This window comes from Corynebacterium sp. 22-2729, assembly GCF_053479475.1.
The window spans coordinates 1-56981 of sequence record NZ_JBRBCA010000005.1; the positions used below are offsets into that span (position 1 = coordinate 1).

Below are 56981 nucleotides of genomic sequence, written 5' to 3' on the forward strand. Positions count from 1 at the left end.
TCAAGGCCCTCAAAGAGCAACGAAACACCATCGCTGAGCAGGTTGAAGAGATGCTCGCTGATTTCCCTCTTTGTGAGGTCTTGATGAGTATGCCCGGAGTCGGCATCAAGACCGCAGCGCAGATCCTTCTTGCGATCGGTGATGGCTCCGACTTCGATAGTGCTGGCCACTTAGCTGCCTATGCTGGAATAGCACCCGTGACTAGACGATCCGGTTCGTCGATCAGAGGTGAGTTCCCAGCACGGTCAGGCAATAAACGACTGAAAAACGCCTTGTTCTACTCCGCATTCGCGGTTATCCGCAGCCACGAACCGTCACGGCGGTATTACGAACGCAAACGTGCTGAAGGAAAACGCCACAACGCAGCAGTCATCTGCCTGGCACGACGCCGATGCAATGTCATCTACGCGATGCTGAAAAACAAGGAGTTCTTCCGCGAAATCCCGCCACGCCCCGTCGCCGCGTAAAGCCCAAAGACGAAGCCGACCAGCACACGCTGGCCGACTCCTAGGCACGCCTAAGAAACTACTCCCAAGACTGTACTCGCCAACATCGGCCTGACACTTGACAAAAACATAGGGACACCCCCCGAAAGCCGTCACATCAACCCCATCGGTCACACATCGCGCAGCTGCTGGCTCGGGCTAAAGTGTGGATGTCCAAAATCTACGAGTTATTGAAAGTAGCGAGTGTGCAGCACAAAATTGCGACGCTCTGACCTGTGCAAATAGATTAGTTATATTTTAAGACGTGGAATTCTGGACATTCCGCGTCGTGAGTGTCGGAAAATGTGCAAAACCTCCCCTGCTCGCCTGGCTGATCGGCGCGCCCCCGCCCCTGCCGGCGCATCAAAAATCGCTTAAACGGGCTGAGAATCGCTTAGCCGTCACGGGGCTTCCCACGCTGGCACGCCTCCCCGGTAATTGGCGGCGGGAAACTCGAGCCCATGCTGCGTCATCTGCCTGTGGAGCCTGCAAATATCCGCCACGGCGGTGCCATCGCGGAAGTTGTCTCGGTCCACTCGGTAAATCCGCGCACCGAGGTTCTGCAGTTTGCGCTCTCGTGCCCGCTCGCTGATGATTTGCCGCGCTGCGAACACCTCTTCGTTGACCATCCCGCCAGGCAGGCCACCGGACAGGCCGCTGGACATCCTGCCGGACAGGCCACCGGACAGGCCGCCGGCCTGACCGGGTTGGTACTTGCTCTGACCGTCGTATTCGATCACCAGCCCGCAAGGATAGAAAAAGTCCACCCGACCTGCGAAGTAGCCCTCGTAGTGCAGCTCCACTTGTTGCATAGGCGCAGGTAGTCCGGCCTCCCAGAGCTTCACCTTCAGCGCGGATTCCCGTGGACTCTCGGACGCGCCATTGATCAGCCGAAGCGCTTCCCTCGCCTTCGCAATCCCCCGGAGTCTCCGCAGTCCGTTTGCGTCGGCGCGCAATTCCGCTATGAACTCCGGAGTTCCCAGTCCGCCCATTGCGGCTCGGGCTGCGAACTCTGCGGCCACGACTGCGTCTGCCACACTGTGCCACCGAGCGAGATCGATGATCGTATCGTTAACGCTGGTGAGCCGCACCTCCCGCAATCCGTTCGAGGTTTCTATTTGCAGCGTTTCAGCACGTTTGGCGGCGGTCGCGTGCAATGGCCGTGGGGTTCGGAGCTGCAGTTTCGCGGTTGTCCCTTCCGGCGGATGGAAGCCGATTTCCGCGTTGGGGTCAGCCCGCCTGGCGATCGGCAGCCCCCACATCAACGCTGCGGACTGTCCGCAGAGGATCCCGTTCGTGCAGCTCAGCACATGTGCAATCCCGTGTAGTCGCAGTTTATCGTCGCGCGACAGTGCCTCCCATCGCGCGCGCTCGGCGTAGATCCCCGGCGCAATCTTGTAGTACCGCTGCCCGCGCCCGAGTCCACGCCGTGCGCCGGGCGGGAGTCTCTTCCCCTCTATAAGCAGCGTTGTGGTTTTTGCTTCGTGACGCCCCCACGTCTCCAAACCCACATTCCCCCTAAAGGTCTGAACCATCCCCCTTTGGCTTAAAAGTATTGCAGACCCGCGGGTAGCCTTGCCAGGGAAGCGGAACAGGAGGCGTTGGCATGGAGGATCTGATGCAGCGAGGGGCGGGGCGGTACGCGCCCAGCCCCTCCGGGGATCTGCACCTGGGGAATTTTCGGACTGCTGTGCTGGCGTGGATGTTCGCGAAGCATGAAGGCCGCGAGTTTCGGATGCGCGTCGACGATATTGATGCTCAGAGGTCCTCTGAAGCCGCTGCGCATCAGCAACTACTGGACCTTTCCACTATGGGGATCACTTACGATGGGGAAATTCGGCGTCAACAAGAAACCTGGTCGGAGTACGAAAAAGCGTTAAACGATCTGCGCGAACAAGGGCTCGTGTACGAGTGCTATTGCTCGCGGAAGGACATCGCGGAGGCAGTTCGTGCGCCGCACGCCGCACCGGGGGCATACCCGGGAACGTGTCGAGACTTAGGAGAGTCGGCGCGGGCGGCGAAGCGCGCGGAGCTGGCGGAGCGGGGGCGCGTACCGGCACTGAGACTGCGCGCGAGCGTTGAAGAATGGGAAGTCCGCGAAAGCTTTGCTGCAGGCCGGCGTGGGGGCGGAGCGTACCGCGGGGTGGTGGATGACATGGTGCTGCGGCGCGGTGGAAACGCTCCCAAGGGCGCGGGCAATGCCGGCGCTGTCGGCCACGAGGCGGTGAACCGGGATTACGCCTACAACCTGGCAGTTGTCGTCGATGATGCGCTGGCCGGGGTGGGGCAGGTTGTGCGCGGGGATGACCTGCTGAGCTCCGCCCCTCGGCAGGCGTACCTTGCGCACCTGTTGGGACTTCCACCTGTGGAGTATGTACACGTTCCGCTGGTGAGGGGACCCGACGGGAAGCGTTTGGCGAAGCGGGACGGGGCCGTCACGCTTCGGGACTTCCCCGGCGGGGCGGAAGGGATGTTGCTGTGGATCGCGGAATCGCTGGGGCCGGCGGTGGATATCCGCGCGGCCGGAGGGGTGCAACCCGCCGAGCTGCTGGCGACCTTCGAGCCGGAGCTGTTGCCCCGCGAGCCAGTCACCTGGACACCTGTGGATTAGCGCACCGCGCGGGGGCGGAACTTCGGCGGGACCTTCTTCTGCGCAGCCTTCCGCGCTATAGCCGCATTTTTGCTGACCAGCAGCCGTGCCTGGCGCAACCGCTCCTTGGCGAAGGTACGCCGCGGCCCAAGTTCCCACGTCTCGTCGACCAGCTTCTTCGCCAAGGCCACCGAATCCGGCGAGCGCTCGATGATCTTTCGCGCTAGTTCTTCTGCCGCTGCCAGTGGATCCTCGGCCACCTCGGCCAGACCTAGCTCCGCGGCGCGTTCCCCGGAGAAGGTCTCCCCGGTCATGGCCAGCTTTTTCACCACGTCAACCGGCAGCAATTGCTTGAGGGACATGATCCCCGACATGTCCGGCACCAGGCCCCATTTAGCTTCCAACACGGACCAGTGGGCGTCATTGCTAGTAAACCTAAAGTCCGCACCAAGAGCGATCTGGACACCACCGCCGAAACAGTAGCCCTCTACCGCGGCAATCACCGGAAACGGCAGGCGACGCCACGCCCACGGCGCTTCCTGGAAAGTGTTGGTGCCGCGCAGGGGACGCGGGATGAAATGCGAAAGCATACGGGGTGGGCTTTTCAGGGTATCCGCGAAGTCCAGACCGGAGGAGAAATTGCCGTCTGTGCCGGAGAGGATGACGGCGCGGACGGAGCGGTCGCGGCGAAGCGTGTGTGCGGTATCGATGAGCTGCTGGAGCAGGTCGATCGTCAGAGAGTTCAGCTTGTTGGGGCGGTTCAGGCGGACGTGAACGAGGCCGGGAATGGACTCGGAGTATTCCGTGGTGACGAGAGGGGCAGTGGTGGGGGGAGTGCTCGTCGGCGTGCTCGGTGCGTTCATGCATTCCAAACTAAGGCACGGGCCGGGCAGTGTGGGCGGGTTTGGTGAATCAGTGAGAATGCGAAAACCGGCGCCCCCGGAAATTAAAACTTTGGGGGCGCCGGTTTCAAATGGCGGAGGATGTGGGATTTGAACCCACGAGGGATGTGACTCCCGCACGCGTTCCAGGCGTGTGACATAGGCCGCTAGTCGAATCCTCCATGCCGAACGGCAGAGCTAAAAGCAATGGCTCTGACGTACTCGTGACAGGTTACACAACGCGGCCTGTGGTTTCCAAATCGGGTGCTGGCGCCTGGAAAGTGGGCGTCAATAGGGAAGAAGAGTAGGCCTTTGGAACAACGAGCGCACGTGCGTTACTATGGGCAACGGATTCCGCGCGGCGTGTATCTTGTGAACTCCCCCAGGGCAGGAATGCAGCAAGGGTCAACGAGCTCTGACGGGTGCGCGGGGTCCCCTTTTTTATCTATTACCGGGGGACGGGGCTCGGGAGCTGGGCTATAGCCAGTTGTTGTGCTTAAACCACCACCACATCAACGCGACTACGCCAACCATCGCCGCTAAGCAGACGTAGTACGCGTAGTGCCACTGCAGCTCAGGCATGTTTTCGAAGTTCATGCCGTACACACCCGCAATCATTGTCGGGGCGGCGGCCATACCGACGACCGCGGAAATCGTGCGCATATCTTGGTTTTGACGCAAGGAAATGATCGCCGAACCCGCCTGAATAAGGGACGACAGTCGCTCGTCGAAGGAATCGATCTTGTCCTTTGCCAACATGGCGTGATCCAGCACATCGCGGAAGAAAGCCCGAATCTGCTTGGACGTGAGATCCTTATGATTTTGAATCAACGCGCGCAGGGCGGGGATCAGTGGGTCGATAGCATGCCGCATTTCCAAGATCTCGCGCTTGAGCGTGTAGATGTTCTCGATGTCGAACTCGTCGCGGAGGGTGAAGACCTCCTCTTCGAGATCATCGACCCGGGTTTCGAGCTGTTCGGCGATGCGTGTGTACTCGTCGACTAGATAATCCGAGATAGCCCACGCAATAGAGAGCGGCCCTTTGCTGCGTAGCTCCGGAGCCTGGTGGAGCCGCATCTCAGGGTTTGGGAGATCCGTGCCGTGGGAAATGACGATGATGAACTTCCGGCCAATGACCATCTGCACTTCGCCGGTTTGAATGATGTCGCGCCGGTCGATGATGTCCTGGTTATCCGCATATTGGACGGAGCGGATGACAGAAAACAGCTGATCCTCGTAGCGCTCCACCTTTGCACGCTGGTGGGCATTGACGGCGTCTTCAACAATCAGTTCGTCGACGCCATAGCGCTGGGCGACACGCAACATCTGTTCCTCGGAGGGCTCCTCCAGGGTCACCATGACAAAGTCCTGACTGGTGCCATCCGACAGCTCCTCGATGTCCTTGAGAGCCGTGATGTAGTTGGCCTGACCTGGGTACTGCTTGCCCTGTACATAAAGGCGACACTCGCGGATAGCTCGTTCGACGGGGACCCGGACCCGGTTTGGTTCGTGCTTTGCCATGGTGAGTCCTTTCCAACTAAACCCGGTGGTTCGCGCGGTGCTACACCGCTGCTTGTCCCTCGCAGCCTGTCGATATCCTAACCGTCAGCCCGTAGCACTGCAGATGTGGGTGCCGGTGCGCTGTCCGAGGGTTCAGTTAGACTTGCACACAAAGCTAAATCCAGTACGGCTAAATCCAGTACGCCACAAGCGGGAGAGACATTTTATGAACATCGATAACGTCAACACCGACCTCCTCCTCAGCATGAAAGAGGATGTGCGCCAGGCTTACGAAGAACTACATTCTAAGGGCTTGAACCTGGATCTCACGCGCGGCAAGCCGTCGGCGGAGCAGCTCGATTTCTCGGTTGATCTGCTGAGCCTGCCGGGGGAGAACTTCACCTCCCCTTCGGGATTGGATGTACGCAACTACGGCGGTGGCGTAGGACTGACCGAGATTCGCGAGCTGTGGGCCGATGTGCTGGGTCTGCCGGTGGAGAACGTCATCGCTGGCGATTCCTCCAGCCTGAACATCATGTTCGACCTCATCAGTTGGGCATACACCTTCGGCACAAACGATTCTGAGCGTCCATGGTCTGCGGAAGAAAAGCTCAAGTGGATCTGCCCTGTGCCGGGCTACGACCGCCACCATTCCATTACGGAACTATTCGGCTTTGAGATGGTTACCGTCGATATGACAGACGAAGGCCCCGACATGGATCAGGTACGCGAGCTGGCGAAGGATCCGGCGGTCAAGGGCATGTGGGCCGTGCCGATGTTCGCCAACCCGACTGGTGTGACCTACTCCCAGCAGACTGCGGAGGCCCTGGCTGCAATGGAAACCGGTGCGCCGGATTTCCGCATCGTGTGGGACAACGCCTACGCAGTCCACACCCTGACCGACGAGTTCCCAGAGATCATCAACATCCTCGACGTAGCCGAGAAGGCGGGCAACCCGAACCGTTTCTGGGCTATGTCTTCCACCTCCAAGATCACTCTCGCGGGCTCTGGCCTAGCCTTCTTTGCTTCCTCCACGGAGAACCTGGAGTGGTACAAGAAGATCGCGAACGTGCGCGGTATCGGGCCGAACAAGGTCAACCAGTTTGCCCACCTACAGTTCCTGAAGGATGCCGAGGGCGTACGCGACCTCATGCGCAAGCACGCAGGTTCGCTGGGACCGAAATTCACCCGTGTGGTGGAGATCCTGGAGCGCCGCCTGGGCGAGGCCAATGTTGCCGAGTGGACCGTGCCGGAGGGTGGCTACTTCATTTCTGTGAACCTGCTAGATGGCACCGCTTCTCGGGTGGTGGAGCTGGCCAAGAAGGCCGGCGTGGCCCTCACCGCAGCGGGCTCTACATACCCGCTGAAGCAGGATCCCAACGACCGCAATCTGCGCCTGGCTCCCTCCATGCCGACGATCGAGCAACTAGAGGTTGCCATGGATGGCTTCGCCACCTGTGTGCTTTACGCCGCCATTGAGATGGTCGAGCACGCCGCCGGGCAGCGCTAGATCCCACTGGAACCAACCAAGGGTTAGCCCCACAGTGAGCGCCATTAAGCAGGAGGATCGCCATTAACACCGAAGAAACATTCGTTTGGGTTCAGGGCTTGCTGCCCGGCGAGCCGACCATCGCACGCCGCAGGATCAACGATTCCTTCCCCGAGTTCGCTGTCGCCGAGGTGTTTCTTGGTGACGCCCCCACGGATCAAAACCCCTCATCCCAGGATGGCGCTGTAGGGGCCGTGCTGGCCGAGACGGTTGCCATGACCATCGACGCGGGGCGCATGGAATCCGGCCTGCAGACCGAGGACGGTTCCGATCTGCGCGTCGAATTGCTGACGGTGGTCAGCGGACACGACGATACCGCTGCTGATTTGTTGGCACATGCAGCCTCGATGATCTCCCAGGATCCAACTCACTGGCCGCCGCAACCCGGCACGCTCCTGCCCGACGTTGTCCAGCAGATGGACGCGGAATCCGAGCGGAAGATCACCGCCCGCAATGGCCTGTTGGTTGTGCCGTACGTATGGGACGATGGCGTGCCGCACGTTCACGAAGTCACCTCTGGCGGAGCGAGCCGCCACTCCAAGGAAGATGACGCGGACGTGGAGTTCACGCACCCTGGCCGACTGACCATCGCAGCTCAGCTGGTGATGCTCACCGATGAAGAGCTGGAGCTGGCGCAGACGGCCGGTGTAGCCGCGGTGCAGGAGCGGTTGGTACGTGAGGGCGTCAATATCAATGACATCTGGCGCTAGACCAACCGTAATGGGTCGTCGCAGGCGGAATGTAGGCTAGGTTCGTGGCACTTTATAGGAAATACCGTCCGGCAACATTTGCCGAGGTCGTGGGGCAATCTCACGTGACCGAACCGCTGTCCGTGGCGCTGGATAGCGGGCGGATTAACCACGCATATCTGTTTTCGGGGCCGCGCGGTTGCGGTAAGACTTCCTCCGCGCGCATTTTGGCGCGCTCTCTGAACTGCGTAAAGGGGCCGACGTCTACGCCGTGCGGGGTGTGCGAGTCTTGCGTATCACTGGCGCCGGGCGGGCCGGGAAACCTGGACGTCACGGAGCTGGACGCGGCGACGCATAACGGTGTGGACGATATGCGTGAACTGCGCGAACGTGCTTTCTACGCGCCAGCGGAATCGCGCTACCGGGTGTTTATTATCGACGAGGCGCACATGATCTCCACCGCAGGTTTCAATGCTCTGCTGAAGATTGTGGAGGAGCCACCGGAGCACCTGATCTTCATCTTCGCCACGACTGAGCCGGAAAAGCTGCTGCAGACGATTCGTTCGCGTACCCACAACTATCCGTTCCGCTTGCTGGCGCCGCCGGATATGCGTGGGCTGTTGGAATCGGTGGTGTCCGGTGAAGGCGTGCCGGTGGAAGATGCCGTATATCCGCTGGTTATCCGTGCGGGCGGCGGGTCGCCACGCGATTCGCTATCCATCATGGATCAGCTGCTTGCCGGTGCCGGGCCGGAAGGCGTGACATATAACCGCGCACTGGCTCTGCTGGGAGTGACGGATTCCACCCTGATCGACCGTGCCGTGGATGCGCTCGCAGAGCATGATTCCGCGGCATTGTTCGCCGTGGTCGACGAAGTGATCGATGCAGGCTATGACCCGCGCAGATTCGGCGAGGACTTGTTGGATCGTTTCCGTGACTTGTTGGTCGTGCAGGCTGTGCCGGATGCCTTTGACCGGGGGCTGGTGAATGCGCCGGAGGAGTCCCGTGAGACCTTGCGTGAGCAGTCGGAAAAGATGGGGCAAGCGACGCTGACCCGCTGTGCTTCCCTGGTAAATGAAGGGCTGGCACAAATGCGCGGGGCGACGGCGCCGCGACTGCTGCTGGAGATTCTATGTGCCCGCATGGCGCTGCCCGCTGCGGGTATGACAGTGGAAGCACTGGCGCAGCGCGTGGAGGCTTTGGAAAAGGGGCGCGGTGGCGCAGCTACCAGCGCGGATACCGGCACCGGTGTGCGCGGTAGTCGAGCGGAAATGTTTGCGCGCCGGAGGAAAGCTGCGACCCAGCCGGATCAGCCAGGCCAACCAGCACAGGAAGAACAGCCCGACGAGCAAGCGCAACAGTCACAACAGCCGCGGCAGCTACAGCAGCCACAGCAAACACAGCCTGAGCAGCCTAAGCCTGAGGAGGCTGGTCCACCGGTCGCAGGACCGACTGCGGAGGAAGAACCCCCGGCAATCGCTGAGGCGCGCCGGGCTCGGGACATCATGCAACGCCACCGCCGAGCCGGAGCTGCGGAACAAGCAGGATCAGCTGGACCAGCAGAGCCCGCTGCTACGGCAGAATCTGCGGAGACGACTGACTCCGCTCCCGCCGAGCCTGCACCGACGGCAATGGACTCGGAAACGTGGGCGCGGATCATGGATGCCGTCCATGACAAGGACCTGAGCGCCTGGATTGCGCTACGGGGAGCAACCCCGCGTGCAACCCAGCCCACTGCGGGCGAACTGCATGTGAACCACCACACCGGATCGTTGGCGCGCCTTGTCTGCGGGCAGAAAAACGCAGGCGTCTACTCGGAGGCGATCAAAACCGTCACGGGGAGCCCAGCCCGCATCGTGGTCTACGTCAGCGGAAAACCTGTTGGGGACGAAGCCGCAGGAGGCGATGCAACGGGAAAAGCTGAACCGGCGGAGGCTCAGCCCGCCGCCGGTGAGGATCAGGAAACAGCCCCGACGTCCACCGCGCCCCCTGCCACTCCTGCCTCCACCCCGGTGAACCCCGTACCAGCGGAAACCCCGATGGATGCGGTGGCCTCCCGCAGTGCCGCCAACAGCGCCCTGGAACGAGCCCGCGCGATGGAAGAAGCGATGCGCAAAGCCTCGCACTCTCACCGCAACGGTGGCGCCACGGCCAAGGTCAACGCTAAATCCAATGCTGATGCCAACCAAACGGATACTCCTGCGCAGGACGATCCGAACTCCGGCTGGCGTGCGCGCGCTGAGCGGGCCAAAGCGCGCAAGAAGTACAACATTGAAAATGGCTTTAACGGAGTGCCTTTGCCCGATGAGCCGCCTGCTGATGCTTTTGCCGACGGGCCAGTCGACACCTGGGTTGGCAGCGCTGCCGCCTCCGCTGCCAACCCCGCCGACTCAGCGCGGGACTATGCGGCCGATGCTCCGCTACCGCCGGAACCCATGGAGGCCGAACCTCAGCCAGCGGAGAACCTCCCGCAACCCCAACGTGAGATTGGGGGAGGGGAGAGCGAGGGGGCGTCACAAAGAAATGAACAAAGAGAACGCGACGAGCTGCTCGCAGACATCGAGCGCGCCCCCGGCGAGCGCGATCACCGCACACCATTGGAAATCGCAGGTGAGCTGATCGAAAAGAGCCTCGGCGCGGAGCGAGTTCGCTAAGCGTGAACACCACAGCGACCACACGCGACGGCGCCTAACACGCCTGTCGGGACCGACCGGTAGAGTTGTGGAAGAGCAAAATCCAAGCATGGAAAACACCCCATGAAAAACACCAACGAAAGGTAAAAACACATGAGCCAGCCAGACATGAACCAGCTAATGCAGCAGGCACAGCAGGTACAGGCACAGCTGCAGGAAGCACAGCGCGAGATCGCAGCTTCCACCGTTAAGGGCGAGGCAGGCAACGGCCTGGTCACCATCTCCGTCGCCGGCACCGGCGAGGTCACCGACATGGAGATCGACCCCAAGATCGTCGACCCAGAAGATATCGACACCCTCAAGGACCTGCTGCTCGGCGCGTTCAAGGATGCGAACCAGAAGCTGCAGACCCTGGCTGAGGAGAAGATGGGGCCGCTGTCCCAGGGCATGAACGGCCTGGGCTTCTAACCCACCCATTTTTGCAGCTTCAAAGAGAGATCTAGTTGTTCGAAGGACCACTACAGGACGTTATCGACGAGTTCTCACGGCTCCCCGGCATCGGGCCAAAAAGCGCACAGCGCATCGCCCTGCACCTGCTGAATGAGGAGCCGGAAGATATCGAACGCTTCCAAAGCGCACTCGGCCGCCTGCAGCGCGGCGTGACGTTCTGCCGTATCTGTCACAACATCTCCCAAGAGGACGTGTGCCGGATCTGTGCGGATTCCCATCGCGACAAGAGCATCATCTGCGTGGTGGAGGAGTCCAAGGATATTCAAGTCATTGAGCGCACCGCGGAGTATCGCGGGCGCTACCACGTGCTCGGCGGGGCGCTTGACCCACTCAACGGAATTGGGCCAAAGGAACTCAACGTAACCCCCTTGGTGCAGCGCATCGGCGGGGCACTGCCGGATGTTGCGCTCGGCGCGAAGGGCAGCGGTGCTTCACTTAGTGACGCCACATCCACCGTCGGTGACGGTTCCCGCACCGGCGACGTGGAAAATGATATCGAGTATGACACAGCCCCCGAGATCGCCGAGGTTATTATCGCCACCGACCCCAACACGGAGGGCGAGGCAACGGCCTCTTATCTAGCTCGCCTGCTGCGCGACTTCCCCGGGCTGAAGGTCACCCGCCTGGCCTCGGGCATCCCGATGGGCGGGGACTTGGAGTTCGTCGACGAGCTCACGCTTTCCCGCGCGTTTGCGGGGCGCACCGCGCTGTAGTCTCTACACCCCTGTCGCCTCTATCCCCCTGTCGCACGGCGGGACTACAGTGGCGCTCATGAGTAAAAACCCTTTGCACAACGCCATCCGTCCGCACCACCTGTCCCGCGCGGCCGGCATTCGCTCCGCCGTATGGGGAACCGTCTTCGGCATCGCAGGCGTGCTGCACTTTGTTAAGCCGGAGGACTTCGACCAGATCGTTCCAGAGGAACTCCCCGGCACCCCGCGCGCCTGGACGCTCGGCTCCGGAGCCATGGAAATCGCCCTGGCCACCAGCATCGCGGCATGTAGCCTGAAGCCCGAATGGCGCCGCGCGCTACGCAGTACAATCGCCCCCGCCGCCGCACTCTTTCTAGTCGGCGTGCTCCCCGGCAACATCAAGATGGCCTGGGACTGGCGCGCCAAACCGCAGCCTGCGCGCGCCATCGCCTTCGCGCGCGTCCCCCTTCAGCTGCCGATGATCCTTAGCGTGGCCAAGCTCGGTGCTTAGAGGCGCTCCTTTCTTAACGACGCCACCTCACGGTTCAACTGCTCCGCCAGCTCACCCTGGAACTCGGGCAGCTCGTTGAGCGCAACCCCCATCGCGCGGGCGAGCAGCCAGTCCGCCAACTGCGGATTCCTGGCCAGCACGGGACCATGCATGTACGTGGCCACAACCGAACCCTGCACCGCGCCTTCGGCGCGAGTCTGCCGGTGAGCATCCTCGCCCGATAGCCCGGCGGTCTCCGCACCATGGCTGTCGGTGTTGCCCGTGCCCCGGGTAAGGCGCCCCAGCGGCTCGGCATCCGCGCCCAGGATGGTGGCACCCATGTGGTTGGCAAACCCCGTCAGTGGTTCGGTCAGGCCTGTTTCCCCGCCGATTACGGCGGAGGCTGCCGGGGTGGAGGCGATTTCGCCGATCATGCGCTCGGCGAGTTGAGACGTGGTGGCGTCGATAAGCCCCAGTCCCTCAACGGTGCGACCGTGGCTGGTGAAAGACTCGCCAAACACCTGTAGACCAGCACAAATGGCCAGCACCGGGCGGCCGGCAGTGACGGCCCGGGTAATGCCACCATCGCTGATAAGGTGCTCGGCGGCCAGAACCTGCGCGGTATCCTCGCCGCCACCGACGGTGTAGATGTCGAAGGTCTCTGGGACGGGCTCTCCCAGGTGGATTGGTTGGATCTCCGCCGAAATTCCGCGCATACGGGCGCGCTGCCGCAGCACCAAGGCATTGCCATCGTCGCCATAGGTGCCGAGCACGTCGGGCAGGATCAGGCCGATGTTGAGGTCTGCAGGTTTGTTGACGCTGCTCATTTACGCTTCCCCTTCCTTGTCCAGCACCCGCTTCAAATCGCGGAACGCTGTGTAGTTCGCCAGAACCTCCACGCGGCCCGGCGGGCAGGAACGGATCGCCTCGACCGTATCCTTAATCAAGTTGTGCTCGACGGCGGCGTAGCCCAGGCGAACAGCCAAATCAGTACCGCGCTCGCCGGCGGCCACCACGTGCACGCCCTCGAAGTTCTCGAAGCGAACGTCCCATAGCCACGACAGGTCCTGCCCGTCGGCAACCTGACCATTTACGCTGATCACGAGGCTATCGGCGGTGCGATCCACCATGGAAAGTGCCTCTTGCCAACCGGCTGGGTTCTTCGCCAGCATCAGGCGCACCTCGTGGTCGCCGAAGCGCACCACGGAGTAGCGGCCTGCGACATTATCCACCTTCTCAGCCGCGGCGATGGCCTGCTCGGTGGGGATCGGACGGTGCAGCAGTTCTCCCGCGGCCACAGCCGCTGCGACGGCCTGCGTGGCATTGCCGCGATTCGCGTTGCCGGGGAGAGTCAGATTCATGGGGTGCAGTTGGCCCTCACGGTCGATTAGCCCTTCATCCGTGATGCGCCAATCGGGGGTTGGCCTGCGGAATTCCCGGCCATCGGGGAGCTTCTTAGCGGCGAACCAGTCCACCACACCATCCTCGCCGGTGCGGTGGATGATCGCGCCTTCGGTGCGCGGGCAGCTGGTGGAATCGCCCGCCCAGCCGAAGCCGGCGCTGACCCACTGAACGTTCGGGGAATCCCAGGCGGCGGAGGTGACAGAAACGTCGTCGCAGTTCGCGATGATCTGCATGTGTGGGCGTGCTTCCACGCATGCCCGCAGTGCCCGTTCGATCTTGTTGATCTCGCCCACGCGGTCCAATTGGTCGCGTGAGAGATTCAGCAGCACCAGTACATCTGCGTCCAATTTCTCAGCAATGCTGGGGACGTGCAGCTCATCGACTTCGAGAACCAACGCTTCGGCATCGCGCCCGGCGAGTAGAGCGCTAATAACACCAGCATCCATGTTGTCGCCGCCCTCGTTGGTGCAGACGGTGGCTGCAGAGCGAACGGCGCTGGCCAGCATGCGTGTGGTTGTGGACTTGCCATTCGTGCCCGTGACCAGCACCGTTGGTCGCTTCACGCCACCTTTGCCCGGCCCTAGGCTTGCCATCAGCTGCGGGTCGATGGCCCCGCCGACCAGGCCGCCGATCATGCCGCCGGCTCCGCGGCCCGCTTTTCTTGACGCCCACGTGGCCAGTTGCGCCATGCGGATCGCCACGGAGCTGCGGATCCGCTGCAGGCTGGAGCGACGTGCGCCGGCGGGCTGCCGTTCTCCGTGCTGCGTGGAGCGCTGCGTGGCCGTGCGCTGTTCAGTGCCGGGCTGAGCGCCGGTTCGATCTGATTTACCCATGGGGACTAAGTGTACCCGCAGGGGCGTGCTGGAATTTGGAGGCTGGTGCGTCGGAGATGGCGAGCGTTAGTCCATTTGGAGAACAGCGCGAAGTTCAGCGAAGAGTTCGGGCTTTACTAGGTGTGTAACAGTGCGACCTGTTCGGGCTTTGCGGAGCAGACCTGCATCGGTAAGCCGTTTCAGGTGATGTGAGACCGTGGGCTGGCTTAGTCCCGTGATGTCTGTTAGCTGGTTTACGCTGATTGGTTCGCAGCCTTTGGCTGCCAGATGGGAGAGTATTTGCAAGCGGGCGGGGTCGGATAGGACCTTGAACAAGGTGGCATAACGGGTGGCCTCAGGATCCGATAGCGGTCCTTTGCTCAAGGAGCAACATGTGGAGATGTCTGCGAGCGGGAAAATCTGCGGGGTGGCCATACGGGCATCTTATATTGACAGATATCAATATGTCATTTATATTGACGGGCGTCAATATGTCATTTGGTTTTATATCGACGTGTGTCAATATGTCATTTGGTTTTATATCGACGTGTGTCAATATCTAAGGAAGGTTGCATGACAGCTTCGTTGCGTCCACGGATGTCCTTTTTGGATAGGTTCCTGCCCGTGTGGATTATCCTCGCGATGGTTGCTGGGCTGCTCGTTAACCAGGTGGTGCCAGAAATCGGAACGAAGCTCGGGGAACTGGAGGTGGGAGGGATCTCGCTTCCGATCGCACTCGGCCTGCTGGTCATGATGTATCCGCCGCTAGCGAAGGTTCGCTACGACAAAACCCGGCAGATTGCGGCGGATAAGCGCCTGATGGCGGTTTCCCTCGCCCTCAACTGGGTCGTTGGGCCCGCGTTGATGTTCACCCTGGCCTGGGTATGTTTGCCCGACGAGCCTGAGCTGCGCACCGGGCTAATTATCGTCGGCCTAGCCCGGTGCATCGCGATGGTTCTGGTGTGGTCGGAGCTGTCCTGCGGGGATAGAGAGGTGACCGCCGTCCTTGTGGCGATCAACTCTGTGTTCCAAGTGCTCATGTTTGGAGTGCTGGGCTGGTTTTATCTACAGATTCTCCCTGGCTGGCTGGGGCTTCCTACAACCTCGGCAGACTTTTCCTTCTGGTCGATCGTGGTATCCGTCCTGGTTTTCCTGGGTATCCCGTTGACGGCTGGCTTGGCTTCCCGCGTGCTCGGGGAGAGACTGAAGGGGCAGCAGTGGTACGAGGAAAAGTTCTTGCCCGCGGTTTCTCCCCTCGCGCTGATCGGCCTGCTTTATACGATCGTGCTTCTGTTTGCGCTGCAGGGAGAGCAGATTACGGACCACCCGTGGACGGTGGCTCGCACGGCGGCCCCGCTGGTGGCCTACTTCGCTGGAATGTTTGTCCTGGCGCTGGCTGTGTCCAAGGCTGCGGGGTTGAATTATGCCCAGTCGGCCTCTGTGTCTTTTACCGCTGCGGGCAACAACTTCGAGCTTGCCATCGCCGTGTCTATCGGTACTTTTGGTGCGACCTCTGCGCAGGCACTGGCTGGAACGGTCGGCCCGCTGATCGAGATTCCGGTGCTAGTCGGTCTGGTCTACGTCATGCTGTGGGTGGGTCCTAAGCTCTTCAACGGCGATCCGACACTGCCCGTGCGGCACAGCAGTCCAGCACGTTCCGTCTCGATGGGGGAGGATTAAACCATGAGCAATAAACCTAAGGTACTTTTCGTCTGCGTAGGCAACGGCGGCAAGTCGCAAATGGCGGCCGCTTTGGCGGACAAGCATGCTGGCGAGGCCATTGAGATTCATTCCGCTGGCACCAAACCGGCAACGAAGCTCAACACGGAGTCGGTGGAATCCATCAGCGAGGTTGGCGCGGACATGTCCGACGGCCACCCAAAAGCAGTGGACCCGCAGTTGCTGCGAGAGGCTGACCGGGTGGTCATCCTCGGCAAGGACGCTCAGCTGGAGCTACCCGCCGACGCGCAGGGGACCCTCGAGCGGTGGGTTACTGACGAGCCCTCCGAGCGCGGTATTGAGGGCATGGAGCGCATGCGACTGGTGCGTGATGACATTGACGCCCGCGTGCGCGCACTTATCACCGAGCTGAAGGGCGACTAACCGGCGCCGAGCTGCCAGCTGGCTTTTGGGAGTGATGTCCAAAATTCCAGGTCTTAAAATATAACTAATCTATTCACGCAGGTCAGAGGGTTGCGATTTTGGGCTGCAAATGAGCTACTTTTAATAACTCGTAGATTTTGGACATTGACGCTCTAGCCGCCCCCTGCTCCGGCGTCTTCGAGGGGGCGGGGCACACCGGGCTAGTTTCCGCCGTTGGCGGAACCCCCGGAACTCTTGCGGCGCCGACGCCTCCGACGATTTCGCTTGCCGCTGGGTCCCGGGATTTGCCCCTCGTGGCCGCCAGAGGTGGCGTTGCCCTTGTGGCCGGAGTGGCTGGCGTGGCCGGAGTTGCTGGAGCGACCGTTCTGGTTCGACTTCTTAGACTTGCCGGTTTTCCCCGACCCCGACCCGCCAGCGCCGCGCCCACTGGAGCCCGACCCGCCAGCGCCTGAGCCGCCACGCGGACCTGCCAGCCCACTGGTCCGGGGACGCGCGCCGGCACCCGGCTTCGTTGGCTTGGCCTCCTTCTCACCGGGCTGCACATTAGCCAGCAACGCCAGGAAGTCCTCATCGCGCACCAGCGGAATGCTCTTCCGGTCAGCGTGCATCGCCTTACCGCGCAGCTCGTAGTTCTCGTTGCACACCACAAGCGAGCTGCGACGATTTAGCTTTTCGCTATACGCCAGACCCGCGGCAACACCTTGGCCAATCAGCTCGTCCGGGTCGATTGCCACGTCCGGGCTGACCACAAACTCCATACCTTCAACTAGCGGCTCCCCGCTCTTCCACACGCCAGGATTCACGAAAGGCCGGGGAGAATTAGCGGCGTCAATACGAAGGCCACTGCGGCGCAGCCCGAACTGATCGGCTGCGAGGTCTTCGGGATCCAGCACCGTCAGCTCGCCGCCTCGCTGTTGTGCGACCGCGAGGGCCGCGGTGAGTCGCGCGTTTGCTTCTAGCAGCACGTCGGGGTCGATCTCTCTCTTGGTTAGTGACGCCGCCGCACCAACCTCCGGCAGTGCTGTCGCAGGGACGTGCACGGCGGACCTACTGGAGCTTCCAGATGCGTTTGTGCTGGTAGAAGCCTCAGTCTGGGAAGCGTCACCGGCAATACCGTAGCTGGCGACGATAGCGCGCAGACGAGGGTCGGTGGAATCGATGGCCTGGCGGCGAGCGGTGGCGAGCGTGTCGATGATGGAAACCGGTGCGGGCATTGGAATGCGCCGACCCCCGCGACCGCGGCCACGGCTGCGACGGCCACGGTTCGCGGAGCGTTGTACCAGCTTGAACTCATGAGTGAGGAAGCCCCACACATAATCGGACTCGTGCATGATGAGTGTGCGCCCGTCCAGCGCCTGGTGGATCAGCTGCGCGCTGGAGTTAAAGCCGAGAGCTTGGGAAAGCTCGTTGACCTGGTAACCGTGGAGGTGCCAGGGGCCTGCGTCCTCGCCGGGGTTGAGGTGGCGGGTAAGCGCAGTGACCTCCTGGCCGATGTTGATGGTGGGCAAGTCGGCTGTGTCGGTGACGCTGGCAGCATTGTTCGTCGTGGGGGCTGCGCCGGGGCCGAAGAACACCACGGAAAGAGCCACCAGACGAGAGGTCTTCGGGTGGATACCGGACGTGGAGATGCTGACAGCCGCGAACGGCGCCTCTTCCAAAGACGGGAGGTCGTGCAGCGCGGATTCGAGTTCCTCGCGTGGGCTCGACTGGTCGGCGTTTTCGGGGGAGCCGGAGGAGTCAGGGGAGGAACCAGCGTCTACGTCAGCGCGTGAACCAGCGTTATGGCTTGCACTCACATCCGAAAAAGTTACAGCGAGAGAACCTGCCGGGCGGCTAACCCTCCGGCGCGGGCGCCGGCGACGGCGCGCGCCGGTGTGCTCGGGGCCGGGGACGGCCGAGTAATCGTTCTCATTCATGGATTACATACTACCCAGCAGGGTGGGGGCTCCTGTGGCCAGGCTGCAGCCCGGCAGACAGGGCCTTTAAGCACCCTGGGAAACGCCCGCAGCAGCGTCCTGGGAACGGTTCACCGCAGAGGTAATGGCCTTCAGCGAGGCGTAGGTAATAGAGCTTGCAATGCCCACACCCCAGTACTTTGCGCCGTTAACCTCCGCCAGGACGTAGGCTGCAGCTTCGGCGTCATCGCCCGAGGTACGAGCGTGCTGGCTGTACTCCTGCACCTCCACGTCGTAGCCCAGCTCTTCCAGCGCGTTGCAGTATGCGCTGATCGGACCATTTCCGCGGCCCTGCACGGTCTGCGGTTCGCCGTTGAACTCGATCTGGCCGGTGACCTTGGCTTCCTCACCCTCACTTTGGCCGCCGTCGACGGTCAGAGAGATCGTCTCGATCGGGGAGACGCGATCCAGGTATTCGCCGGAGAAGATATCCCACATGGCCTTCGGGTTTACCTCGCCGCCTTCGGCATCGGTCACAGCCTGTACGACGGAGGAGAACTCCACCTGCATTGGCCGCGGCAACTGCAGGTTGTGGTCGGTCTTCATGATGTAGGCCACGCCACCCTTGCCGGACTGAGAGTTCACGCGGATCACGGCCTCGTAGGAGCGGCCAACGTCCTTCGGGTCGATCGGCAGGTAGGGAACCTCCCAGGTATCTTCCGCGAGAGCGTCCAGACCCTTGTTGATCGCATCCTGGTGAGAGCCAGAAAACGCAGTGAACACCAGGTCGCCACCGTAGGGGTGGCGCTCAGGCACGCGCAGCTGGTTGCAGTATTCAACGGTGCGGCGTACTTGGTCGATGTCAGAGAAGTCGATCTGCGGATCCACACCTTGGGTCAGCATGTTGAGCCCCAGGGTCACCAGGCAGACGTTTCCGGTGCGCTCGCCGTTGCCGAACAGGCAACCTTCAATTCGATCCGCACCGGCCATATAACCCAGCTCGGCGGCGGCCACGCCGGTGCCGCGGTCGTTGTGCGGGTGCAGCGACAAAATGATGGAGTCGCGGCGGTTCAGGTTACGGTGCATCCACTCGATGGAGTCCGCGTACACGTTCGGGGTGGTCATCTCTACCGTGGAGGGCAGATTCAGGATGATGGGGTTCTCCGGCGTCGGATCCATAACCTCCACGACTGCATCGCAGACTTCCTTGGCGTAGGCGACCTCGGTGCCGGTGTAGGACTCCGGGGAGTACTCCCAGCGCCAGTTGGTATCCGGGTAGTCGGCGGCGATGGTCTTGATCAGTTCGGCGGCGTCGGTGGCCAGCTTCTTGATAGCTTCCTTGTCCTTGCGGAACACGACCCTGCGCTGCAGCTTCGAGGTGGAGTTGTAGAAGTGGACGATGACGTTCTTTGCGCCCTCGCAGGCTTCGAAGGTGCGGCGGATCAGGTGCTCACGAGCCTGCACCAGTACTTGGATGGTGACGTCATCGGGGATCATGTTGTTCTCGATGATCTCGCGGACGAAGTTGAAATCGGTCTGGGAGGCGGAGGGGAAGCCGACCTCGATCTCCTTGTAGCCCATGTCGACCAGCAGCTCGAACATGCGGCGCTTGCGCTCTGGGCTCATCGGGTCAATCAGAGCCTGATTGCCGTCGCGCAGGTCCACGGCGCACCACTGCGGAGCGCGGTCGATGACCTTGTCCGGCCAAGTGCGATCCGGCAGGGTGATTTCCTCTACCTCTTCGAAGAACGGCTGGTAGCGCGCGTGCGGCATGGTGGAGTTGCGCTGCTTGTTCCAGGCGGGTTGATCCGCGGGGATCTCGCCGTTGGGGGTATTGATGCGGGCGGGTGCGGAGATGAAAGTGTCGTTAGACATAGGTGGGGGCTCCTGAAAAGACGGGGAAGAAGTTGTTGTTCTTTGTTGTGATTCCCGACCGGCAACACCAAACTCCGCGACGGGGTGCCGGTCGGTGGGTGAGCTGTTTGCTCACTATCGCTTAAAACCTTTGAGCCCCGCCGCGTCACAGAAGCAGGTTGTGCGCTGGCGTAGTCATGTTTCCGACTATAACCCGACTATTAGCTACGTCACATGAGAATGATGTTTTGTCCCACTATTTGGGATATGTGTCCCTCATTGTGGGGTGGTTGTTGTGCTGTTTGGTGACGCCGTCATATCAGTTGCCCCAGTTTCGGCGGTCGCATTAGTCGCGCTAGTCGTGGTTGTATTGGTCGTCGTATTGGTCGTTGTATTGGTCTCTGTGTCGCCATCCTCTTCGAGAGACTTCCGGCTGAGAATCACTGTCGAGATCAGCATGACGGCGATCGCAGCTGCCATGTAGGCGTATTCCCATTCTGTAATGCGGAACTTCTCGCCCAGCACGATATATCCCAGAATGAACGCAAAAATCGGCTCCACTACCGTCATTGCGGGCAGGGAATTCTTAAGCGGGCCGGCGTTAAATGACGCTTGTTGTACCGCCGTACCCACTGCTGCGAAAGCCATGAGCGTCCATAGCTCCCAGGAGGCGAGAAGTGCGGGCGCCCCGGAATCGCTAAAGACGTCCACCACAGCCTTCGATAGCACGGCCACATAGCCCATGATCGCGCCGGTGATGGATCCCAAAATCAGCGCGCGCAGCGCCGCTGCCTGCTCCAACGCGTAAACGAAGAAGGCTAGTAGAACCACTGCCCCAATGCCCAGGCAAATAAGCCAGACCGTTAGATCGGGCTCGCGGTGTCCAGGTGCGGGGTTGCCGCGTATCACCAGCACAGCTACTGCTGCGGTTAATAGTCCCGCCCATGCGGTTTCGGACGCCGATATCCGTCGTCCGTCGTACTTCGCGGACAGTGGCAGGGTGAACATCAAGGAGAGGACCAGGATCGGCTGTACTACCAGCAGTGTTCCAAATGCCAGCGCAATGATCTGCAGTAAGTATCCAAAAAGGGCGCTGGCAACACCGACCCACCACATGGGCTGTTTGATGGCATCCATGATGGCGCCGCTGCGGTTTTCGCCGGAAGCGATAGCGATGCGGTGGCGTACCACCGTCCCCCAGGCGATGGTGAGGGCTGAGCCGAGGGCGAAAACAACTGCAAGAGCGTTGTTTTCGATCATCGCGCCCCCTTACCTTTTCTATGCCGTTTCTATCTGCTGTGTTATCTGCACTGCGTTTTTCTCAAAGCTTTACTGGGGTAACTGTATCGGACTCGGGGAGGGGAGTCGATTATTGGTCAGTGGCGCGCGTGTTACGTAAGTGGCGCATGTGATTGTCTGGGGTGGGGCGTCATAAAGAAGAAATAGTTCCCCGAAACCTAGCCTCAACCAAACAGACCAACTAGTCTAAAATCTGATTAAGACTAGAACCGGAAGGTGGCAACAACCAGTGGCGCTCATCGTTCAGAAATACGGCGGCTCCTCGCTGGAAAGCGCGGAGAGGATCCGGCGCGTAGCCGAGCGAATCGTGGAAACCAAGAAGCAGGGAAACGACGTGGTCGTCGTGTGCTCTGCCATGGGAGACACCACCGATGATCTGCTGGAGCTTGCCGAACAGGTCAACCCCGTGCCGCCCGCACGCGAGATGGACATGCTGCTGACCGCCGGTGAGCGCATCTCTAACGCGCTGGTCGCCATGGCTATTAACTCCTTCGGTGCCGAAGCGCAGTCCTTCACCGGTTCCCAGGCAGGTGTGCTGACCACCGAGCGGCACGGCAACGCGCGCATCGTCGACGTGACGCCAGGGCGCGTGCAGGAAGCGTTGGACAACGGGAAGATCTGCCTGGTCGCGGGTTTCCAAGGTGTGAACCGCGAGACGCGCGATGTCACCACCCTGGGCCGTGGCGGATCGGATGCCACCGCCGTCGCGCTCGCCGCCGCGCTCAACGCCGATGTGTGCGAGATCTACTCCGACGTCGACGGCGTGTACACCGCGGATCCGCGCATCGTGCCGAATGCGAAGAAGCTCGACACGATCTCTTTCGAAGAAATGCTGGAAATGGCAGCCGTCGGTGCGAAAGTGCTGATGCTGCGCAGTGTGGAGTACGCTCGCGCATTCGATGTGCCCCTGCGCGTTCGCTCCTCATACAGCACCGACATCGGCACCCTCGTCTCTGGATCAATGGAGGATATTCCCATGGAAGAAGCAGTACTCACCGGTGTGGCCCACGACCGCTCCGAAGCTAAGATCGCCGTCCTCGGTATCCCGGACTCCCCGGGGGAAGCGGCGAAGGTTTTCCGTGCCATCGCTGATGCGGAAATCAACATCGATATGGTCGTGCAGAACATCAGCAAGATCGACAACAACCGCACCGACATCACCTTCACCTGCCCACGCACGGATGCAACCCGCGCGATGCAGCTGTTGAAGACCATCAAGGAGCAGAACGACTGGCAGGACCTCATCTTCGACGATCACGTGGGCAAGGTGTCCTTGGTCGGCGCGGGCATGAAGTCCCACCCCGGCGTAACCGCCGACTTCTGCGAAGCTCTGCGCGATGTAGGTGTCAACATCGAACTGATTAGCACCTCCGAGATTCGCATCTCCGTGCTGATCCGCGACACCGACGTGGACAAGGCCGTACGCGCTATCCACGATCGTTTCCAGCTCGGTGGCGATGAAGAAGCCATTGTGTACGCTGGGACGGGACGTTAAAGTAGTCAAAACAGCAGCTCACATGTGCTGCATGGGCAGCTGAAGAGCGCTAAGCAACACCCCGAAAGATAGAAGAGGTAGATCCCCGAATGACCACCATCGCCGTCGTTGGAGCAACCGGCCAAGTGGGCCGCGTCATGCGCGACATCCTCGTCGAGCGGAACTTCCCGGCGGACAAGGTGCGTTTCTTCGCCTCCGCCCGCTCGGCGGGCAAGACCCTAGAGTTCCGTGGCGAGCAGATCGTCGTCGAGGACGTCGCCGCCACCGCCACTGAGGATTTGCGTGGTATCGACATTGCCCTGTTCTCCGCAGGCGGCGGAACCTCCCGCGAGCACTCCCCGCGCTTCGCCGAAGCTGGCGCGATCGTCGTAGATAACTCCTCGGCATTCCGCAAGGACCCGGAGGTGCCGCTGGTGGTCTCCGAGGTCAACCCGGAGGATGCCAAGCACACCCCAAAGGGAATCATCGCCAACCCGAACTGCACCACCATGGCTGCCATGCCCGTGCTGGGCGTACTGCACAAGGCCGCGGGGCTGAATCGCCTACACGTCAGCTCCTACCAGGCGGTTTCCGGCTCTGGACTGGCCGGAGTGGACGCGCTGGTGCGTCAGGTGCTGGATAACCTGGGCAGTGATGTCAACGGCGAGGCCGACAATAGCGAGGTCGATCAGTCCGAGGGGCTGCGTAAGCTGGTCCACGACGGCTCTGCCCTGCACGCCGACAACCTGGAGCCATATGTAGCGCCCATTGCCTTCAACGCACTGCCGCTGGCTGGCAATCTCGTGGACGATGGTTCCGAGGAAACCGATGAGGAACAGAAGCTGCGCAACGAGTCCCGCAAGATTCTGGGAATCCCCGAACTGCGCGTCGCTGGCACCTGTGTCCGCGTGCCCGTCTTCACCGGTCACACCATGACGATCCACGCAGAATTCGACCGCGAGATCACCCCGGATACCGCCCGCGAGCTGCTGGCCGAGGCTCCGGGTGTGAAGGTAGTGGACGTCCCCACCCCACTGGCTGCCACGGGCATCGACGAGAGCCTGGTCGGACGCATCCGCCAGGATCAGACCGTCGACGGCAACCGTGGCCTCGTGCTGGTCGTCGCTGGCGACAATCTGCGCAAGGGCGCGGCTCTGAACACCATTCAGATCGCGGAGCTGCTGGTTTAGCGGCTAAACCTCGCTACCGCAGCAGCCCGGAGCACACGGCTTGCCGTTGAACGTGTGGCCGAAATCCGGAACCGTGGTCAGTTCACCGACCACTCGTGCCGCCAGGTTTCGCGCGGCCAGCTGATCTTCAGAGAGGTTGGAACTGGGGGCGTCGCTACCAACAACAAGATCGATGACCATCTCGGCGAAACCGGCGGTCAAGCCCGGAGTGGCAACACGCACGAAGGGGATGCCCGCCTTCGCAGCGGCATCGCGTGCCTCGGTATCCAGGTCCCACTGCACCTCCACGTGATCGGTAATGAAACCGACCGGGCACAGCACGATAGCGCGTTTATTGCCAGCCGCAGCGCGCGCCTCAATATGGTCGCACACATCCGGCTCAAGCCACGGCACATGCGGGGAGCCGGAACGTGACTGCCACACGACCTCGACGTCGAGGTTCGTGCCGACGCCGACATCAACCCCTACCGTTTCACCCGTGTGAGCAGGGCCATCCCCGCGGCCACCGACCTTATCGTGCCGAGCCAAATGGCCGGTCCAGCCGTAATCCGCGCCGCTGCCGGGGTGGTCGGCGAAGCTGCTGGACTGCTGAATCAAGCGCGAAGCATCCAACACCTGCTGGGAGTACAGATTCCCGCCGAACTTATGCGGACCGGCGGCCTTATCCGCCACAGTCGGCACGGAGTGCGCGGTGAAGATCAGGTCTGCGTCCTCCGCGATGTCCGCGCCATAGTCAGCCCGCAGCTGAGCACGGGCAGCATCCACTGCCTGGGAGAACTCTGCGATGAAAGTAGGGTGGGAGTGGAACTGCGGAATTCGCTCCACGGTCGGGGGCTGCAGGCCAGCTTTCTCGCACGCATCGATCGCCCTGCGCAGATCTTCCTGGTACTGCGAACAACCCGAGTAACCACCCCAGGCACTGGTGGCGAATACGTAGACGTGGCGGATGCCATCACGGGTCATTTGCTGCAGCGTATCCTCTACATAAGGCTCCCAATTGCGGTTGCCGAAATAGACGGGAAGGTCGATGCCGCGCCGGGAAAGCTCAGCCTCGATATTGCGAATCAGCTGCTTATTTTGGTCGTTGATCGGGGAGCGGCCACCAAGCGCAAAGTAGTGCTCGCCTACCTTTTCCAGGCGTTCGCGGGGGATGCCACGGCCACGTGTGACGTTTTCCAGGAAGGGCACCACGTCTTCGGACTTCTCCGGGCCGCCGAAAGACAGCAGAAGGAGAGCGGAGTCGGGGGCGATGGGCTGGTTGCTGGCGCTCGTGCTCATGTAGACAAGCCTAGCCCTAGCTACCTGACATTCCTTAAACCAGCTGCGCGTCTTCTCGCCCCAGTTCGTGCCGCAGCGCAGCCTCCACAGTGCGGTAGCGGAATGGGTGGCCCAGTTCCTCTAGACGCTTCGGCACCACGTGTTGGTCGGCCAACGCCAGCTCTCTAGCGCCCTGCTTTCCCAGCAGCACCTCCGGGGCCTGCCTGGGCACGGGGATCAGCGGGAAACCACCTCCGACCTTCGCCAGGATCTGTGTGAACTCGGCATTCGTCAGCACTTGCGGGCCCACCGCGTTCACCGGGCCGTTAAGGTTCGGGTCGATGGCCGCACGGTGGTACACATCCACCACATCGTCCAGAGCCACCCATGCGAAGTGCTGGCTGCCGTCACCTAGATGCCCACCGCCCATGCGCACGCTGGTGAGCAGTAAATCCAGCATTTGGGAACCGCCGCCCAAAACCAGCCCACTGCGAACATTTACTACCCGCTTACCCGCTGCACGAACCGGTTCGGTTGCCTGCTCCCAACCCGCTACGATTTCCGCCAATACGCCACCGCCCTGTTCTGCGGATTCATCCGCGAGGGTGGCGCGATCATTGCCGTAAAACCCGACGGCAGAGGCACACACCATCGTCTCCACGCTAGGGGTTTCCGCCACCAGTCGCGCCAGCTTCTCAGTCGGGCCCAACCGCGAATCGCGTACTTTCGCCACATGCTGGTCGGTGAACCGGCCTGCGATGGGGTGGCCACCCAAGTGGATCAGTACGTGCACTCCGTCGAGCAGACCGCGCGCCGGGTTTTCTGGGTTCCACTTCCGCACCGTATCGCTTAAGCCCCTACCCCCAGCGCCGTGGGCGCTGCCATTGCCGCGCTGCAGACGAATTACCTCATGCCCCGCCAGTTCCAATAGTGCGCACAGTTGCGTGCCTACCAAACCACCAGAGCCAGTGACCGCGATGCGTAGTGGATCCTCTTGCAAACGCCGGGCGAACTTCAAGTGCTGCACATCAGCCTGCAGCTGGTTCTGCCGATATGCGAACACCCCCTCAAAAGCCTTTTTCGCAGCCCACCTCGGCAGATTGGTGTGCACAGTGTCAGTGATGACTGTCGCCGCTGCCTTGCCTTGTGTGTCCGCAGACCGGAACTCATGTGTGTGTTCCCACCCCGTGAGCGTGCCGAGCGCCGGGGTTGCGCACACATCGCGAAAAGCCCGCCGATCCGGTGCAGCTCCCTCATAACCTCCAGCCTGGTGCTGTGCCACCCAGGTCACCCCGCCGGGCAGCGCAAACGTCGTCACCCCATCGCGCAGGGACTCTGCCTGTTCGATGAGTTTCATGCGCGTGAAACCTGGCGTCAGACGACGAACGATTCCTGGGCGCCCGTGCAGCGCCCAGACGTCGTCCAGGCCCAAAGGAATGCGGTGAGAAAAGGCGATGGTGCTCATGCCCGCCACCTTATATAAAGCTAGGCCACCCCGAAGCGGCGCTTCGGGCTCTTCTGCCCTTCCTTGGTGACGCCACCGTGCCCCTCGCCGGCCATCTCAACCAAATCCGCACGCGCGCGAGCTACACGAGAACGGATCGTGCCGACGCGCACATTCGCGATCTTTGCGGCCTCGGCGTAGGTGTAGCCCAGTACCTGCGTAAGGATCAGGGCCTCGCGCCGGTCGGCTTCCAGCCGGTCGATGAGGGCGCGGGTGTCCACCCATTCCGCCCAGCTCTGACCGCCAGTGGTCTCGGCGGCGGGAGTGGAGCTGGTGGCGTCCTCGATCTCCATGGCAGAGCTACGAGGACGAGCCATATCGTGGCGAACACTATCGACCCACACGCGGCGCGCCAGAGACAGGATCCAGGTGCGTGCCGTGGAACGCGCAGCGAAGCGCGGGAGGGCACTTAAAACCCGCAGGTAGGTCTCCTGCGTTAGGTCATCCGCGCGGTCTGTATCTGCAAGGTGTGCCAGGAGGCGCCACACGTCGTCGTGTGTTGCAGAAATAAACTCCGTGAGTGCCTGGCGGTCGCCACTGGCGGCGCGCAGGGCGAGATCGGTGACAGCGGCATCGCGTGCCTGGCTGTCTGGTGCCTGGCTGGTCATGGAGTGATCCTAACACGCGGTGCGCGGAATTCTGGCAAGGTGGGTTGAAGAGCCGACTCAGGTATCAGGAGGTACCCATGACTGCTACAAACGACAAACACAACAGCACAGAGGCCATCACATCCGCGAAGGACGTAGCCTCCCGCGGCGTGTGCCCATACTCCGGGGTTTCAACGAACGTGAACGGCTCCCCAGTCAGCACCGAAGAGCATTCGGCCACGGTAGGCGAGCAAGGTCCGCTGCTGCTGTCCGACGTACACCTCGTGGAAAAGCATGCGCACTTTAACCGCGAGCGCATCCCAGAGCGCAATGTGCACGCCAAGGGTTCCGGCGCCTTCGGCGAGCTGACGATCACCGAGGATGTATCCAAGTACACCAAGGCCGATCTGTTCCAGCCAGGCCGCGTGACCCCGATGCTGGCCCGCTTCTCCACCGTTGCAGGCGAGCAGGGCTTCCCCGATGCGGTACGCGACGTACGCGGATTCTCGCTGAAGTTCTACACCCAGGAAGGCAACTACGACATCGTGGGCAACAACACCCCGGTGTTCTTCCTACGCGATGGCATTAAGTTCCCCGACTTCATCCGCTCCCAGAAGCGCCTGTCGGATTCCGGTCTGCGCTCGGCGGATATGCAGTGGGACTTCTGGACCCGCTCCCCGGAGAGCGCACACCAAGTGACCTATCTGATGGGTGATCGCGGTATCCCGACCGATTTCCGTCACATGGACGGCTTCGGCTCCCACACCTACCAGTGGATTAACTCTGCCGGCGAGCGTTTCTGGGTGAAGTACCACTTCAAGACCCGCCAGGGTTGGAAGTTCTACAGCGATGACGAAGCCGCCGAGGTCATTGCTTCCGGTAACTTCGATTCTTCACGCCAGGATCTTTATGACGCCATCGAGCGTGGTGACTATCCGACGTGGGATGTAAAGGTACAGATCATGCCTGTTGCCGAGGCCGAGGGCTACCGTTGGAACCCCTTCGACCTGACCAAGACGTGGTCGCAGAAGGATTACCCGTTGATCCCGGTCGGCCACTTCACGCTCAACGAGAACCCGCAGAACTTCTTCGCGCAGATCGAGCAGGCTGCTTTTGCGCCCTCGAACCTCGTGCCGGGTATCGGCCTATCCCCGGACAAGATGCTGCTGGCTCGCGCCTTCGCTTATGCCGATACGCAGCGCTACCGACTGGGTGTGAACTTCCACCAGCTGCCTTCTAACCGCTCCGTGGTGGCAGAGAAGAACTACTACACGGCCAAGGACGGCGCGGGTAACCAGGAGTTCCCACCGGCAGGTACGCCCGTGTACTCTCCGAACCGCTTTGAGCGCCCCGAGGGTGCCAACGACGTCAACGATGGTTCCGGCGCTGTCGAGCAGGGAGTTGGTGCTGGTGAGTCGCAGTACGGCTTTGGCCGGGGCCAAGAATCCGCCCGCACTGCCGCCGAGGAGTTGGGTCTGTTTGATGACCTGCACGGCACCGACCTCACCCGTGGCGCCTATGTCCGCCACCCGGAGGATGATGACTTTATCCAGGCAGGCCAGCTGGTGCGCGAGGTCTTGGATGACGCTGCCCGGGAGCGCCTCGCCGGCAATATCGCAGGCGCTATGGAGGGTGTATCTGACCAGGTGGCAGAACAGTGCTGGACTTACTGGGGCAAGGTGGACGAGAACCTGCGCGACCGGGTGAAGGAGATCTTCACCAGTAAGTAGGCACTATGCGCCCCGGAGCCATGCGGAGGCGCGAGGTAAGCGAGTTCACGTAGGCTGGGCGCCGAGCGGTGGCGACAAGATCACCCCGCCCAGAGCGAGCTTTAGAAATAACGCTAGAGATCACTTCGACAAGCAGATTGAAGAAAGGACTGTTCTTCACATGAGCGACGTACTGTACACAGCAAAGGCAATTTCTACCGGCGGTGGCCGCGACGGCCACGTCGCTACCGATGACCGTCAGATCGATCTGGACGTTCGCCCGCCGCAGGCACTGGGTGGTTCCGGCGAGGGCACCAACCCGGAGCAGCTTGTATCCGCCGGTTGGGCAGCATGCTTCAACGGCGCTCTGCAGAAGACCATCAAGGAAGCCGGCGTCGAGATGGAGCAGACCCCGGAGGTTACCGTCGAAACTTCCCTGAACAAGGTTCCGGAAGGCTTCCGTCTGTCCGCGAAGATCACCGCCACCATCTTCGGCGTGGATCAGGCTAAGGCCGATGAGCTGGTCGCTGACGCACACGCGTTCTGCCCTTACTCCAAGGCCATGCGCGGTGAGATCGACGTGGAAGCCGTTGCCGTCGTCGGCTAAGAGTTTTTAGCTTTCGCGGGAGACCCCCGTACAGCGAATCCAAAACAAGGGAGCCAGCCCCCACCTTTGCGTGGGCGCTGGCTCCCTTGATGTTTGCGAGACTGGGAATCTCGCTCTGCCTGGAAGCCTACTTCGGCTCCTTCGCTTTTTGACCGCCAGACAGCGGCACCGTGTGATCCCAGTGCGTGGCGTGCAGCGCACGGCCCATCACATACGAGCCGACAGCACCCACCACCAGCAATGCGGTAATAGCCACAATGGCGCGGATCAGCTCACCTAGAATGAATCCCTCCGTCGACCAGGAGTACACAAGGTTGGAGCAGATCAGCAGCGGAAGTCCCACGCCGACAGCTGGACCTACCATGTTGACCTGACTGAGGGCGTCCGGAGCAAGGTACATCGCGCGGGCAGAAACAAAGATAAAGATGGACCCCAGAATGGCAAGCACACCTGCGGTAATTGCGCCGAGCCACCCGGGCTCGTTGAACTCGACCATGTCGCCGGCAGCGGCGAGGAGTGTGGTGGACATTTAGCGCCTCCCTCGGGAAATGATGCGGGCATAAGCGATCGTCGACAGTGCGCCGAACAATCCGGCGAAGAGCGCGACCTCGTAGGTGATTGCTGTGCGGTGAAAGATCGAATAGCACAGGAACAACCCGGCCATCGCCATGAATACCATGTCGGAAAGGACAGCGCGGCGGGCGTCATTATGGGTAGACACCGCGCGCCACAGCACCGTAAACAGGGCGATAACAACGATGGCGGCGGCGATGCCCACCAGGATGTTGAGTAGGTCCTTGGGCTCCATCTACTTGCCTTTCTGCTTCGGGGTTTTCTTGGCTCTGCCCGGGTGTTCCTTCGGATACAGCGGATCGTACAAAGTCTCTCCGGGTTTGGTCTTCCCCTCCTGGTCGGGTAGCGACGCCCCCAGGTTGTCCCCGCGGAAAGTATCAATATCGGGGGTGGCGTTCGAGATCCGCGCCTTGGCGCGTTCCGCATTTCGGCGGGCGATTTCGTAGCGCTCCTTTCGATCCATATCCCGCACGTCGGAGGGGTTCTTCTCTTCCTCATCAGACTGCAGGATCGCGGCAACGAAAGCAGCGGCGTGTGGGGTGGAATCCACCTTCTCCACATCGAAAACCGTCTCGTCGGAGGCGCGGCCGCCACGGGAACCTCGGAAACCGCGCGGACCGGGGCGCCCCTTCTCCACCAGGTACTGCACATCGAAATTCAGCGGCTTTTCCTTCACCGAAGGAGCGAGGTGCTCCTCCATATCCGCCAAGCTATCCAGCAGTTCCTGGGGATCTGAACCGTACATGGCGTGCACTGCCAGGAAGCGTTGTACGTGGTACAAACCGTGAGTGTTGAACTCCGAACGGGCTACGGCGAATGCGTCCTTTGAGTTGCGTTCGCCCGCCACCGCGTCGTAGTCAACCTCTTTCGGGCCGGTCACACCCAAGGACAGGGTGCCGGGGGTCATGGTGATCGAAGCGATGAAAGCGGCGATATCCCGCTCGCTGGTTACGCGCAGCGGGTAGTAGATCACCACCGGTGCGATATTGCGGCCAGTGCCGAGGGTATCGATGGCCATCACTACAGATTCCTTGATGATCTGCCCCGTCAACCAGGTGGCGTACCACAGCGCGTGGCCGGTGGATTTCACCGCGTGGACAATACTGAACTTTGCCATGGCTTAGTGTTCCTCCCCGTGCTGGGTCGGTTGCTCTTGGTTCTCCCTTTCGACGCGCTCCTTAAAGGCGTCATCGTTCGTCGAACTCCGAGCGTCCGTAGGGACGTTATCCAATCCGCTTGGCCCGGGCGGCAGAACCACGCCGATGGCCTCATCTGGATCGCCGAGCACCGCTTCAACGTAGGCCGTCGTATCGGTTAGGTTGTCGGCGGCTTTGTTGATCTGCTGGAAGACCGGACCGGCACCGATGAACATGCCGACGGAAATCAGCATCATCACTGCCGACGGCCATACGTAGCGGCTCGGCACGCGCAGCTCCGGGTTGGTTTCGTTGGCGTTCATTTGTCGTCCCCAGAACACCTCGCGCCATACGTAGATCATGGAGACCAGGGCACCAATTGAGGAGATGATGATCGCGCCGATGGCTACCCATGTCTTCCATGTACCGTCCTGAGCTACGCCGAAGACGAGGGCGAGTTTGCCCCAAAGGCCAGAAAACGGAGGTAGGCCGACAATCGCCAGGGCGCCTGCGGCGAAGACAATGGAGACGAAACGGTCGCGGCGTAGCAGGCCCGACAGTTTGCGCACACGGCCGGAACCGTAGGTTTCCTCGATCGCGCCGGAGGCCATAATCAGTGCCCCGGCGACGATCATATGGTGCAGCATGTAGAACAGTCCGGCGCTGATCATCAGGCGCGCATTATCGCTCAAGAACGCCAGGCTGATCAGGATGAATGGGATGCCATTGACCATCTGATAGGCAAGGACGCTGCGCATTGTAGTTTCGCCAAGGCCGGCAAAGCCACCGATCAGCATGCCCAGCACCATGATCACCAGGATGGCCCACGACCAGGTGGGATCCCCCTCGAAGACGGTTAGGTACACGCGGAAGATGGCGTAGATGCCAACCTTGGTATGCAGGGCGGAGAATAGTGCCATCACTGCGGGGGAAGTAGAGGGGTAGGCGCGGGGCAGCCAGGTGTGGACTGGCGCCACACCCGACTTAACGGCAAGTGCTAGCAGCACCATGCCAAGGGGGACTACCAGTTGCCATTGATTGCCGAACACTCCCTCGGCGAATTCGGTGCCGCGCGGGCCGGCGGCGCCCGCCAGAGCCGCGAGGTTGGTGGTGCCCACAACTGCGTAGACCAGCACCACGCCGGAGAGCAGCAGCAGGGAGGTCACCAGGTTCACGACAATGAACATCCTGCCCGCGGCCAGGCGTGCCCACGTGCCCGTCATGGCCAGCAGGCCGAAGGAGGGCATCAACATGACCTCGATAAACACAAAGAGGTTGAACAGATCCGCGGTAAGCAACGCACCCCACACACCGCCGATAAGCATCAGAGTGAGGGCGGGGTAGAAGCGGGTTCGTGTCTCCCCAACCACGTCGGCAAACCAATTGGCGACAAGGGCGACGACGGAGGTCGTCAGGATCATGATGCCCGCCAGATTGTCGGCGGCCAGGGGGATGGAGATACCACCGATAAAGCCGCCGACGTTATCGACCATCACCGTATGGGGTTCGCTGACCTTGGTCAGTACCCACAGGCTGGCGCCGATGCCGAACATAGGCACCAGTAGGCCGAGTGCGCGACGCACAGCACTCCATGGAGCCATCGCAGCGACGGCAGCGGAGAGCAGTGGAACGGCGATAAACAGGCTGAGTAGGGAACTTCCGGTCATTACTTCTGTCCCTCCTGTAGGCCATCCTCATCCGTGCATGAGTGCACCTCGGTGTAGTCGTTCGCGCCGAGTTTCTTGGACTTGTGCTCTTCGACCACACCGCCGTGCGTCTTGGCATCCTCGTAGTTCTTCCACCCCATGGTCTGCAGGGTGCGCAGGCGGCGGGAAGCGGTCTCTACGTCGTCGGTGCCGATAGTGTCATCGTCGCGGCCAAGTGCGGCCATGGCGAGCATGACGGCAGTGGAAGCCATTGAAATCACGATGGCGGTCAGGACGAACGCCTGTGGCAGCGGGTCGGCAGCCTGTTCCGGGGTAGCCCGATCCATGAGGGGATCCATACGCCAGGCGCCGATGCCCGCGGCGAGGATCAGCAGGTTCACACCGTGGCCCAAGAGCGTGATGCCCATGATGATTCGCAGCATTCCACGCTGCATCACCAGGTACACGCCGCCGGCGACCAGGATGGCGATGATGGCTGCGATGATCACTGTTGCTCTCCCTTCTGCTCGTCTGGTTCTTCATTGATGACGCCATCAGGCTCATCTGCCTGCACAGTCCCGTTGTCTTTCTGCGTCGGCACCGGTGCACGGGCCGCTTCGCGCTCTGCCCGGTGGGCTTCTTCCTCCGCCTTTGCAGCGGCTGATACCTGGGAAGGATTCAACGGAATATTGCTGCCACCAACGGTGACGGCGACTGGCGAAGGTTTCTTGGCCGGGGTTTCCTTGCCCTCGATAGGGGCGGGGCGCTTGCCCTTGGAGTTCAACCCCATCTTCTGTTTTGCGTTCTGGGCACGGAACTTCGACTTCAGTGTTGCCGGGTCCGTACCCGGCCGTTCGCGACCACCCATCTGGTTGATAACAATGACCACCAGGCCGAGCACTGCCAAGTACACACCACCGTCGAAAATCAGCGAGGTGGATACGTGCTGCCCCAGAATCTCTCCGTGGATGGGGGCGAGGAAGCCGTCACTGATGTAGCCGATCAAGCCGGTGATAAGTGCCATCGCCATACCGGCACCGACGAAGGTGTAGGCAACCTGGTCAGTGAGCGTCTTCTTCGCCCGAGCCTGCGCCAGGTAGTACATGAAGATGCCACAGGCCGCGATCAGGGCGGCGACGAATCCGCCGCCCGGAGCCTGGTGTCCGCGCCAGAACGTCGCAGCAGACAAGAGCGCCAGGATCGGAACCAACGGATATAGTGTCATCCGGGAGTTAATTGAGTTCAAGTGCGTGGAGCGCAGGTATTTGGAGTAGAACGGTGCCAGCTCCGGAACCTTGTGGACGTCCGGGAACCGAGTGGAACCGGGTGCGCGGAATAGCTCTGCGGTGGAACCCGGGCCATAGCCCGGAACCGGGGAGCGCGGGATGGACTTGATCAATGCGGCAATCACAATGCCCGCCATGCCCAGCACTGACAGCTCGCCCAAAGTATCGAAAGCACGGAACTCCACCAGGATGACGGCGACGACGTTGTTGCCGCCGGAGATCTCCGGGGTTTTCTCCAGGTACCACTGTGCGATCTCGGGTTTGTCGTGGCGGCCGATAAGCAGCCATGACCCCAGGAAAGTAACTAGGCCAACGAGCACCGCCAGAACCGTGGCGAAGCGCGTGCGGTTGGCTCCTTCACGCAGGTACAAGCGCGGTTGGTGGCGGATAACCAGCATCATGATGACCACCACGCAGAACTCAACCAGCAGCTGGGTCGTAGCCACATCAGGTGCGCCCAAGGTCAGCATGACCCAGGAAACACCCACGCCAACGATGCCAACCAGCACAACGGAGGCCAGACGCGAACGCGTTCCGATCATCGCCAATACACCCAGGCCCACGATCACGAGGCCCACTAGGTCCACAATGCTGTCGATGCCCTCGACCCGCGGGCTCAGATCCGCCAGCCCCTCGATACGCCCCGGCCCCAGCAGGGCAAAGCCCGCCAGCAGGATCAGCATGGAGAAGATCCACACCACGTGCCGGTTGGGGTTCACAGAGTTCGCCAGGCGGCCAAAAGCGCGGCCGAACTTCGTGGAACGTTCGATGAATGCAGTAATCATCTCCGCGCCCGTTGCCACCCCGAGTCGCTTGCCCTCGAGCGGCTGGAGCAGGGGGCGTCGATAAATAACAACAATAAGACCCACGACCAGTACCGCGACAGAGATACCCAAAGGCACCGTCAGTCCATGCCAGAGCGCTAAGTGCGTATGTGCATGGCCGAGCCCTGTAGCCTCCACCACCTGATCGATCGTCTCATCGAAGATACCCATGAACGCGACAACCGGCAGCGATAGCACGCCGGGCAGCACGGCAGGCAGCCATAGATTCACCGGGGCTTCCTTGACATGCGAGACATCCTTGGGCCCGTCGACAAAGGCACCCAGCACATAGCGGGCGGAGTACACGAGCGTGGCAAGTGCGCCGATACCCGCCGCGACCAGCAGGACGATGACGCCCACATTGCTCAGTGGCGCATCTTCGAAGGCAGTGAGCATGCCTTCCTTCGAAACGAAGCCGAAGGTTGGGGGAATCGCTGCCATTGACGCCGCCGCGATCACAGCGGAAACGAAAGTGAAAGGCATCTGGCGCCACAGCGGGCCAAGGCGGCGAATATCGCGCGACCCGGCTTGGTGGTCGACCACACCGGCGATCATGAACAGGGAGGACTTAAACAGCGCATGGGCGGCGGTATGAACCAGCGCGGCGCTGATAGCGAAGGGAGTGCCCACGCCGATGGTCGCGACGATCCAGCCCAACTGGGAGACAGTGGAGTAGGCGGTGAGCTTCTTTAGATCCGTCTTTTGGATCGCGAACACGGCGCCCATGATGGCGGTCGTCATGCCGATGACGATGAGCAGCGTATGCCAGGCCATGACGCCCTCGAAGAGGCCGGAGAAGCGCAGCAGCAGATACACGCCCGCCTTCACGACGGCGGCGGCATGCAGAAAGGCAGAGACCGGGGTGTCAGCGGCCATGGCCTCGGGCAGCCAGAAGTGGAAGGGGATTTGTGCGGCCTTTGAAAACGCGGCCAGGGCGATAAGGACGGCGACGATAGCCAGACGCACGTCCTGGCCGTCCCAGGCGGGGGAGTGCAGCATGGCCGTGAGATCCGTCGTGCCCGTGGTGACCACACCGATACCGAGTGCCGCCAGCAGGAACAGACCACCGACAAAGGTCAGCAGCAAGGTGCGGATCGAACCGGCCTCGCCGCCAGAACCCGAGCGGGCGATAAGGAAGAACGAAGCCAGGGAGACAAGCTCCCAGCCGATGAACAGCAGCGCTACGTCGTCCGCCAGTACCAGTAGTAGAACTGCCAGCATAAACGAGGTCATGAGCACGTAGAAGCTCATGATTTTGTCGCCCCTGTGCAGGTAGGCGGCGGAGTAGATAAAGACCACGGCACCGATAAGGAGAGCCAGGAGGGTGAAGAACAGCCCCAGAGAGTCCATCTTCAGAGACAGATCGAGGGCTGTTGAGTTGCCCGTGGATGCTGCGCCCACGCTTGCGTTACCTGCGCCGCTCGCTCCGGATAGGAAATTTTGGATCCAGGTGACAGACCACGTGGCAGTCTCGCCATTCAAGACCGGGTCGGCATGTTTGATCACGTACCCCGCGAGCGCCAGGAAAGTCAGGCCCAAGGGCCAGCCGGCGTTTCGGTCAAGAGTCTTGACCAACAGGGGGACGAGGATGAGTGCCACCGCTATGGTGACGGGGACGGCCAACAATGCCACGTGTCTACAACACCCTAACCAACGAGTTCGACGACGATTTCTTAGGCAAACACATAATCGCCTTCAACGTCCCGAACTACGGAGCCGATCGATCGCTCCTAGTGTCCCCAAGATGCGCGGGAGTGTGGCTCCGGGGGCTAGAAAAAATTGGGCGGTCCGTCACGTCGGAACATGAACGGAAAAAAATTTATGTGACTCGCCAAGTTTAGCAGACCCTCAAATGGCTCTTGACGTGGTGATCGCTACAGTCCCATCGCCGGTGGGCGTGACAGTTCCATCGACTCGGTAGACTTCTCGCAACATGTTCTCGGTGAGTACTTCCTCCACGGCTCCGTGTGAGTAAACGGTGCCATTGTGGAGCACTACGATACGATCGGCGAAACGCGCTGCGTGCGATAAGTCGTGCATCGTGACCACTACCGCTGCTGGCGCCTCGACGGCGTAGGTGCAGATATGCTCCATCAGTGTCAGCTGATTGCGTAGGTCGAGGGCGCTGGTTGGTTCGTCCAACAATAGGGCTTGGGGTCGGCGCACGATCGCCTGGGCGAAGCTCACCAGTTGGCGCTGCCCACCGGATAGCTGGGACATCGTCCGGGCTTGGAGGTTTTCCAGACCCAGTCGTGCGAGGACCGTACTGACTCGATCCTGTGTAGTTGTGGCCACTCGCAATCCTCTGAACCCTGTGCGGGAGTGTTGGAGCGCCAACAGCACTGATTCGAACACTGTAAGGGTGCTTTCCGGCGGGGGATCCTGTGGCAAATAAACCGCGTCAGGTCCGGTGACGCTGCCACTGAATCGGCACAGCTGAGCCATGCAGCGCAGCAGGGTGGATTTACCAGCGCCATTGGGGCCGACAAGGGCGGTGACGGTTCCGGCGTTGATCCCCGGAAGAGACACGCCATTCAGGATCTGCGCTGCTCCGTGGGAAAAACTGAGGTCGGTGACCTGCAGCGCGGTGGCTGACGGAACCGTGGCGGGCTGTTCCACGAGGTTGTCCTTTCTGGGGTGAGGGAGGGGCTGGAGCGAGAAGAAGTGGGCGCGGCGAGGGGGTATTAGGTGGGAGAGGAGACGGTTCGGGGGCGGCGCAGAACGATGAGGACGACGAACGCCGGCACGCCCACAATCGCCGTGATGATGCCGACGGGCAGGATCGCGCCGGGCTGGATCAGCTTGGAGACCACGGAGGCTGAGGTAAGCAAGAGCGCCCCGGAGAAGATGGATGTAGTGAGGAAAAAGCGCTGATCCTCGCCGACAAGCATCCTGGCGATGTGCGGGCCGACGAGGCCGATAAAGCCAATCGTCCCGGCCATCGAAACGGCAGTCGCAGCCATGAGGGAGACGCCCACCAGTGTGAGCGTGCGCAGCCTGTTGACGTTGATTCCCATGGACCTGGCGCGGTCGTCTCCCATTCGAAACGCCGTCAGTGTCCACGCGTTGCGGTAGAAGAATGCGATGACGATCAGCGAGACGAGTGCCAGGAGGCCGATCTGGGGCCACGTGGCGCGCGTGATACTGCCCATCGTCCAGAAGACCACCTGTTCTAGCTGGGTCTGCGAGGCGAGGTATTGCATCAGTGCCAGGAGAGCGTCGAAAAGGAACACGATTGCAATGCCTAGCAAGATCATTCCCTGCGTGCCGGCGCTCTTTGACCGGGAGAAGAGGACAATCACCGCGCATGCTGCGATCCCGAACACCCACGCGCTGCCGGCCATCCCCAGCGTTGCACCAATTCCTGCGGCGGTGAATCCGGAGACGGTGGCGAAGGCGGCGCCGAAGCTGGAGGCGGCGGAAATACCCAGTGTGTAGGGCTCTGCGAGGGGGTTGCCCAGGATGGTTTGCATCTCTGCACCAGCGGCAGCGAGGGCAGCGCCGATGAGGACCGCCGTGATGGTCATTGGCAGGCGAATATCAAAGATGATCTGTCGGTCAACAGGGCGGGAATCGCTGGGGTGAAATAGCACATATATCGCCTCATTAGCAGGCATGCTGCTGCCGATGAGGAAATCTGTGGCGGTGACTGCACATAGCAGAGCCGCGAGCCCGGCGATGATTGCCACCTTGCGCCTGCTGGCTGCTCGGTACCAGCTCACGCCGGGACGTTGACGTTGCGGGATGCTGTCTTTGTGATCCTTCCCGTTTACGGCAGGGATTGACCGTGTCGGGGCGACGTGGCTCATGGCAAACCAGTCCAGAAGGTGCCGCTCGCCTCCACGGGGAGGAATTTTTCGTGCAGTTCCTTCATGTCAGCCTGCGGGTCAATGTCGGCAAACAGGTCGGGGTGCATGGCCTTGGCGAACCACTCGATGGCCAGGTAGTTGTACGGAGAGTCGTAGAAGTGATGCCACGCGGCGTAGGCTCTCTTGTCCTTGACGGCTCGCATTTCCTTGAGGACAGGTTGCCCGTTAACGACGCGCTGAAAATCCCGGGCTGCCTGATCGGCGGACTCGTCGTAACCGAGGGGGATAAAGCCAGTCTTTTTTGGCTGCTGCTTGGCATCAGTCCAGTCAGCGCCGGTGGCGATGATGACGTCCGGGTCTTTTCCGGCCAGCGCTTCGGGGGAGACTTGGCCTTGCTTACCTTCAATCATGTCGTCTCCCAGGTTCTTTCCACCTGCTGCGGTGACTAATTGAGCCAGGTTGGACTTGGCGAAAGTGGAGCAGCAGTCGAAGTAGCCGGGAGCTCGCCAAAGGAAGGTTGGGGTGGGAGTGGCCTTGGCTTTTTCCAACCGGTCGTGAACCATGTCCACCTTGGATTCGTAGAACCGGGCGTACTTCTCCGCCTCCTTTTCGTGCCCGAGTACTTTGCCGAGCAAGCGCACACTTGGTGCGGTGTTTTTTACTGGGTCAGTGAAGTAGTCGACGGCGACGGTGGGGATTCCGGCCTTGTTAAGACCGTCGACGATGCCGGCGTCTTGGGCGGCGTCGAAACTGTTCGCGGAGACAATGAAGACATCTGGGCGGGATTCCAGGGCCTGCTCGACGGACATCGAGCCATCGTAAACCTCACCGGTCTGCTTAATATCCCCGATCTCGGAGAATCTCTGTTGGTACTTCTTGTAAGTGCCGGGGTCGTTCTGCTGCAAGTCATCGGGCCAGGCGACGATCCCCTGGAGCGGGTTTTCCTTGTTGAGGATAGCGGTGGTGTAGAGCATTCTCTGTCCGCCCATGAGAACCCGCTCAACCTTCTTCGGAACCTCGACATTGCGCCCGAGGATGTCGGTGATCTGCTGTTTTTCTCCGTTGGTTGCGGAGTTCGTTCCATCACTGGCGCTACAGGCGGCGGTCATGAAAAGGCCGGTGGCGGCGACCGCTGAGACGACTGCGCGAGCTAGGCGAAAATGAGGGCGCATGGGGGAGCGGGGGCTGCGAGTTCTAAGTGACGTGAGGGTCAACTGCGTTCCTTTCTTTGGGTCGACTTACTTAGGTTAGTCACACCTTATTTAGATGGCAATGCTTGGAAGAGAATGTCGTCATTTCGCTGCCCCACACCCCCGTTAGCTAAGTGAAGCGAGGCGTCGAAAAAAGGCTCGTAGTAGCAGCACCGCAGTGGTGGCGAAGCCGACAATCAACCCCCACCACACGCCGTAGCCCTCCCATTTCAGGAGCTTGCCCATCACCAGAATCCCGGGTACCCCGACCAGCCAGTATCCAATGAGAGTGCAGCGCAGCCCGGAAGTAGTGTCCTTGAGCCCTCTCAGTAATCCCACCGCCACATTCTGAATTCCCTTAGAGAACTGCTGCAACACCGCGAGGCACAGAAGCAGGACGGCGATATGGAAGGTGGTGGCGTCGGCATCTCCCAGGAACGGGCTCAGCACCCAGCGTCCCAGTAGGAGCCATAGTGCGCCCATAACCCCCAGGTACGTGACCACGACGAGTAATACGCGCCGGGTCACCGCGCGTACCGCGTTGGCACCTTCGGCTCGTGCCCTCGTGATGAGCACCGACCCGCCGTGGGAGAAGCCGATGCAGACCTGGTAGACGATGTATGCCAGCTGGTTTACCACGTTATGTGCCGCCAACATCTGCGGACCGAGGGTTCCCATCACCAATCCGGCGATTGTTGTAATCGCCGCCTCCGAGCCATAGGTCAGACTGACTGGTACTCCGAGACGCACTAGGTGGCGTATAGTCTCCCCATCGCCTGCGCGGGGAAAGACGTGAAAATAGGGTTGCAACTCGGGTAAGCGCAGCACTATCACACGGAAGGCCAACAGGGTTAATAGTTGGACGATAGTCGTGGACAGTCCGATGCCCGCCACTTTCCATGCATCCGATGTCGACAAAGCCATAAATGTCCAGTTCAGAGCTATGTTGACGAAGATTGATACCAGTGTGATGCCTAGAAGAGAGCCTGGTTTCCGCATGCCTACGGCGAACTGGCGCAAGACATTGAGCCACAACATAGGGATGAGTCCCGGCGCCAATGTGAGCGTCATGGCGAAGGTGAGACGGGCGACCTGCTCGTCGATGGGCAGAGCAAGAACCAGTGCTCCGAAGGAGATGGCCAATAGCGCGCCGAGAATCGCAGTACCCGTCCCTACGGCGAAGGAGGAGCGCACGGCTCGGCGGATCTTCTCCGCGCTTTCCTCGGAAGGTGGATCTGAAGGATCCTTCCGCTCCATCTCTGCCGCAGCTTCGGCTACGAGATTTGAGCTGGCTGTCACCATACCCACGCACATCGTGCGGATCTGGTTGTAGAGCTGCATCGCCAGGCCACCGCCGGCGATCGCCATTACGCCCACGGATTGCAACATCAGAACGTCCGTGGTGGTCAGCGCTACCCCAGCAAGCTGCACCCCGGCGATGGGAAGAGAAATTCCCAGGACTTCGCGATACTTCTGCATGGAGCTCAACCTCGCGGCTACCTTCATCTCCGCACCGCGCTGCAGGTCTGCAAGGTCTGCACTCCTTCATGGATTGCTGCCCCGGCGGTTCCTCCCACCAATAATCCGTGTCGCCGGGCGAGTACACGCGAGGTGGTGAACATTATTTCCTCATGTCCCATTCTCCTAGGTTCATGTGTGGTTCCGCAGAATGCGCTGTCCGTGCCCACGACGGCGACGAGCACGTCAACGCTGTCCCGGTATGAACCGGAATTGGCTGAGCGTTCCATAGTTGTGCGTGTTGAACCTTGTCTCGTGAGGGGGAAGTTTCCATTTGTCCTGGGCTGCCTGCGACGCAATCCCGGTGCCTCCAGAGGTGGCGATCACTTTGAGGGAGTGATCTTTTTGTGTAGCAGATGTTAGGTAAGGCTAGGCTACTAAACTCCGGGGCTAATAACTTCTTACACTGTGAGGGATAGGGGGCGCAAGGATACAAAAAAGCCCCAGTCTGTGACCTGTGTGGAGCCACTGACTGGGGCTATTGTTGGTCGGGATAACAGGATTTGAACCTGCGACCCCCTCGTCCCGAACGAGGTGCGCTACCAAGCTGCGCCATATCCCGGTCTGGAGCGGCACGTTAGTTCTGCGAACTGCGAGCAACCTCGCAAATGATGCAAAGCCAACGGCTGCAACTCGAACAACTATAGCCCGCAGAGGGGACAATTTTCAAAATGGCTGTATAGAGGGCATTTTCCTTTGCTTTCCTCTGTTATCCCTCTTCTTCTCTGCCGCTTATTCCGACGGCTTCTCCACGATGTGGATCAGTGTTGCCGACGGGCGGCAGAAGGTGCGGAAGGGCACATACTTCGAGTTACCCAACCCGTTGGTCACGTGCAGCCACATGCGCTCGGTCCAGCGAGATAGTCCACGCACACGGCTACGGTCGATGCCGCAGTTCGTCACGATGGCGCGCCCACCAGGCAGGCACAGTTGCCCACCGTGCGTGTGACCGCTCAGTACCAGCTGATATCCGTCAGCGGCGAAGTGGTCCAGAACGTGCGGTTCCGGGGAATGGCTGAGGCCGATGGCCAAGTCGGCGTCACTATTCGGACGACCAGCAATCTGCGAGTAGTCGTCGAGCTCGTGGTGAGGGTCGTCCACACCAGCGATGGCCAGCTTGATCTTTGCAGGGCTAGTAAGCGAACCCGTTGCCGCCGGGTCGATAGCGAACTCAACCGTGGCATTCGAGGCATCATGCCAGCCACGTTCGATAAAGGCGGCGCGCATCCCCTTCCAAGGCAGCTGCTCATCGGAAGGCTTGCGCTTCTTGCCAAGCAGATAAATGAAGGGGTTCACAGGGCGGGGCGCAAAATAGTCATTGCTGCCGAATACGAACACTCCTGGGCGTTCCAGTAGCGGACCGAGTGCACGGAGAACTCCCGGTACGCCCTCCTTTTCGCCCAGGTTGTCGCCGGTGTTGACTACCAGGTCAGGATCCAACTCGTCGAGTGCCGCAACCCATTCCTGCTTGTGGTGCTGCTTATCCAGCATGTGCAGGTCGCTTACGTGTAGCAACCGGAAGCTATCCCAATCAGCAGGTAGGGTGCCGGGCTCTAGCAACGGCACGGTGACCTCGTGGAGCTGGAACTTGAGGGTTTCTCTATATGACGCCGCAGATACTGCTACGCTAGCGGCTCCAAGTCCGGCCACGCACGCCAGCAGCCTGGCAGGAATTGAACGTTGCTTGTGGGGCTCGGCATTGGCATTGCGGGAGTTCTTTTTCACGTCTTCCAGAGTATCGCTTCGCGCTCTTTGGGGAAGGTGGTGGTCGGCCGGACGCTACTGGAACTGGCGCAGTAGATCGTTCAAATCGTTGAGCCCACGCTGAACTTCAGGCGGCAGGTTGATCTCTGGAGGTGGGGTGTTGGTCTGCGGCGGCGCTGCGTTGTTTGTGCTGGTTCCGCCTCCGCCAGTGTTGGTTACGGGCGCGCCCCATTTACCGGGGTTCGTACCTGCATCGTACTTCTTGTTATAGGACGGGAGCTTGCCACCACCGTATTTGTTAATGACCGGCTTGGAGGTCTCGAAGAAGATCCGTGCCGGCTCGTTACCGCCGTAGAGGTTGCCATTGCCACATTGGCGTACAGGCGCCGTGCACAGATTCTTGGCAGTACCGCCGTCGTTGAAGATGTAGGAAGATCCAGCCCAGCCCGGGGTGAACCCTAAGAATGCGGCGGAGAAGCTGGTTTCCGTCGTGCCGGTCTTTGCGGATACAGGGGCGCTCCATCCCGTTGCGCGCGCAGAAGCGGCAGCTGTTCCGCCTTGTACATCGCTTCCCATGCCGTTGGCCAGCGCATCCGCGATATCTTTATCGATGGCTTGCTCGCATTTCGCCTCTTCGAAATCCACCTTCTTGCCGTTGCGATCCTTGATGCCTAGCACGGGAAGTGGCTCGCACCAGCGGCCGTGATCGGCGAGGCTGGCGGCAACGTTGGAGAGCTCCAGTGGATCCACGGCAGTGGGACCCAAGACGAAGGAGCCAAGGTTATTGTCCTTGATGTACTCCTCCACAGAGTGCTCGCCGTCGAAACTGCCTTTTTCCTTATAGGAACGCAGCCCCAGTTTGATGGCGATATCCACAATGCGCTTCATCCCGACCTTCTCCGCCATCTCGACGAAAGGCGTATTCGGACTTGTCGCTAGCGCTTCTTTTAGAGTCATGTTCGGCTTGTAGGAGCCAGCGTTTTCCACGCAGTACTTGCCTGGCGGGCAGCCGCGAGCACCACCTGCACCCATGCCTTCGACCTCCGCTCGGGCAGGAACGGCGAGGTTAGTGTTCAACCCCATGCCGTCTTCCATTGCAGCTGCCGCGGCAAAGATCTTGAAAACGGATCCGGCGCCGTGGCCCTGCATAGAGTGCGTCAGTGGTAGCACAGTCTGCCGCTTGTCCTGATTCAACCCGTACTTGCGCGAGGAAGCCATGGCTAGAACTTGGTGCATGCCGTCCTTGGGAGCCAAGTAGTCGGTAGCCGCCGATACACCCTCCTGAGTCGGTGACACTTTGCTGCGTGCCGCCTTCTCTGCGCTCTTCTGTGCCTGCGGATCCAGTGTGGTGCGAATGGTGTATCCGCCCTTTGTGATTTCGTCCTTAGGAATGCCCTTCTTGTCCAGGTATTCCAGAACGTAGTCGCAGAAGAACCCGCTTCCGCCTGCGCCGATGCAGCCGTTAGTTGGGATCTTGGGGGCCTTCAGCACGCCCAGCGGCTTCTTAGCGAGAGCATCTGCCTCGCTCCGCGAGAGAGTCTTGGAATTCACACGCGCCTGGAGCACGGCGTTGCGTCGATCCTTTGCGCCATCGGGGTTCGTATACGGATCCAGGGCGCTAGTCGACTGCACAATTCCGGCGAGGAATGCCGCTTGGTTATCGTTCAGATCTGCCGCGTTGACGCCGAAGTAGGTCTGTGCCGCAGCCTGAACGCCAAAAGCACTGTTGCCGAAGGAAACCAGGTTGAGATAGCGAGTCAGGATCTCGTCCTTCGTCAGTTTCTTATCTAGCTGGCCGGCCATCTTCATTTCGCGCAGCTTACGCGGCAGAGAAGTCTCGATCGCTTCCGCTGCCTGGTCCTCGTTTTCCGCAGAGATCAGCCACAGATAGTTCTTCACATACTGCTGATTGATCGTCGATGCACCCTCGGAGACCCCACCACTGGAGATATTTGCCACCGCGGCGCGCAGGGTGCCACGGATATCCACGCCTTCGTGTTCATAGAAGCGCCGGTCCTCAATAGCGACAATGCTGTCTTTCATCGCCTGTGAAATCTTGTCCGATGGCACTTCGGTGCGGTTTTGGTTGTACACCCAGGCAATGGTTTTGCCATTCCGATCTGTGATCCGCGAGCGGAGCGGAACGGTGTTGTTCTCCGAAATGTCTTTCACATTGGAGTTCATCGTGTCCGTGCTGGCGTTAACCATCCAGCCGCCGGCCCCGGCAAACGGCAGAATGGCTGCGGCGAGCAGCACGCCACCGGCCAGGATGGCGAGGAATAGTCTTAGAAATGCCTTCGGTGCTTCCACGCGTATCACCATAACCCACGCCCCGGACAACCCTCCGCCCCTTTCTTTTTGACGCCTACATTCCAGCTGTCGGGGGTGATCCTTGAACTCTTGCATATGCGCATTTCGTGGGGGAGGAGCGCAGTGTAGCGCAGGATAGGAAGTTCGCTAGTTTGTGATGTGCGACACGTTTTACTGATAGTGCTGACCAGCGGGATCGTGAGGGCGTCAAAAGAAAAATGCTCGGCGCGACGTGTGATGTGGGAGGTTTTCCCTGGTTAATTGAATCCCTACTCGACGAGTGTCGCGTGGATATCAATTACCCCCAAAATGTGACGTATTCGACACTTCTAAAAACGTGTGAATAAAATTACTACTACAGCAAGCCTCATATGGCAGTTGGTGGTAAGAAACGACAACCGACGCACAAGGAGCGACGGCCACCCTGCCGAAAGGCACGTTTCGGAGGAGAAAATGACTGCATCGCTCGCCCACACAAAGGTCAGTAACGGTTCGAAGCCGACCTGCCAGCCTGCCGAACAAATCACGACCCGCGAGTCTTTCAATAATCGCGGCGAGTGGATTACCCAGGCGCACTGCCGCAACGTGGATCCGGACGAGTTGTTTGTAAAGGGGGCAGCTCAGCGCAAGGCCGTAGCTATCTGCCGCCACTGCCCTGTAGTGCTCCAGTGCCGTGCTGATGCACTGGATAACAAGGTGGAGTTCGGCGTGTGGGGTGGCATGACCGAACGTCAGCGCCGCGCCCTGCTGCGCAAGCACCCCGAGATCACCAGCTGGGCAGACTTCTTCGCCGGCCAGCTGGAAGCAGCTAAAGCAGCTAAGTAAACCGCCGAACCGCTAAGGTGGTGGCCATGACTAACTGGGAATACGTAACCGTACCGCTGCTCACTCACGCGACGAAGCAGATCCTCGACAACTGGGGCCAGGATGGCTGGGAGCTCGTTTCCGTGCTGCCCGGACCGACCGGCGAGCAGCACGTCGCTTACATGAAGCGCCCCCTGGAGCAGTAACCATGGCGCAGCAGAACTTCCGTTCCAAGCTCGAAGAGCTCGGCCTGCAGCTCCCGCCGGTGGCCGCACCCGTCGCCGCCTACGTCCCCGCTGTGCGCAACGGCAACCTCGTCTACACCTCCGGACAATTGCCTTTCGTAGACGGTAGCCTGCCTGTCACTGGCGTGGTCGGCGCGGATGTCACTGAGGCGCAAGCCTATGACGCCGCCCGTACAGCTGCACTAAACGCCATTGCCGCGATCGATGATCTGGTGGGAATCGAAAACATTGAACGAATTGTAAAGGTCAATGGTTTTGTTGCCTCCACCGCCGGCTTTGGTGGCCAGCCCGGCGTAGTCAATGGCGCTTCCGAGCTGCTGGGAGAGATCTTCGGCGAGGCGGGAGTGCATGCTCGCGCAGCTGTCGGCGTGGCCGCACTGCCGCTGAACGCCCCCGTAGAGGTAGAAATCATCGCGCAGATCAGCGCATAGTTTGTAGGTTCGTTCTACACTGGGAGGCATGGAGCACCCCGCTTATAGCCAACTACGTCCCGTAACCCCGAACGTCGGTGTCGTCCTCGCACCGAACCCCAGCTATGCAGCCTTGGAAGGCACGAACTCCTGGGTAATCAAGGGAGAAAACGACACAGTATCTGTTGTGGTGGATCCAGGTCCGCAGGATGAGGGCCACCTGAACGTACTCAACACTAAGGCCACCGATGGTGGCGCGGAGATCGGCGCTGTGCTGTTGACGCACCGCCACGCGGATCACGCCAATGGAGCTCAGCGCTTCCGCCAGATTTCTGGCGCTCCGATCCGTGCCTTCGACAAGCAGTACTGCATCGCTGGTGAGGAGCTGAAGGATGGGGAGATTATCTCCTTCGAGGGCCTGACCCCCACCATCGAGGTCGTTCACTGCCCCGGCCACACCTCTGACTGCGTGGCTTTCTTTATCCACTCCAACGGCGGTACTGATGATTCCGACGTAGAAGGCATCATCACTGGCGATACGCTGGCAGGTCGTCACACCACTATGATCTCCGAAACTGATGGTGATCTAGGCGCTTACCTGGAAACGCTGGCCAAGCTGCGCGAGCGTGGCCAGGATAAGCCTCTGCTGCCAGGACACGGTCCGGATCAGCCGGATCTAGCTGCCGTGGCACAGAAGTACATCGACCGTCGTGAACAGCGCCTGGAGCAGGTCAAGGCCGCCCTAAAGAAGCTGGGCGATGATGCTTCGGTCAATGAGATCGTGGACGAGATTTACACGGACGTCGATCCGGTGCTGCGTGACGCTGCGGCACAGTCCACTCGCGTGACGCTGCGTTTCCTGCGCGGTGACGAGAACTAACACGACGAACGCTAACTCGTAACTGAACGAAAGCAAGCCCCGCTAGAACTCCTAGGAGGATTTCTAGCGGGGCTTTTGTTTTTACCCCAGTGGGCTAAAAGTTGCCTTTAGCGGGCGCGCTTAGCCAGGCGCTCGGTGTCGGAGATCAGCACCGACTTTCCTTCCAGACGGATCCAACCGCGGTGGGCGAACTCGGCCAAAGCCTTGTTCACGGTCTCGCGGGACGCGCCGACCAGCTGGGCGATCTCTTCTTGCGTGAGGTCGTGGTGGACGCGAAGAGCGGTGCCTTCTTGGGTGCCGAAGCGGTTCGCCAACTGCAGCAGAGCCTTGGCCACGCGACCGGGAACATCGGTGAAGATAAGATCAGCCAGGGAGTTGTTGGTGCGGCGCAGACGGCGGGCAAGCACACGCAGCAGCTGCTCTGCAATCTCCGGGTGCTCGCTGATCCAGTTGTGCAGCATGGTGGAATCCATCGACGCCGCGTGCAGCTCCGTCACGCAGACAGCGGAGGAAGTGCGAGGACCGGGATCGAAGATGGACAACTCGCCGAACATGTCGGAAGGTCCCATAACGGTCAGCAGGTTCTCACGTCCATCAACGGAGTGGCGGGCGAGCTTCACCTTGCCGCTGATAATGATGTACAGCTGGTCTCCCGGCTCACCTTCGTCGAAGATAGTGGTGCCACGAGGAAACTTGACGGTATCCAGTTGTTCGATGAGGGTACGCACGGCGGTGGGTTCAACACCCTGGAAGATGCCTGCCCTCGATAGTATTTCGGATACTTCTGCCATCCCTTGTTTCACTTCCGTTTCTGGCATTGCGGTGGCTGGGGTGAACCACCTCGCGTACATCTAGAGAAAAATATGTATCGTTCGTCTCTTCTGTTAGAGCATACCCAACTATGTCACAGCGCAATTCCACGGGAAGGTACATTTAAGAATATTATTGGCTGCCATTTCCGGTCGCAGAATGAGTATCCTCGCTGTTTTTAAGTTCCTTCCTTCAGCCCTCGACATTCTAAAGGTTTTATGTCCCTCCCGTCCTCCCCACGAACTTCCCAGAATACAAACCAGAAGAGATCCCAGAAGCAACCGATTCCGCCAACCCTGCCGCGTATCGGCTCTCACATTGCTGCGAAGGGCGAGGAAACCCCGTTAGGCCGCAAGCGTCGTGCGCGCAAAATCAACCGCGCTCTCGCCGAGGCCTACCCGGGGGCACACTGCGAGTTGGACTTCCAAAATCCCCTTGAGCTGTTGGTTGCCACCGTCCTTTCCGCACAGTGCACCGACAAACGCGTCAATGCCGTCACCCTGGCTCTGTTCCGTCGCTACCCCACCGCTGTTGATTACGCAGAAGCGAACATCGAGGACGTCGAACAGATCATCAAGTCCACCGGGTTCTACCGCTCAAAAGCCAAGAGCATCGTCGGCCTGGCCCAGGCAATCGAGGACAACCATGGCGGGGAGGTTCCCGGAACCCTCGAAGAACTGGTCAAGCTCCCCGGGGTGGGGCGGAAGACTGCAAACGTGGTGCTCGGCAACGCTTTCGGAGTGCCGGGTATTACGGTGGATACCCACCTTGGTCGCCTGGCACGCCGCTGGAAACTCACGGAGCACGAGGATCCTGTGCAAGTCGAACGCGACCTTATGGAACTCATCGAACGCAAGGAATGGACCCTTTTCTCGCACCGGGCGATCTTCCATGGCCGTCGTATCTGCCATTCGCGCCGAGCAGCGTGTGGAGCCTGCTTCCTCGCCCGCCAGTGCCCAAGCTTCGGGGTGGCGGGGCCAGCTGACCCGGAGGTGGCGTCAAAAATGATTAAGTCCGATGACCGCGACCACCTGCTGGGCATTGCCGGATTCTAACCGGTACGACGAACAGGCCGGGTACACTGACTTTTTGTTATGTCTGCACCTGCCGAACACTCTCCTCGAACACGCGCGATCATTATTGCCGTCACACTGGTCGTTGGCATCGCCATTGCGTGCCTGCCGCTCATTGCAGCGCTGCGCGAGGACGCTCCGGACGATGCAGGTGCGACTAGTTCTGCCATGGGGGAGGACGCCCCCTCAGCGCCAGCGACCAACGGGCCTGTCGAGGTAGCGCAGAAAGTACGCTGCCCGGAAGGTGCAGGCAAAGATGCAGGGAAAGCACAGCTCAGTCCCAATGCGGAGCTGCGGGATGTGCGCCTACCGTGTTTGACTAATGGCGAAGGCGATGGCGCAGAAACCTCGCTGGCCGAGCAGCTGGCCGGAAAGCCCACGGTGGTCAACGTCTGGGCCTGGTGGTGCGCTCCCTGCCGTGAGGAGTTGCCGACGATTCAACAGCTAGCGGACAAGCACCCCGAGTGGAATGTCGTCGGCGTGCATCTGGATGCCAAGGCACAGGCAGGTGCCGATATGCTACGCGACCTGGGCGTAGATACTTTGCCGAGTTACCAGGATTCCAACCACACCTTCGACTCTGCAGCGAACCTGCCAAAAGTCGTGCCACTAACCGTGGTCTACAACCCGGACGGCACCCGCGCGCGGTTATATGCGCAGACTTTCCATGGTGCCGAAGAGCTAGAAGAGGCGGTGCAAAAAGCCCTATGACGCACCCGCACAAGCAACTTCAACAGTGGCTTACAAATATAGACATCCAACCGAAATTACCTTCTGACCTGCCCGAATGGCTGCGTGAATTTGCCCGCGACTGTCGCGAAGTGGACATCCACCAGTACCTGAATGACTCCGCTCGGATCGTGCCAGAGACGGACGACCAAGGTCGCCCTCCGCGCTATTCGGCGGTGCTGGTTCTGCTTTCTGGTGACGCCGACTTCCGCCGCCCTGCTGGAACCACAGGCAGACAAGCCTTCCCCGCCGATGCAACCATGCTGTTGACACATCGCACACCGACCATGCGCAACCACAGTGGGCAGGTTGCCTTCCCCGGCGGGCGTGTGGAGGATGCCGATGCCGGGCCGATCGACACTGCCCTGCGAGAGGCGGAGGAGGAAACCAGTCTGGATCCGACGACGGTGGAGCCTTTCGCAATCTTGCAACCGATATATATTGCCCGCTCAAATTTTGCTGTGGTGCCTGTGGTGGCGTGGTGGCGTCAACCTCATAAGGTAAGCTGCCCCACAACCGAAAACGATTGGGTCGAACCCTTTCCCTTAAGTGAGCTGGTGAATCCGCAACGGCGTTTTGAGGTCGGCTTCGCTGGCTGGCGCGGACCGGCCTGGAACCTGCACATCGGTGCGGATAACCCGCTGGTGCTGTGGGGATTCACGGGAGGCGTGATCAATGCGCTGTTACAACGTGCGGGATGGGAAGAGCCTTGGTCCAGTGGTGGTGCTAGCGGCGCGGATGAGCCGTGGAACCTCTTTGAGACCCTTGCCGGATCCGCTAATGGCGAAGCGCTGAAAGAGATGCGGGAAGGGTTCGACCGAGCCAATGAATCAGGCAGAAACGGAGGCGCACCATGAGCGGAACCACGGGGTCGCTAACCCTCGATATTGTGCTGGTCTTTTTGTGCCTCGGCGCTCTGCTATCCGGTTATCGACAGGGCGGATTTAGCGCCGTACTGAGCTTTGCAGGCGTAATTCTGGGTGGGTTCTTCGGTGTAAAACTCGTGCCCTTGGCAGTGCACCTAGCGGAGGATAAAGCACCAGATAGTTACAGCGCCCGATTCTTCGCCGCGCTGCTCACCGTGACCGTGGTCGTGGTGGTGGGCTACGCAATCGGCTCGGGAGTAGGGGCGAGACTGCGGGACAAAATCCGCACCCGCGAGGCTTTGAGAGCAGAGTCCCTAGTGGGCGCGATTGTGCAGGTTTTTACGACTCTGCTGATCGTGTGGTTGATCCTTGTACCCATCGCTGCCGGCAATATCGGCGGTCTAGGGAAAGCCATTAGAGGCAGCAAGATTTTAAGCAGCGTGGGCAATGCTGCCCCGGCGTGGTTCAAACAGCTGCCTGCCCAGACGTCGCAGCTGATTAACGACTCGGGCTTCCCCATGATCGCCGATCCGATGGAGAACCTGCCTACCGCAGAGGTCGACCCGCCAGATAACGCGCTGATGCGCTCGCCGGCGGTGACAAACACACGCGATAGTGTGCTGCGCGTCGTCGGTGAGGCGGAAAAATGCAAACGCCTTCTGCAGGGCAGTGGTTGGGTGGTTGCCGAGGACACCGTGATGACGAATGCGCACGTGGTGGCGGGAACCAACAAGGTAACGCTCGCTACGAAGGACGGTCCGCATGAGGCTGAGGTTGTGTACTACAACCCGCAGGTGGATATCGCCCTGCTACATAGCGACAATCTGCCGTATGTGCCTATGAAGTGGGCTGAGGGAGAAGGCCAGCAAGGCCAAGACGCCATCGTGATGGGTTACCCGAACGGCGGTCCATTCAAGGCCTCGCCCGCACGAATCCGTGAAAAGTTCGTGGTCAGCGGGCCGAATATCTATGCTGACTCCCGTGTGGAGCGCGAAAGCTACTCACTGCGCGGTTCGGTGGTGCAGGGGAACTCCGGTGGCCCGCTGATCGATACCGATGGTCACGTGTTGGGGCTAGTGTTCGGTGCGGATATGAATGAGAAGGACACCGGCTACGCCCTGACTAGGGAAGAAGTAATGAGCCACGTTGGAGACGTGACCTCCCACCGCGGGCCCATCGAGACTGGCGCCTGCGTGGCGGACTAGCGGCTTTCGGCGCGCATGTGTTCGCGGAGGAGCTCCGCGATGCAGGGTGGATCTTCCACGTGGGGATAGTGCCCCACACCAAACAAGAGTTTGCGTTCCACAGCTTCGGCGCGCTGGGCGGACTTTGCCGCCAGGGCCTCGTCAAAGATGGGATCCATGCTGCCGTCGATAGCCAACAGAGGAACTGGGGTGGTGGCGGGGAAGGTCCGCTCAAACCTCATGCCCTCGGGGCGGAAGCGACTGCGGAACGGCCAGCGCAGATACTCACAGGACAAATGCGCGACCTTATCCACCTGCATGGCTTCGCGGCGGAGTGCGGCATTTGTGAAGTAGGCGTCCGTATCCCTAAACCCCGGGGCCACACCGGCCCTAAAGATCTTCTCGGCGGCCGCGGCGTTATCCGCCAAAAGCTTGCGCTCCGGAAGGCGCGGCAGCTGAGCGGAGAGAACCCGGCGGGCAAAATTCGGCTGTGAGAACGGCTGAGCCAGGATGCCACGGAAACGCAGCAACGGGTTAATGGAAGACAGAGTGACAAAGCTGCGGACACGTTCCGGGGTATGAGCCACGAGCGTCCACGCGACCATGCCACCGTAGCCATGGCCGACGACGGTGGCGGTCGTGTGCCCGAGGCCGCGGATCACCCCGGCCATGTCACTGGCGGCGGTGGTGAGGTCATAGCCGCGCGGGGTCTTATCCGAGCGACCATAGCCCCGCAGATCCACAGCGGCGAGGCGGAAGTGCTCACCAGCTAGCTGCTGCATCAGCGGATGCCAGTCGAAAGCACCCCCACCGAAGCCGTGGATGAAAAGTATAAGCGGCGCCTTGCGGGGGCCTTGTACGTCCACGCGAAGACGCACACCCCGCGAATGCACGAAAGTGGCATGCGGGGTGTGCGGATCTGAAGCGTGAGTGTCTTCGGACGTCATCTAAGGAGCGGCAGTTTAGGTGTACATTCCCGGCTGACGTGCAGAGGCGCTGTTCCTGCCCTTCTGCGGGATGACGGACTTAAGCTCTCCGACGGACTCGATGGTCTTCTCCGGCTTCTTAACACCCTTAACCTTCTTCAGACCGATTAGTGCCAGGATGGCCACCAGAACCAGCATGAATAGGAAGACGACCAGGAAAGCCGCCCAGCGCCACATGAAGGTATCCAGTACCTCGGCGATGGTGAAGAAGAGGAAGAAGGAGCTGTAGGCCAGAATCACGGCAGCTGCGCCGAACAGGCCAGCGCCGATGCCCGCCTTCTTAGCGGACGTAGCGATCTCGGTCTTTGCCAGCTCAACCTCAGAGCGGACGAGGGAGGAAACCTGTGCAGAGGCATCCTTCACCAGGTCGCTGATACTAGCCTGACCCTTGGCATGAGTATCCACATCGGACAGTGGAATAGCGTTGACCTGCGGGTTGAAGCTATCGCGGTCTGTGAACATGCCCTCGCGATCGTTGTTGCTCACTGTAAAACTCCTGTGGTTACACCTAATTGACTTCCCCTAGTTTGCCAGACCACGGCAAAGAATGCGCGCGCGGGTGCATTATTGTCTTAAATATGGATGACAAATCTGCGCACGACCCGCTCGTTGGACTAGCCGAATTGCCCGGAGTGCCGGAGGCTGTGGCTCAGACTAATGACCACCTGGCGCGGCTACATCGCCACCCTGCAAACCTACGTGGGTGGGATGTCACGGGAGCCGAAGCGGTGCTACGCGGAGCACGCGCCTCGGCGCAGCTGGATGGTGGATCACCGCGTCTGCCAGAGGATGGCCAGGTGGAGGATCCGATCCTGGCCGGCGCGTTGCGTGCCGCTGAGTTTTTGGCGCCGGACGGGATCACAGAAACAGTGACTACGTGGCGCCGCGCCCCGCTGCAGATCATCGCTCGCATCAATGCAGTTGCCAGCCCCCAAATGTCCGATCCTGCATTCCGTCAAAAAGCTGCAGGTGATGCGGAGTTTTTGGTACCGGGGCGCCCACGCCGTTCGACCGATGCACGCCTGCAGCTGCTGGGTAAGTTCATTACGGGTGGCACCAAGGTGAATGCCACGGTGCTATCGGCAGTGATCCATGGTGAGCTGCTGACATTGCGACCTTTTGCGGACGCCACCGGCGTTACCGCTCGTGCTTGTTCCCGTCTGGCGACCATCGCCACTGGCTTGGATCCACGTGGTCTGGGTGTGCCGGAGGTGTGGTGGAACCGCAAGCGCGACGAGTATCTGGCTAAGGCCGAGGGGTTCGCCAGCGGCACCCCGGAGGGGGTGGCCGAGTGGATCGTTTTCCACGCCACGGGGCTATCCGAGGGGTCGCTGGAGGGTAAGTCGATCGCTGACGCCAAGCAGGGGTAGTGCGCTTGGGGGGCGATTGAGGTTGCTTAGGCGTGTTTAGGCGTCCTCGTCGCGCCCGCGCCACCACATTGCAAGGCCAGTAGCGGCGATACCCAGCAGGGCGAGTGTGGCACCGGCGCCTGCAATAACTGCCGCCTGTGGGAACAGCGGTTCCGGGCGGTTGAACTGCTTGATCGGCCAGCTCTCTTCCGTAGCCCGCTTCTTTAGGGGGCGGTCCGGGTTCACGGCAACCGGGTTGCCCACCAGCTCCAGCATGGGGATGTCGGTGGCGGCGTCGGAATAGGCGTAGCTTTCGTCCAGGTCATAGCCGTGCTCGGCGACAAGTTCTCGGATGCGCTCGACTTTCGCGTGGCCTTTGTTGAAGTGCGTGACGGCGCCCGTGAACCGCCCGTCCTTTTCTTCTAGCTCGGTGGCAAAGAGGTGATCCACGCCCAGTTCCTTGGCGATGGGTTGCACCATGATGGACGCGGAGGCAGTGACGATGGCGATGCTGTGCCCTTGTTCGCGGTGCCATTCGATGAGTTCGCGCGCTTCGGCATAAATAAATGGAGTGATGACCTCTTGCAGTGCGTCTTGTGCGACCTGTCGCAGGGGTTCGGATTCACGGTCTTTAATGATCCTGGTCAGCGCTTCTTTTGTGGATTCTAGGCTGTCCTCGGAATGAGTCGTGAACATGTAATTGCCCAGCATGGCCATCATTTTCAGCACCTCGCCGGTATTCAGCAGGCCACGTTCGGCCATCGGGCGGCGGTAGGCCAGGGATGCCGACGTGTCGATGATCGTTTTATCGAGGTCGAAAATGGCCAGTACGCGCTTCTCGCCCGAGGTGTCGCGTGGTTCCTGGTGCTGAGTCACATTTGTCATTCTAATTACATTGCGACACTTATGTCACTCTCATCTTTCTGCGTTGCGGGTTATCCACAGGATCCAGACCCTTTTTTATGACGCCACCCCGACTTTTCCACAGCTCAGAAATCAGGGGTATACCTACGAGTCCGAAGCTGCGAGTCTTTGGTTCATGGGTGGAGCGAAGAGACAGAGAAAAAGAAAAACGCCGGCCGCGACAGAGTCGCTGCGACCCGTAATCATTGATATCGCTGATCCCCTGTGGAACAACGAGGCTCGCATGGTGGTTGCGGTGACCCGGCGACCAATGATTATTCACGACGGCACGGCGGAATCGACCGCGGAGCTCTTACAAGAACTGGACCGGAAAGACGGATTTGCCTGCCAGAACTCTGCGATTGTTCTGAGCGACAAGGAAAGCGAGCTCACCCGGCATCACTTGGTGCGAACCATCCGCGTGGATCGCCTGGAGCCCTCCCTGGATGCCGGGGGTGCGATGGTGTTAGCGGAGATGATCGGCTCGACAGACGCCCTGCGCATTGCGGTGAGCTCGGCGACCGGTGGTGCTGGATCAAGTTTGTTTGCGGCACAGTTGGCCTATTACATGTCCTGTGAAGGCAGGCCTGCGGTATTGGTGGACGCTGATCCCCACTCCTGTGGTTTGGATTTGGTGCTGGGCAAGGAACGGCGACCCGGCCTGACGCGTAACCAGATTCCCGCCGATTGTGATTTCGATCAGCTGCGCAGCCACCTGCTGATGCTGGGTTTCGACAGTGCAGGTGGAAAGAAGATCGATGCAGAAGGCGGGGCGGTACCCGTGATCTACGCTGACCGATATCCGACTTTCGGCGCGCACAGTGGCGGACGGGGGCTCGACATCGGGCAGATCGCGCACCTTATGCACGCTGACGACCTAGTCGTGGATTGCGGACGCAGCCTGCCAGTGGCTGATAGTGCGAGTGCAGGGTGGTCAGAACAGTGGGGCGCAGCGGAGCCCGACGTTCACGTACTTGTGGCTCCATTGACCATCCAGGGTGTGACAGCCGCCGGTGCGTTGCGTAACCGGAT

51 protein-coding genes, 2 tRNA genes, 1 other RNA gene and 1 pseudogene (1 of these 55 running past the window's edge) are annotated in these 56981 nt (G+C 60.7%); 25 read left to right on the plus strand and 30 right to left on the minus strand.

Translation table 11 applies throughout. The features are described 5' to 3' along the window. Positions 1 to 467, plus strand: a 467-nt coding sequence (locus ACUY2T_RS04600; protein WP_448307740.1) for a transposase, incomplete at its 5' end; no start/stop codon positions are given. Between the two features lie 419 nt (positions 468 to 886). Here the strand turns inward: ACUY2T_RS04600 and ACUY2T_RS04605 are convergent. Further along, complete coding sequence (locus tag ACUY2T_RS04605; RefSeq protein ID WP_448307741.1) at positions 887 to 2020, minus strand: hypothetical protein; 1134 nt, start codon at positions 2018 to 2020, stop codon at positions 887 to 889. A gap of 71 nt (positions 2021 to 2091) precedes the next feature. Between ACUY2T_RS04605 and gluQRS the strand changes: the two genes are divergently transcribed. After that, positions 2092 to 3096 (plus strand): tRNA glutamyl-Q(34) synthetase GluQRS, encoded by a 1005-nt coding sequence (gene gluQRS, locus ACUY2T_RS04610; RefSeq protein ID WP_448307742.1) that lies wholly within the window; start codon positions 2092 to 2094, stop codon positions 3094 to 3096. Here gluQRS and ACUY2T_RS04615 read toward each other — a convergent pair. After that, on the minus strand, positions 3093 to 3938 hold the full coding sequence (locus ACUY2T_RS04615) for a crotonase/enoyl-CoA hydratase family protein (RefSeq protein WP_293790909.1): 846 nt from the start codon (positions 3936 to 3938) through the stop codon (positions 3093 to 3095). The genes gluQRS and ACUY2T_RS04615 overlap by 4 nt on opposite strands. Before the next feature lie 111 nt (positions 3939 to 4049). Beyond that, a tRNA-Ser gene (locus ACUY2T_RS04620) sits at positions 4050 to 4138 on the minus strand. 164 nt (positions 4139 to 4302) lie between these two features. Here ACUY2T_RS04620 and ffs point away from each other — a divergent pair. Continuing rightward, positions 4303 to 4397, plus strand: an RNA gene (ffs, locus tag ACUY2T_RS04625) — signal recognition particle sRNA small type. Between the two features lie 36 nt (positions 4398 to 4433). On the opposite strand, the gene ACUY2T_RS04630 is transcribed toward ffs, so the two are convergent. After that, positions 4434 to 5477, minus strand: a complete 1044-nt coding sequence (locus tag ACUY2T_RS04630) for a magnesium and cobalt transport protein CorA (RefSeq protein ID WP_448307743.1) — start codon at positions 5475 to 5477, stop codon at positions 4434 to 4436. Between the two features lie 244 nt (positions 5478 to 5721). Here ACUY2T_RS04630 and ACUY2T_RS04635 point away from each other — a divergent pair, with 244 nt between their 5' ends. The 6 genes from ACUY2T_RS04635 (at position 5722) to ACUY2T_RS04660 (ending at position 12040) form a co-directional block, all read left to right on the plus strand. Next, positions 5722 to 6966, plus strand: coding sequence for an aminotransferase class I/II-fold pyridoxal phosphate-dependent enzyme (locus ACUY2T_RS04635; protein WP_448307850.1), 1245 nt, complete (start codon positions 5722 to 5724; stop codon positions 6964 to 6966). 170 nt (positions 6967 to 7136) lie between these two features. Then, positions 7137 to 7715, plus strand: a complete 579-nt coding sequence (locus ACUY2T_RS04640) for a hypothetical protein (protein WP_448307851.1) — start codon at positions 7137 to 7139, stop codon at positions 7713 to 7715. Between the two features lie 44 nt (positions 7716 to 7759). After that, complete coding sequence (locus tag ACUY2T_RS04645) at positions 7760 to 10348, plus strand: DNA polymerase III subunit gamma and tau (RefSeq protein WP_448307744.1); 2589 nt, start codon at positions 7760 to 7762, stop codon at positions 10346 to 10348. A gap of 132 nt (positions 10349 to 10480) precedes the next feature. After that, entirely contained in the window at positions 10481 to 10795 is a 315-nt protein-coding gene (locus ACUY2T_RS04650; RefSeq protein ID WP_293790906.1) for a YbaB/EbfC family nucleoid-associated protein, read from the plus strand. Between the two features lie 35 nt (positions 10796 to 10830). Next, on the plus strand, positions 10831 to 11550 hold the full coding sequence (gene recR, locus ACUY2T_RS04655; protein ID WP_293790905.1) for a recombination mediator RecR: 720 nt from the start codon (positions 10831 to 10833) through the stop codon (positions 11548 to 11550). A gap of 58 nt (positions 11551 to 11608) precedes the next feature. After that, on the plus strand, positions 11609 to 12040 hold the full coding sequence (locus ACUY2T_RS04660) for a DoxX family protein (RefSeq protein ID WP_293790904.1): 432 nt from the start codon (positions 11609 to 11611) through the stop codon (positions 12038 to 12040). Here the strand turns inward: ACUY2T_RS04660 and ACUY2T_RS04665 are convergent. The 3 genes from ACUY2T_RS04665 to ACUY2T_RS04675 all read right to left on the minus strand — a co-directional run bounded on the left by ACUY2T_RS04665 (position 12037) and on the right by ACUY2T_RS04675 (position 14670). Next, the gene (locus tag ACUY2T_RS04665) at positions 12037 to 12846 is read right to left on the minus strand and encodes a type 1 glutamine amidotransferase (RefSeq protein WP_448307745.1); all 810 of its coding nucleotides are present in this window, start codon (positions 12844 to 12846) and stop codon (positions 12037 to 12039) included. The genes ACUY2T_RS04660 and ACUY2T_RS04665 overlap by 4 nt on opposite strands. After that, a complete protein-coding gene (locus tag ACUY2T_RS04670) occupies positions 12847 to 14256 on the minus strand; it encodes a MurT ligase domain-containing protein (protein WP_448307746.1) in 1410 nt (469 codons plus the stop codon). Positions 14257 to 14322: 66 nt separating this feature from the next. Further along, complete coding sequence (locus ACUY2T_RS04675; RefSeq protein WP_005292343.1) at positions 14323 to 14670, minus strand: ArsR/SmtB family transcription factor; 348 nt, start codon at positions 14668 to 14670, stop codon at positions 14323 to 14325. Between the two features lie 138 nt (positions 14671 to 14808). Between ACUY2T_RS04675 and arsB the strand changes: the two genes are divergently transcribed. Next, on the plus strand, positions 14809 to 15915 hold the full coding sequence (arsB, locus tag ACUY2T_RS04680; protein ID WP_448307747.1) for an ACR3 family arsenite efflux transporter: 1107 nt from the start codon (positions 14809 to 14811) through the stop codon (positions 15913 to 15915). Positions 15916 to 15918: 3 nt separating this feature from the next. After that, on the plus strand, positions 15919 to 16338 hold the full coding sequence (locus ACUY2T_RS04685; protein ID WP_448307748.1) for an arsenate-mycothiol transferase ArsC: 420 nt from the start codon (positions 15919 to 15921) through the stop codon (positions 16336 to 16338). 200 nt (positions 16339 to 16538) lie between these two features. On the opposite strand, the gene ACUY2T_RS04690 is transcribed toward ACUY2T_RS04685, so the two are convergent. From ACUY2T_RS04690 to ACUY2T_RS04700, 3 genes and pseudogenes are all read right to left on the minus strand, one after another. After that, positions 16539 to 18254: a DNA polymerase III subunit epsilon gene (locus ACUY2T_RS04690; RefSeq protein ID WP_448307749.1), complete on the minus strand. Its 1716-nt coding sequence runs from the start codon at positions 18252 to 18254 to the stop codon at positions 16539 to 16541. Positions 18255 to 18320: 66 nt separating this feature from the next. Further along, positions 18321 to 20108: a 2-isopropylmalate synthase gene (gene leuA / locus ACUY2T_RS04695; protein ID WP_448307750.1), complete on the minus strand. Its 1788-nt coding sequence runs from the start codon at positions 20106 to 20108 to the stop codon at positions 18321 to 18323. 393 nt (positions 20109 to 20501) lie between these two features. Next, positions 20502 to 21347, minus strand: a pseudogene (locus ACUY2T_RS04700) (DMT family transporter); the annotation flags it as partial. Between the two features lie 268 nt (positions 21348 to 21615). Here ACUY2T_RS04700 and ACUY2T_RS04705 point away from each other — a divergent pair. After that, complete coding sequence (locus ACUY2T_RS04705) at positions 21616 to 22881, plus strand: aspartate kinase (RefSeq protein ID WP_293790898.1); 1266 nt, start codon at positions 21616 to 21618, stop codon at positions 22879 to 22881. A gap of 89 nt (positions 22882 to 22970) precedes the next feature. Continuing rightward, positions 22971 to 24050 (plus strand): aspartate-semialdehyde dehydrogenase, encoded by a 1080-nt coding sequence (locus tag ACUY2T_RS04710; protein WP_448307751.1) that lies wholly within the window; start codon positions 22971 to 22973, stop codon positions 24048 to 24050. A gap of 3 nt (positions 24051 to 24053) precedes the next feature. Here the strand turns inward: ACUY2T_RS04710 and ACUY2T_RS04715 are convergent, their stop codons facing one another. Genes ACUY2T_RS04715 through ACUY2T_RS04725 form a run of 3 tightly spaced genes read right to left on the minus strand, consistent with a single transcriptional unit; the run spans position 24054 to position 27419 of the window. Next, positions 24054 to 25328: a ferrochelatase gene (locus tag ACUY2T_RS04715; RefSeq protein WP_448307752.1), complete on the minus strand. Its 1275-nt coding sequence runs from the start codon at positions 25326 to 25328 to the stop codon at positions 24054 to 24056. 34 nt (positions 25329 to 25362) lie between these two features. Then, the gene (locus ACUY2T_RS04720; RefSeq protein ID WP_448307753.1) at positions 25363 to 26772 is read right to left on the minus strand and encodes a TIGR01777 family oxidoreductase; all 1410 of its coding nucleotides are present in this window, start codon (positions 26770 to 26772) and stop codon (positions 25363 to 25365) included. Between the two features lie 20 nt (positions 26773 to 26792). Beyond that, on the minus strand, positions 26793 to 27419 hold the full coding sequence (locus ACUY2T_RS04725) for an RNA polymerase sigma factor (RefSeq protein WP_448307754.1): 627 nt from the start codon (positions 27417 to 27419) through the stop codon (positions 26793 to 26795). 77 nt (positions 27420 to 27496) lie between these two features. On the opposite strand from ACUY2T_RS04725, the gene ACUY2T_RS04730 reads away from it, so the two are divergent. Then, complete coding sequence (locus ACUY2T_RS04730) at positions 27497 to 29128, plus strand: catalase (protein WP_448307755.1); 1632 nt, start codon at positions 27497 to 27499, stop codon at positions 29126 to 29128. Positions 29129 to 29288: 160 nt separating this feature from the next. Beyond that, entirely contained in the window at positions 29289 to 29714 is a 426-nt protein-coding gene (locus ACUY2T_RS04735; protein ID WP_293790892.1) for an organic hydroperoxide resistance protein, read from the plus strand. A 127-nt stretch (positions 29715 to 29841) separates the two neighbouring features. On the opposite strand, the gene ACUY2T_RS04740 is transcribed toward ACUY2T_RS04735, so the two are convergent. The 13 genes from ACUY2T_RS04740 to ACUY2T_RS04800 all read right to left on the minus strand — a co-directional run bounded on the left by ACUY2T_RS04740 (position 29842) and on the right by ACUY2T_RS04800 (position 45722). Then, entirely contained in the window at positions 29842 to 30243 is a 402-nt protein-coding gene (locus ACUY2T_RS04740) for a Na+/H+ antiporter subunit G (RefSeq protein WP_448307756.1), read from the minus strand. Further along, positions 30244 to 30522, minus strand: coding sequence for a monovalent cation/H+ antiporter complex subunit F (locus tag ACUY2T_RS04745; protein ID WP_293790890.1), 279 nt, complete (start codon positions 30520 to 30522; stop codon positions 30244 to 30246). It lies immediately after the preceding gene. Further along, on the minus strand, positions 30523 to 31404 hold the full coding sequence (locus ACUY2T_RS04750; RefSeq protein ID WP_448307757.1) for a Na+/H+ antiporter subunit E: 882 nt from the start codon (positions 31402 to 31404) through the stop codon (positions 30523 to 30525). It abuts the gene before it with no gap. Positions 31405 to 31407: 3 nt separating this feature from the next. Then, entirely contained in the window at positions 31408 to 33090 is a 1683-nt protein-coding gene (locus ACUY2T_RS04755) for a monovalent cation/H+ antiporter subunit D family protein (RefSeq protein WP_448307758.1), read from the minus strand. After that, the gene (locus ACUY2T_RS04760; protein WP_448307759.1) at positions 33090 to 33578 is read right to left on the minus strand and encodes a cation:proton antiporter subunit C; all 489 of its coding nucleotides are present in this window, start codon (positions 33576 to 33578) and stop codon (positions 33090 to 33092) included. The genes ACUY2T_RS04755 and ACUY2T_RS04760 overlap by 1 nt, the downstream gene beginning before the upstream one ends. Beyond that, positions 33575 to 36805 (minus strand): DUF4040 family protein, encoded by a 3231-nt coding sequence (locus tag ACUY2T_RS04765; RefSeq protein ID WP_448307853.1) that lies wholly within the window; start codon positions 36803 to 36805, stop codon positions 33575 to 33577. The genes ACUY2T_RS04760 and ACUY2T_RS04765 overlap by 4 nt, the downstream gene beginning before the upstream one ends. 222 nt (positions 36806 to 37027) lie before the next feature. Then, on the minus strand, positions 37028 to 37798 hold the full coding sequence (locus ACUY2T_RS04770; protein WP_293790885.1) for an ABC transporter ATP-binding protein: 771 nt from the start codon (positions 37796 to 37798) through the stop codon (positions 37028 to 37030). A gap of 65 nt (positions 37799 to 37863) precedes the next feature. Beyond that, positions 37864 to 38988, minus strand: coding sequence for a FecCD family ABC transporter permease (locus tag ACUY2T_RS04775; protein ID WP_293790884.1), 1125 nt, complete (start codon positions 38986 to 38988; stop codon positions 37864 to 37866). Further along, positions 38985 to 40202 carry an ABC transporter substrate-binding protein gene (locus ACUY2T_RS04780; protein WP_448307760.1) on the minus strand — a complete coding sequence of 406 codons (1218 nt, stop codon included), beginning with the start codon at positions 40200 to 40202 and terminating at the stop codon, positions 38985 to 38987. Before ACUY2T_RS04780 ends, ACUY2T_RS04775 begins: the two co-directional genes overlap by 4 nt. 102 nt (positions 40203 to 40304) lie before the next feature. After that, positions 40305 to 41657 (minus strand): MATE family efflux transporter, encoded by a 1353-nt coding sequence (locus ACUY2T_RS04785; protein WP_448307761.1) that lies wholly within the window; start codon positions 41655 to 41657, stop codon positions 40305 to 40307. A 524-nt stretch (positions 41658 to 42181) separates the two neighbouring features. Continuing rightward, positions 42182 to 42258 (minus strand) — tRNA-Pro (locus ACUY2T_RS04790). Positions 42259 to 42428: 170 nt separating this feature from the next. Further along, positions 42429 to 43370 carry a metallophosphoesterase gene (locus tag ACUY2T_RS04795; RefSeq protein ID WP_448307854.1) on the minus strand — a complete coding sequence of 314 codons (942 nt, stop codon included), beginning with the start codon at positions 43368 to 43370 and terminating at the stop codon, positions 42429 to 42431. 105 nt (positions 43371 to 43475) lie between these two features. After that, positions 43476 to 45722, minus strand: a complete 2247-nt coding sequence (locus ACUY2T_RS04800) for a transglycosylase domain-containing protein (protein ID WP_448307762.1) — start codon at positions 45720 to 45722, stop codon at positions 43476 to 43478. A gap of 441 nt (positions 45723 to 46163) precedes the next feature. On the opposite strand from ACUY2T_RS04800, the gene ACUY2T_RS04805 reads away from it, so the two are divergent. Genes ACUY2T_RS04805 through ACUY2T_RS04820 form a run of 4 tightly spaced genes read left to right on the plus strand, consistent with a single transcriptional unit; the run spans position 46164 to position 48049 of the window. Beyond that, a complete protein-coding gene (locus ACUY2T_RS04805) occupies positions 46164 to 46535 on the plus strand; it encodes a WhiB family transcriptional regulator (protein ID WP_293790876.1) in 372 nt (123 codons plus the stop codon). A gap of 26 nt (positions 46536 to 46561) precedes the next feature. After that, entirely contained in the window at positions 46562 to 46720 is a 159-nt protein-coding gene (locus ACUY2T_RS04810; protein ID WP_011274258.1) for a DUF4177 domain-containing protein, read from the plus strand. 2 nt (positions 46721 to 46722) lie between these two features. Further along, on the plus strand, positions 46723 to 47190 hold the full coding sequence (locus ACUY2T_RS04815; RefSeq protein ID WP_448307763.1) for a RidA family protein: 468 nt from the start codon (positions 46723 to 46725) through the stop codon (positions 47188 to 47190). Between the two features lie 28 nt (positions 47191 to 47218). After that, on the plus strand, positions 47219 to 48049 hold the full coding sequence (locus tag ACUY2T_RS04820) for an MBL fold metallo-hydrolase (RefSeq protein ID WP_448307764.1): 831 nt from the start codon (positions 47219 to 47221) through the stop codon (positions 48047 to 48049). Between the two features lie 107 nt (positions 48050 to 48156). On the opposite strand, the gene glxR is transcribed toward ACUY2T_RS04820, so the two are convergent. Then, entirely contained in the window at positions 48157 to 48840 is a 684-nt protein-coding gene (gene glxR, locus ACUY2T_RS04825; RefSeq protein WP_293790873.1) for a CRP-like cAMP-activated global transcriptional regulator GlxR, read from the minus strand. Positions 48841 to 49077: 237 nt separating this feature from the next. On the opposite strand from glxR, the gene nth reads away from it, so the two are divergent. From nth to ACUY2T_RS04845, 4 genes are read left to right on the plus strand one after another with little or no spacing between them, the layout of a single operon-like run. Further along, entirely contained in the window at positions 49078 to 49914 is an 837-nt protein-coding gene (gene nth, locus ACUY2T_RS04830; protein ID WP_448307765.1) for an endonuclease III, read from the plus strand. A 39-nt stretch (positions 49915 to 49953) separates the two neighbouring features. Continuing rightward, a complete protein-coding gene (locus ACUY2T_RS04835) occupies positions 49954 to 50643 on the plus strand; it encodes a redoxin domain-containing protein (protein ID WP_448307766.1) in 690 nt (229 codons plus the stop codon). Next, entirely contained in the window at positions 50640 to 51518 is an 879-nt protein-coding gene (locus tag ACUY2T_RS04840; protein ID WP_448307767.1) for an NUDIX hydrolase, read from the plus strand. Before ACUY2T_RS04835 ends, ACUY2T_RS04840 begins: the two co-directional genes overlap by 4 nt. Continuing rightward, positions 51515 to 52732 (plus strand): MarP family serine protease, encoded by a 1218-nt coding sequence (locus ACUY2T_RS04845; protein ID WP_448307768.1) that lies wholly within the window; start codon positions 51515 to 51517, stop codon positions 52730 to 52732. The genes ACUY2T_RS04840 and ACUY2T_RS04845 overlap by 4 nt, the downstream gene beginning before the upstream one ends. On the opposite strand, the gene ACUY2T_RS04850 is transcribed toward ACUY2T_RS04845, so the two are convergent. Together ACUY2T_RS04850 and ACUY2T_RS04855 are read right to left on the minus strand one after the other, a co-directional pair. Next, positions 52729 to 53658: an alpha/beta fold hydrolase gene (locus ACUY2T_RS04850; protein ID WP_448307769.1), complete on the minus strand. Its 930-nt coding sequence runs from the start codon at positions 53656 to 53658 to the stop codon at positions 52729 to 52731. The two genes, ACUY2T_RS04845 and ACUY2T_RS04850, sit on opposite strands and share 4 nt — an antisense overlap. Before the next feature lie 15 nt (positions 53659 to 53673). Beyond that, positions 53674 to 54159 carry a phage holin family protein gene (locus ACUY2T_RS04855; RefSeq protein WP_293790920.1) on the minus strand — a complete coding sequence of 162 codons (486 nt, stop codon included), beginning with the start codon at positions 54157 to 54159 and terminating at the stop codon, positions 53674 to 53676. 116 nt (positions 54160 to 54275) lie between these two features. Here ACUY2T_RS04855 and ACUY2T_RS04860 point away from each other — a divergent pair, with 116 nt between their 5' ends. Further along, positions 54276 to 55067: an oxidoreductase gene (locus tag ACUY2T_RS04860; protein WP_448307770.1), complete on the plus strand. Its 792-nt coding sequence runs from the start codon at positions 54276 to 54278 to the stop codon at positions 55065 to 55067. A gap of 36 nt (positions 55068 to 55103) precedes the next feature. Here ACUY2T_RS04860 and ACUY2T_RS04865 read toward each other — a convergent pair whose 3' ends face one another. Beyond that, entirely contained in the window at positions 55104 to 55931 is an 828-nt protein-coding gene (locus tag ACUY2T_RS04865) for an HAD family hydrolase (RefSeq protein ID WP_448307771.1), read from the minus strand. Between the two features lie 154 nt (positions 55932 to 56085). Between ACUY2T_RS04865 and ACUY2T_RS04870 the strand changes: the two genes are divergently transcribed. Further along, positions 56086 to 56981, plus strand: partial view of a hypothetical protein gene (locus ACUY2T_RS04870; protein ID WP_448307772.1) — the 5' portion only. It continues 271 nt past the right edge of the window; 896 of the gene's 1167 nt are visible here — the first part of the coding sequence; the start codon lies at positions 56086 to 56088; its stop codon lies off the right edge, out of view.

Bases quoted from the DNA above. Each gene is read 5' to 3' on its own strand.
- ACUY2T_RS04675 (WP_005292343.1), bottom strand. From the start codon at position 14,670: ATGGCCACCCCGCAGATTTTCCCGCTCGCAGACATCTCCACATGTTGC.
- ACUY2T_RS04815 (WP_448307763.1), top strand. From the start codon at position 46,723: ATGGCGCAGCAGAACTTCCGTTCCAAGCTCGAAGAGCTCGGCCTGCAG.
- ACUY2T_RS04630 (WP_448307743.1), bottom strand. From the start codon at position 5,477: ATGGCAAAGCACGAACCAAACCGGGTCCGGGTCCCCGTCGAACGAGCT.
- ACUY2T_RS04745 (WP_293790890.1), bottom strand. From the start codon at position 30,522: ATGGAGCCCAAGGACCTACTCAACATCCTGGTGGGCATCGCCGCCGCC.
- ACUY2T_RS04800 (WP_448307762.1), bottom strand. From the start codon at position 45,722: ATGGTGATACGCGTGGAAGCACCGAAGGCATTTCTAAGACTATTCCTC.
- ACUY2T_RS04690 (WP_448307749.1), bottom strand. From the start codon at position 18,254: ATGAATGAGAACGATTACTCGGCCGTCCCCGGCCCCGAGCACACCGGC.
- nth (WP_448307765.1), top strand. From the start codon at position 49,078: ATGTCCCTCCCGTCCTCCCCACGAACTTCCCAGAATACAAACCAGAAG.
- ACUY2T_RS04855 (WP_293790920.1), bottom strand. From the start codon at position 54,159: ATGTTCACAGACCGCGATAGCTTCAACCCGCAGGTCAACGCTATTCCA.
- ACUY2T_RS04835 (WP_448307766.1), top strand. From the start codon at position 49,954: ATGTCTGCACCTGCCGAACACTCTCCTCGAACACGCGCGATCATTATT.
- gluQRS (WP_448307742.1), top strand. From the start codon at position 2,092: ATGGAGGATCTGATGCAGCGAGGGGCGGGGCGGTACGCGCCCAGCCCC.
- ACUY2T_RS04720 (WP_448307753.1), bottom strand. From the start codon at position 26,772: ATGAGCACCATCGCCTTTTCTCACCGCATTCCTTTGGGCCTGGACGAC.
- ACUY2T_RS04755 (WP_448307758.1), bottom strand. From the start codon at position 33,090: ATGACCGGAAGTTCCCTACTCAGCCTGTTTATCGCCGTTCCACTGCTC.
- arsB (WP_448307747.1), top strand. From the start codon at position 14,809: ATGACAGCTTCGTTGCGTCCACGGATGTCCTTTTTGGATAGGTTCCTG.
- ACUY2T_RS04650 (WP_293790906.1), top strand. From the start codon at position 10,481: ATGAGCCAGCCAGACATGAACCAGCTAATGCAGCAGGCACAGCAGGTA.
- ACUY2T_RS04710 (WP_448307751.1), top strand. From the start codon at position 22,971: ATGACCACCATCGCCGTCGTTGGAGCAACCGGCCAAGTGGGCCGCGTC.
- ACUY2T_RS04865 (WP_448307771.1), bottom strand. From the start codon at position 55,931: ATGACAAATGTGACTCAGCACCAGGAACCACGCGACACCTCGGGCGAG.
- ACUY2T_RS04685 (WP_448307748.1), top strand. From the start codon at position 15,919: ATGAGCAATAAACCTAAGGTACTTTTCGTCTGCGTAGGCAACGGCGGC.
- ACUY2T_RS04845 (WP_448307768.1), top strand. From the start codon at position 51,515: ATGAGCGGAACCACGGGGTCGCTAACCCTCGATATTGTGCTGGTCTTT.
- ACUY2T_RS04775 (WP_293790884.1), bottom strand. From the start codon at position 38,988: ATGAGCCACGTCGCCCCGACACGGTCAATCCCTGCCGTAAACGGGAAG.
- glxR (WP_293790873.1), bottom strand. From the start codon at position 48,840: ATGGCAGAAGTATCCGAAATACTATCGAGGGCAGGCATCTTCCAGGGT.
- ACUY2T_RS04730 (WP_448307755.1), top strand. From the start codon at position 27,497: ATGACTGCTACAAACGACAAACACAACAGCACAGAGGCCATCACATCC.
- ACUY2T_RS04840 (WP_448307767.1), top strand. From the start codon at position 50,640: ATGACGCACCCGCACAAGCAACTTCAACAGTGGCTTACAAATATAGAC.
- ACUY2T_RS04665 (WP_448307745.1), bottom strand. From the start codon at position 12,846: ATGAGCAGCGTCAACAAACCTGCAGACCTCAACATCGGCCTGATCCTG.
- ACUY2T_RS04605 (WP_448307741.1), bottom strand. From the start codon at position 2,020: ATGGTTCAGACCTTTAGGGGGAATGTGGGTTTGGAGACGTGGGGGCGT.
- ACUY2T_RS04670 (WP_448307746.1), bottom strand. From the start codon at position 14,256: ATGGGTAAATCAGATCGAACCGGCGCTCAGCCCGGCACTGAACAGCGC.
- ACUY2T_RS04820 (WP_448307764.1), top strand. From the start codon at position 47,219: ATGGAGCACCCCGCTTATAGCCAACTACGTCCCGTAACCCCGAACGTC.
- ACUY2T_RS04750 (WP_448307757.1), bottom strand. From the start codon at position 31,404: ATGGCAAAGTTCAGTATTGTCCACGCGGTGAAATCCACCGGCCACGCG.
- ACUY2T_RS04715 (WP_448307752.1), bottom strand. From the start codon at position 25,328: ATGAGCACGAGCGCCAGCAACCAGCCCATCGCCCCCGACTCCGCTCTC.
- leuA (WP_448307750.1), bottom strand. From the start codon at position 20,108: ATGTCTAACGACACTTTCATCTCCGCACCCGCCCGCATCAATACCCCC.
- ACUY2T_RS04725 (WP_448307754.1), bottom strand. From the start codon at position 27,419: ATGACCAGCCAGGCACCAGACAGCCAGGCACGCGATGCCGCTGTCACC.
- ACUY2T_RS04785 (WP_448307761.1), bottom strand. From the start codon at position 41,657: ATGCAGAAGTATCGCGAAGTCCTGGGAATTTCTCTTCCCATCGCCGGG.
- ACUY2T_RS04740 (WP_448307756.1), bottom strand. From the start codon at position 30,243: ATGTCCACCACACTCCTCGCCGCTGCCGGCGACATGGTCGAGTTCAAC.
- ACUY2T_RS04660 (WP_293790904.1), top strand. From the start codon at position 11,609: ATGAGTAAAAACCCTTTGCACAACGCCATCCGTCCGCACCACCTGTCC.
- ACUY2T_RS04810 (WP_011274258.1), top strand. From the start codon at position 46,562: ATGACTAACTGGGAATACGTAACCGTACCGCTGCTCACTCACGCGACG.
- ACUY2T_RS04850 (WP_448307769.1), bottom strand. From the start codon at position 53,658: ATGACGTCCGAAGACACTCACGCTTCAGATCCGCACACCCCGCATGCC.
- ACUY2T_RS04860 (WP_448307770.1), top strand. From the start codon at position 54,276: ATGGATGACAAATCTGCGCACGACCCGCTCGTTGGACTAGCCGAATTG.
- ACUY2T_RS04615 (WP_293790909.1), bottom strand. From the start codon at position 3,938: ATGAACGCACCGAGCACGCCGACGAGCACTCCCCCCACCACTGCCCCT.
- ACUY2T_RS04735 (WP_293790892.1), top strand. From the start codon at position 29,289: ATGAGCGACGTACTGTACACAGCAAAGGCAATTTCTACCGGCGGTGGC.
- ACUY2T_RS04635 (WP_448307850.1), top strand. From the start codon at position 5,722: ATGAAAGAGGATGTGCGCCAGGCTTACGAAGAACTACATTCTAAGGGC.
- ACUY2T_RS04805 (WP_293790876.1), top strand. From the start codon at position 46,164: ATGACTGCATCGCTCGCCCACACAAAGGTCAGTAACGGTTCGAAGCCG.